Source organism: Aurantiacibacter rhizosphaerae (genome assembly GCF_009807005.1).
Classification (GTDB): domain Bacteria; phylum Pseudomonadota; class Alphaproteobacteria; order Sphingomonadales; family Sphingomonadaceae; genus Alteraurantiacibacter; species Alteraurantiacibacter rhizosphaerae.
On sequence record NZ_WUBR01000001.1, the window covers coordinates 56,101 to 110,812 of the forward strand.

Below are 54,712 nucleotides of genomic sequence, written 5' to 3' on the forward strand. Positions count from 1 at the left end.
GGACCCCGCTTCGCTGAACAGGATGCCAGCGATGAAATTGGTGAGCCATCCGCCGCTTACTTCGCCTTCGGGCGCGCGCGTGAGAGTGACGAGCACATCGCCATTGGGCATGGAGTAAATCACACGGGGATGATCAAGACCTTCGGCAAACCGATTCACCACCAGCCCCTCCGCCGCTTGCGGAGCCGCGCCTTCGGGCCAGCCGATCGGCTTGGCGATCTCTACCGTGGGCACAGTCTGCGGGTCCGGCGCGGCCAGCACCGGCTCTGTACCGGTCGTCTCTTCCAGTGTGAAAGTGGCCGGTTCTCCCTGGAACATCCACCAGATAACAGCCGCTGCCAGCAGCAGCAGAACGACGATTGCGATGATGATCTTCTTCATAGTGCTCATATCGGCAGGATTACGCGAGGTCCGGCTTTGCGGCAATCTCTTTGCCAGCTAAGGGCGTGTCCATGTTCGATTTCACACCCGATCCCGATGCCAGCAAGGCAGAGCTATATCAGGAGCTGCTGAGCGCGGCTGATGCCTTGACGTCGGATGAGCCCGATGGCGTCGCCAATATGGCGAATGTCGCATCCCTGCTGGGCGAGTTTCTGCCCGACTGCAACTGGACAGGTTTCTATCGCATGGTGGATGGGGAGCTGGTTCTAGGGCCATTCACCGGCAGGCCGGCTTGCATCCGTATTCCCCTTGGTGTGGGCGTGTGCGGCGTTGCCGCGCAAACCGGTGAAACGCAGTTGGTGGAGGATGTGCAAGCCTTCCCCGGCCATATCGCCTGCGACGCGCGCAGCCGATCCGAACTTGTCGTTCCCATCGTGAAGGATGGGGCGGTAAAGGGCGTAATTGATCTCGACAGTCCGGATCTCTCCCGCTTCGACGAGGATGACCGTGCCGGTATCGAAAGCCTTGCAAGGATGCTTTCCGACCGCGTGTGACCAGCGCATCCTGCCCCTGAACGGGACAGCTTTCCAGAAACTCTGGGATTCCCGCGTGTTTCGTAGGTAAATATGGGGTTAACCGGGCCTTGGCCCGATTCCTCATGAGGAACCCTGCACGATGTCGACCCGCTTTACCTTGCTGCTTTCCAGCGCAGCCCTGATGGCAGTTGCCACACCGGCCGCCGCGCAGGACGAGCCCGTGATCCAGGCAGATTATGTCGAAAATAACGGCATATCAGGAGCTTACGATGGCGAATGGCAGGGGGACTGGTCAGCCGACGATAGCTGGCGAGGCACGTGGACTGGCCGCTACACCACGCCCAGCGGGGAAGTCTTGGAAGGCGAGTATGTCGGCAGGTTTGTGGGCGAAGGCCGCTTCATCACCGATGACGGCCGCACTTTCACATTTGGTGACAGCGGATGGCGTGGTGACGACGGCGGTTACGAAATTCAAGGCGCCGCAAGCCAGCTGGGCCTCGCCGCATCGCCGGATGGTCGGTTGGCGTACACATTGGCCGAAAGAGAAGCCTGGCTCTCGGACTGCCGCCTGCTGATGGCAGACCAAGGTGGCTACGCCCGCTATCACGACAGGGACGATGATATCGGCGGCGGATTGATCGGCGGATTGCTGGGCGCAGTGGTAGGCGGATTTGCAGGAAATCGCATCGATGACGACGGCAGCCGACTTGCTGGCACCCTGATCGGCGCTGGGCTTGGCGGTGTCGCCGGCGCGGTGATCGGATCGGCCATAGATTCCGCAGACGAAGATGATGGTTACGCATATCGCGAAATGGACGCCAACGAGCTTTGGGCTGCCCGCTATTGCGATGCCTATCTGCGGCGTTACGAAATGAGCAGTGCGGTTGGCCCGTCCCATGGCCATCACCACAACCGTCACGGCCCGGAATGCACCACCACAGTTCGCGAAGAATGGGTCGAGGTTGAGCAGCCGGCACCCGCTCCGCGCCCGGCAAGCAGGATCATCCCTCGCCCACAACCAAGCGGCAAAACTGCACGCGTCAAATAACGCGTCGCCTCCGCGGGCGGTGGCTTAAATTCCCCCGCCGGTAAGGCGCTGGCAGATCAGATCCAGCTGATCCAACGTGCGGAACCGCACGGTAACGGAGCCTGATCTTGGATCGTCATCTGCGGTGATCTTCACAGGCAGGCCGAGAAATTCTTCAAGGTGATTCTCCACCGCCGCAATGTCAGCGTCCTGCGCCGGATCGCGCGAAGGCCGCGCCTGCCGACGGACCGGAGCCTCCCCACCATTGCGGGCCTTGCGCGCAAGCTTCTCCACATCGCGAACGGAGAGATTCTCCTTCACCGCCTTGTCGGCAATTTCCGTTGCCTCATCCAGACCGATCAGTGCACGGCCATGACCCATGTCGAGGCGGCCAGCCTGCAGATGATCCAGCACACCCTCCGGCAGTGAGAGTAAACGCTGGAGATTGGCCACGTGGCTGCGTGATTTCTCCACTAGGCCGGCAATTTCGGCCTGCGTCATATCTTCCAGATCGGAGAGGCGCTGATACGCCCTCGCCTCTTCGACAGGGTTCAGGTCTTCGCGCTGAACATTCTCGATCAGCGCCAGCGCCATGACGTCACGATCGTCCAGTTCGCGGATTATCGCTGGAATCTCATGCATTTGCGCCTTTTGAGACGCACGCCAGCGACGTTCGCCGGCAACAAGCTGATATTTGCCCGTATCGGTCGGCCGAACGATGACAGGCTGGATCACGCCCCGCGATGCAATTGATGCGGCAAGCTCGGCCAGCGTTTCATCATCGAAATGGGTGCGTGGCTGATCGGGATGCGGTTCGATATCGGCAATTGCCAACATCGCCAGCCCATCAGCACGCGGCGCGCTATCGCTTGAACCGCCAGATGATGATGAACCCGCTGAGCCCGGTGAGACCAAGGGCTCCTCACGCTTCATATCACCCATCAGCGCGCCCAACCCCTTGCCCAGCTTGCGCCGTGGTGCGGGCGGGCGAGATGTCACGGTATTCTCGGTATCGCTATCGTCTGCGGCGTTCTTCGCTTTGCTCATGCCGCTTTCCTCTCTTCGGGCAGGCGTCCAATCAGCTCTCGCGCCAGCGCCATATATGCACGGCTGCCGGGGCATGAATGGTCGTAAATCAATGCGGGAAGCCCATGGCTCGGAGCCTCCGACAAACGGACATTGCGCGGGATCACGGACTGGAAGACCAGATCTCCCAGGCACTCCCGCACATCGTCGGAAACCTGATCGGTCAACCGGTTACGGCGATCGAACATTGTCAGCGCAACACCGATAATGCCGAGATCAGGGTTGAACCGCTGCTGCACCTGTTCAACCGTCTGCAACAGCTGGCTAAGGCCTTCCAAGGCGAAAAATTCGCATTGTAGTGGTACCAACAGTGTATCGGCGGCGCATAATGCGTTCAGCGTCAGGAGGCCCAGCGAAGGCGGGCAATCAATGAAACAGATGTCGTGGCCCGTGTGATTAGCGAATGCTCGGCGGAGGCGATGGGTGCGCTCTTCAACATTCACCAGCTCGATCTCGGCGCCACTGAGGTCCACCGTGGCTGGCAGCAGATCAAGGCCGGGAATGGTCGATGCCACTATGCATTCTTCAACCGGCACTTGGTCCACAAGCACGTCGTAGCTCGACATATCTCGCTCTGCTGAGCCCAACCCCACGCCCGTGGACGCATTGCCCTGCGGATCGAGATCGACCAGCAAGGTACGCCATCCGCTCGCGGCCATCGCCGTTGCGACGTTGATGGCAGAGGTGGTTTTTCCCACCCCGCCCTTCTGATTGGCAATGGCTATGACGATCATCGAAGCGTAGGCCTCCCCTTGCCGATTAAGATCCCTGCGTCGGGATCGGTGGCCGATTGTTCCACGTGGAACATTTCTTGGATCCCTGCAGGTTGCTCTGACAGTTCCATCGCTCCCCTGCGGCCTTTCGGCAATAACCACACGGTAGAGCGTGTGGAAAAGCGTGCGGATAACTCAAGCAGTTTACCAAGGGGAGCAAAGGCTCTCGCTGTTATAACACCCACATCGCGGCTTTCCACACTTTCGAGACGTGCGCCCAAAACAGTGCAGTTTGTCAGCGCAAATTGATCGCAAATCCGCTTTAGCCATTCAACCCGACGCTTGCGCGATTCGACAAGGATCATGGGCATATCGGGCCGCACTATCGCTATTGCCAAACCGGGGAAGCCTGCGCCGGTGCCTAGGTCCAGCCATGGCTCTATTCCACGTGGAACATGGTCCAGCAATTGCAAACTGTCCGCAATGTGGCGGGTCCAGACTTCTGACAAACTCTGCTTGGACACGAGGTTCTGCCGCTCATTCTCTTCAGCTAAAAGCGGTGTGAAGCGTTCAAGGCGGTCAATCGCGCCAGCGTCGCACCTTTCGGCACAGAAAGCGCGCGCCTGTTCCTCTGTCGTGATCATGCCGCCTGGTTCCGGCGCTTCGCATGAACCAACAACGCCGCAAGCGCCGCAGGGGTGATCCCGCGCACGCGCCCTGCCGCTGCGAGATTATGCGGCTGAGCGGTACTCAACCGCTCCACCATCTCATTCGACAGTCCGGGAACCTCGGCGAATGGAAAATCCTCTCCAAGGAGCAAGCCTTCGCTGCTGCGCAGATCACGCAGTTCTGCATCTTGGCGTGCCAGATAGGGTGCGTAAGCTGCATCCTCGACCAGCTCGTCCGCCAGCGGCGTACTTGTATCACACTCAGCAGGGAGCCACGGTGTAAGACTTGCAAGCGTAATGTCAGGCATGGAGAGCCACTCCGACAGGGTCTTGCGCCCCGCGTCTCTCTTCAAGTGAAGTCCCGCGCTGTGCAATTCGGTCGCAGAAATCTCGCGCGCCAGCGCGGTGTTCCACGTGGAACGTTCGTCTTCACGGCGAGCGAACCACTCCGCGCGTTCAGTACCGACGCAGCCACTTTCCAGCGCAATAGGAGTAAGCCGCGAAGTCGTATTGTTGGCGCGCAACCGCAGCCGGTACTCTGCCCTCGCCGTGAGCATACGATAGGGCTCACTCACGCCGTGCAGGGTGAGATCGTCAATCATCACGGCCATGTAGCTGTTTGAACGATCTATAGCAGGCGGAGCTTGCTCACGGATGGCAGCAGATGCATTCAAGCCTGCAATCAGCCCCTGTGCGGCTGCTTCTTCATAGCCTGTCGTGCCATTGATCTGACCAGCGCAATAAAGTCCGCCAATGGCCTTCAGTTGCAAGTCCGGGCCCAGAGCGCGTGGATCGATATGATCATACTCCACGGCGTAGCCCGGCACCTCCATGACGACCTGTTCCAGACCCTCCATCTCTCGAAGCATTCCGAGTTGGACATCAACCGGAAGCGACGTGCTGATGCCATTTGGATAGACCAGATGCGTATCCAGTCCTTCAGGCTCGAGAAAAACCTGGTGCCCGTCCCTATCGGCAAAACGATGGATCTTGTCCTCGATCGATGGGCAATAGCGTGGTCCGGCCGCATCGATGGCGCCGCTGAATAGTGGTGAACGGTCAAGGTTTTGTGCGATGATATCATGCGCGCGGGGATTGGTCCGCGTGATTGCACAGAACACCTGGGGGTTGACGCGCCGCGTGGTGAGATCGGACATCGTCCAATGCTCCGCGTCAGACGGCTGCTCTTGCAAGCGCGCCCAATCAATAGTTCGCCCGTCGAGTCTTGGGGGCGTGCCTGTCTTAAGCCGAGCCATCGGAAGTTCCGCGCCGCGAAGCTGTTCCGCCAACTTCTGCGCGGAGTTCTCTCCTATCCTGCCACCCTCCAAACGCTCCTCACCGCGAAAGAGTGTGCCGCCAAGGAATGTGCCGGTACACAGGATCACGGCGTTGGACCGAAGCTCTGATCCGTCGGAAAGTCGAACTCCCCCTACGCGATCACCGGAAAGGATCAGCTCACTCGCCTCTCCTTCCACCACGTGCAGGTTTTCCAATTGCGCCAGCATCGCCTGCACGGCGCGTTTGAACAGCTTGCGATCCGCTTGAACGCGCGGACCCTGAACCGCGCTTCCCTTGGAACGGTTGAGCATGCGGTAGTGTATCGCGCCTGCGTCTGCTGCGCGACCGATCAGGCCGTCAAAAGCATCAACCTCCCGCACCAGGTGGCCCTTGCCCAGCCCGCCGATGGCCGGGTTGCAGCTCATCGCACCAAGCGTCGCGGCGTCAAATGTGACAAGCGCGGTGCGCAGCCCGGTGCGCGCGGACGCCGCTGCAGCCTCGCACCCGGCATGTCCGCCGCCAATGACTATGACATCGAAATGGTTCATTGCATGAAAGCGTTTAGCCGATCTGTTCCACGTGGAACAGGCTATTTCCCGATACAGAAGCGACCAAAAAGCGTGTCGAGCACGTCTTCCGTCGAAGTTCTGCCGACGAGCGCGTCAAAGGCCTGGCGCGCACGGCGAAGGTTCTCCGCGATAAGCAACGGATCGCGCTCGTCACGCGCGGTGGCCAAGGCTTCTGCGGCATCACTCAATCGCTCCCGCTGACGGGCATTCAGAACGGCGACGCCTGCCTTCGGCATCGCCGATCGAGCGACTTCAATCAATCTGGCGCGCAAGACCCCCATCCCCTCACCCGTATGGGCGGAGATTGAGATGTCAGGATTTGACTTTCGAATCAGGTCAGCCCGGTCAATCTGCGCATCGATATTCCAGCTTCCAGCAGGAGCTGCGCACTCCTCACCCAGCCAGAGCACCAGGTCTGCCCTGGCGATCTCATCATGCGCGCGTGCGATACCGATCGTCTCGATGGCGTCGTCGCCCTCTGCCCGCAGGCCGGCCATATCGGCGAAGGTAAAGGGTATGCCCGCAAGCGAGACGGATTGCGTCAGAACATCACGAGTCGTGCCGGCTATATCCGCCGTAATCGCCGCCTCGCTCTCCACCAGCGCGTTGAACAAGGTCGATTTACCGGCATTGGGCGGCCCGGCCAGCGCCACACGAAAACCTTCTTTCAACGTCTCAGCATGCGGTGCGGCCATAGTCTCATGAAGGGAACCGTGGAGCGCAGCCAGCGAGTTTGCGAAGCTATCCGGCAAAGTCGACACATCGTCCTCGTCATCAAAATCGAGGACGGCCTCGCACAGAGCCGATAGCCGGAGCAACTCGACGCGCCATTCCTCGACTTGCCGCGATAGTGCGCCGCCTGCCATCGCCATGGCACTGCGCCGCTGAAACTCTGTTTCGGCTGATAGAAGGTCCGCCAGCCCTTCGGCCTCAGCCAGATCGATGCGGCCATTTGCGAAAGCGCGGCGAGTGAACTCGCCAGGCTCTGCCCGCCGGCATCCGTCGATTTGACCAATCGCATGTTCCACAGCAGCGATAACTGCCCTGCCGCCGTGACAATGGAATTCGGCCAGATCGTCACCCGTCACGGAGTTTGGACCAGGGAAGTACAGCGCCAGCCCATCATCCAATGTTTCACGTGAAACACTGCGGAATGTCGTTCGCTTTGCCCGGCGCGGTGCAGGTATGCCGCCCGCGATTGTCTCCAAGACCGTGGTCACGGCCGGGCCGGTAATGCGGATAACGCCTATGCCGGCAGGTGGCTGCCCGCTGGAGAGCGCGAAAATCGTGTCCATGGAATGTTTATTCGGATGAACCCCTGGGCTTGTCGGTCGGAACGGCGCCCGCGCCCTTGGCCGCGTTCTCCATGAAGTTCTGGAACATCTTCATGCCCATCTGTCCCATCGGCGCGATCTGCTTTGCATATTGCTCAAGCTGATCGATGTTGGACACGCCCTTCATCGCCTTGGAAATGGATTCGATATAGATCTCATTCGCCTGCTCCACATCGGGCAGGCCCATGAAACGCCGCGCCTCTTCTGGCGAGCAGTCGATCTCGATATTGACCTTCATTGCGGACACCTTTCTCGATACGCGCGTAGTCTAAACACAAGACCATTTCTGACGCCCAGGAGAACCATATATGAGCGAGACAATGCGGATTACCACCCTGGATGGTGCCGAACCCTTCGATTGCTATGTCGCCCGCCCTGCGCAGGAGCCACAATCGGCGATCATCGTGATACAGGAAATTTTCGGTGTAAACGCCGGTATTCGCCGCAAGTGCGACAAGCTGGCCGAGGAAGGCTATCTCGCCCTCGCCCCGGACCTGTTCTGGCGACTGCAGCCGAACGTCGAACTGGACCCCGATATCGAACCCGAATTTCAAACCGCGCTGGATCTGATGGGCAAGTTCAACCAGGATCAGGGTATCCGCGATATCGAAGCCGCGATCAAACACGCGCGCATTGTTGTGGCGAATGGCAAGGTCGGTGCGGTGGGTTACTGCCTTGGCGGCCGACTGGCCTATATGACCGCGGCGCGCACCGATATTGATGCCAGTGTGGGATATTACGGCGTGGGCATTGATGGTCTGCTGCGCGAGAAGAATTCCATCGCCAATCCGCTAATGCTGCATATTCCGACAGAGGATGGCTTCGTCGACAAGGACACGCAAAAGGCGATGCACGAAGGACTGGACGATCACCCCAAGGTGACGCTGTATGATTATGAAGGGCTGGACCACGGTTTCGCCACCGAATTCGGTAAGCGCCGCGACGAGGAAGCCGCGACGCTGGCCGACAAGCGCACCGCGGAATTCTTTGCCAAGCATCTTGGCTGACGCTCGCTAAGAAAAAAGGGGGCCTCGCAGCCCCCTTTTTCTTTTGTAATCAGACGCTTCGGCCAGAATTGGTCTACTGGTTCATCGTCTCGAAGAAGTCTTCGTTGGTCTTGGAATCCTTCATCTTGTCGAGCAGGAATTCCATCGAATCGATCGTACCCATCTGCATGAGGATACGGCGCAGCACCCACATCTTCGACAGCTGATCCTTGTCCACCAGCAGTTCTTCCTTGCGGGTGCCGGATTTGCCGACGTCCAGAGCCGGGAAGATGCGCTTGTCGGCCACCTTGCGGTCCAGCACGATTTCGCTGTTGCCGGTGCCCTTGAACTCTTCGAAGATCACCTCGTCCATACGGCTGCCGGTATCGATCAGCGCGGTTGCGATGATGGAGAGCGAGCCGCCCTCCTCGATGTTACGCGCCGCACCGAAGAAACGCTTCGGACGTTGCAGCGCATTGGCGTCCACACCGCCAGTCAGCACCTTGCCGGAACTGGGCACCACGGTGTTGTAGGCACGGCCCAGGCGCGTGATGGAATCGAGCAGGATCACAACGTCCTTCTTGTGCTCCACCAGGCGCTTGGCCTTTTCGATCACCATTTCGGCAACCTGCACGTGGCGTGATGCAGGCTCGTCGAACGTGGAGGAAATCACCTCACCATTCACGCTGCGCTGCATGTCGGTAACTTCTTCGGGGCGTTCGTCCACCAGCAGCACCAGCAGGAAAACCTCTGGGTGGTTATCCGTAATCGCCTTGGCGATGTTTTGCAGCAGCACGGTTTTACCGGTGCGCGGCGGTGCCACGATCAGGGCGCGCTGACCCTTGCCCTGTGGACTGATCAAATCGATCACGCGGGCGGACTTGTCCTTTACCGTGGGATCCTTGGTATCGAGATTCAGGCGGCTGTCGGGATAAAGCGGCGTGAGGTTATCGAAATTGGTGCGATGGCGCACCGCGTCCGGGTCCTCGTAATTCACTTCCTTCAGCTTGGTCAGCGCGAAGTAGCGTTCGCCGTCCTTGGGCGCGCGGATTTCGCCTTCCACGGTATCACCCGTGCGCAGGCCCCATTTGCGGACCTGGTTGGGCGAGACATAGATATCGTCAGGGCCGGCAAGGTAGTTCGCTTCGGGGCTGCGCAGGAAGCCGAAGCCGTCCTGCAGCACTTCAATCGTGCCGATGCCGAGGATTTCCTCACCCTCTTCCGCCACTTCCTTGAGAATGGCGAACATCAGTTCCTGGCGGCGCAGAGTCGAAGCACCTTCGACGCCCAGCTCTTCTGCCATGGACACCAGCTCTGCCGGCGCCTTTTGCTTGAGTTCTTTAAGATGCATTTTCTTTATATTCCAGATAGTTGGGATGCCGGCAGGTCATAAGGGCTTGGAGAAAGCAGACCCGGTTGCGCAGTTGTTTCGCACACCTTTTCGCCGTTTGAGACTTAAGCAGATATGGGTTTCGCCGATGCCGGTCAATTCGCAAATCGCGGGCAAGCGGAAACTCGCCGGAGAATCAGAACGGCTTGACGATCACCAGCACCACGATCAGCGCCACGGCTATGCCGGGCACCTCGTTCAGCAGGCGCAGCTTCTTGCCGGAAAAGGGTCGCTCTCCGCGCGCCAGTTTCTTTGCATAGCCAGCCATATAGCCATGATAGCCGGAGAGAATGAGGACAAGCAGCAGCTTGGCATGCAGCCAACCTTGCGACCAGGCATCCAGCGTAATCGCAAGCGCAATGCCCAGCACCCATACCAGGATGATTGATGGCAGCAGGATGATCTTCAGCAGCTTGCGCTCTCGGTCGACAAACTTCGCAGCTTCGTCAGACCCCTCTGGCGCTTCCTGGTGATAGACGAACAGGCGGGGCAGCATGAACAGCCCGGCCATCCAGAAAATCACGAAGATGATATGGCCGGCCTTGAGCCAGAGATAGGTCATTGCGAGCACATTCTGCATGGTGTGTATCTAGGGGCGGAAATTGTCTTCGTCATCCCCTCTTCCGCGCGCTTCAACCGCGGACGAGCTTCAGAAGATGTTCTACATGGGCGATAGGCGTTTCCTTGTCGATCCCATGGCCCAGATTGAAGATATGCGGACGCTCCGCAAAAGCGGAAAGGATGGTGCGAACGGACTCGTCCATCGCCTCCCCCCCGGACAGCAGCAGCATCGGATCGAGATTGCCCTGCACCGGCATATCGGCGGGCAGTTGTGCATTGATCCACGCAGGGTCGGTGGTTTCATCGATGCCCAGCGCATCAACTCCCGTTTCGCGGGCATAGGCCGGTAATTTCGCGCCAGCGCCCTTCGGAAATCCGATGACGGGGATGCCGGGCCGCTGTTCATGAATCGCGGCGGCGATACGGGCATTGGGTGCGATCACCCATTGTTCAAATTGCGACGGGCTGAGCGATCCGGCCCAGCTGTCGAACAGTTGCACAGCTTCTGCCCCTGCATCGATCTGGCCGATCAGATATTCGATACTGGCCGCCTCTATCGCGCCGATCAGCGATGCGAAGGCCACAGGATCGCGATAGGCCAGCTTGCGCGCCGCGCCCTGGTCTTTCGAGCCCTGCCCCGCCACCATGTAGGTTGCCACCGTCCACGGCGATCCTGCAAAGCCCAGCAAGGTGGTCTCTGGCCCCAGGCGAGCCTTCACTGCCGCCACGGTACGGTAGATCGCATCAAAGTGATGGAAGGCCCGCTCAAGCCCATCCCAGGCCCCATCCACCAATGGAGGCGCAAGCCGCGGGCCCTCGCCAGCCTCGAACCAGAGGTTCTGACCAAGGGCGTGCGGAACGATCAGGATATCGGAAAACAAGATCGCGCCATCGAAGCCGAACCGGTCAATCGGTTGAATCGTAACCTCGGCCGCGGCTTCGCAATCATAGACCAGTTCCAGAAAACCGCCCTTCTGCGCGCGCAATTCGCGATATTCGGGCAGGTATCGACCAGCCTGGCGCATCAGCCAAACCGGCCGCCTTGCGGTCCGCTGGCCGGCAAGCGTTTCGAGGAGACAACCGGGCATCGAAGAGTCCAATCAAACAATAAATATATATTAATAGGATTTAGGACGTTGTTGGTCCTGTGGATATCGGGGATTGCGAGCCTGTGCCCGAATTCTCCCGCGTTGAGAACCCATTTCCAGCGTGGCGACTCATGCTTGGCGTTGAGTCAAACGAGTCTTCTCCCCGCTATCCCCAGACTGTTCACAAACGGCTGCGAAGGCGCATGACTCGGCTCATGATTCCGGTTTGGATCGGGGGCTAACTTAACCGACAGCTTGTCCGCAGATCGATCCCGTGGTTTATGCCTGTGCTTATCCACATGGCCAGACTTCACCTTCATCTTCTCTCTGACTCGACCGGCGAAACGCTGGAAATGCTTGCGAAAGCAGCGCTGGCGCAGTTCGGCGACGCTGATGTGCAGCGGCATTTCTGGCCGATGGTCCGGTCGGTTCAGCATCTTGAACGCATCATCGATGACTTCAAGACCAATCCCGGCCTTGTCCTCTATACGCTGAGTAACGAGGCCACGCGCGAACGGCTGGAGGAATGCTGCCGCCAGCTGGCCCTGCCCCATGTCGCCGCGCTGGACCCTGTGGTGGAAGCGCTGGAGGAACGGCTGGGCCAAGAAGCGCACGGCCGGCCCGGCGGCAAGAACAAGATGGACGCCGAGTATTTCGAGCGGGTGGATGCCATCCAGTTCACCATCGCCCATGACGACGGCATCAGCTGGGACGATTGGGAAGAGGCGGACATCGTCCTTGCAGGCGTATCTCGCACATCGAAAACGCCGACCAGCATCTACCTGGCCAATCGCGGCTACAAGGTGGCGAATATTCCGCTGGTGGTGGAAAGCCCGCCGCCAAAGCTGCTGTTCGAATTGCGCAATCCCATGGTCGTGGGCCTGACTACCGCACCGGCCCGCCTGATCCAGATCCGGCGCAATCGCCTGCTGTCGCTGAACGAGAAGACCGAGACCGCCTATGTCAATGAAGACAGGGTCAGTCAGGAAGTGGCGTTTGCCCGGCGCATGTTCGCCGATAATGGCTGGCCCGTTATCGACGTGACCCGCCGATCGATCGAGGAAGCGGCCGCTGCCATCATCAAGCTTTATCAGGAGCGTGAGGGCCGCCGCGAAGAGAACCGCCCGCCGCAGACCGGTCCCAAGCCGATATGATTGCTGCGCTATGATCGTTCTGGCGTCGAAATCAGCTTCGCGCCGCGCCATGCTGGAGGCCGCAGGCGTAAATTTTGAAGCGCGGCCAGCCGATGTGGACGAGCGCGCCCTGGAATCCGCCATGGAAGGCGCGCCGCCTGAAGAGGTGGCGCTGAAGCTGGCGGAGGCGAAGGCTCTCGCCGTGCGCGAGAATACGTGGCCCGTACTGGGCAGCGATTCCCTCGTCGTGGTGGATGGCCAGCGTTTTGACAAGCCTGCCAGTCGTGAAGAGGCCGCCGCTCATCTGCGCGCCTTTTCCGGCCGCACCATGCAGCTTCATTCTGCCGCCGCATTCGCGAAAGGCGGCAAGATCGTGTGGCGTCATGCCGCAAGGGCCGATTTGACAGTCCGCGATCTGTCGGAAGCTTTTATCGAAAGCTATCTTGGCCACGAATGGCCCGAAGTCGGCTATTGCGTTGGCGTGTTTCGTATAGAGGCGCGCGGCCCGCAGCTCTTCACCAGCATCGAGGGCGATCAGTTCACTGTTCTTGGCATGCCCCTGCTGCCGGTGCTGGAAGCGCTGCGAGAACTGGGGGAGCTGCCGCGATGACGCTTCATGCCGGCGATTATGCCGAGGTGATCGGCGATCCGATATCACAGTCCAAATCCCCCTCCATCCACCGCTACTGGCTGCAACAGCTTGGACGAGTTGCGGACTACAAGGCCTGCCCGGTCTCGGCAGACGATCTGGCGGACTATATCGCTGAGCGACGGCAGGATGCGGATTGGGCGGGTTGCAACGTCACCATGCCGCATAAACAGGCCGTAATGCCCCTGGTGGACACGCTTGATGGGCAAGCCGAATCGATCGGCGCGGTGAACACTATCGTTCCTGATGGCGATGGAAACCTTACCGGTTTCAACACGGATGGTGCAGGCTTTCTTGAACCGCTACGCGCAGATATTGCCCAGCGCCACCTGTTCCGCATGGCGCGCGTGATGGGCACAGGCGGCGCGGCACGGGCCATCGTTCGGGCGCTGGCCGATGAAGGGTTCACCATCGTGCTGTCGGGGAGAGATCCGGAAAAAGCGCGCGCATTGCTGGATGAACTTGATCCGGGCCGGGAACATCATGTCGCCCCGCTCTCGCATTTTGCCCAGCCCACCGATTTCGAGTTTGATGATCGGGAGGGCTGCCTTGATCTGGTGGTGAATGCCAGCCCGCTGGGCATGCAGGGACAGCCGCCACTGGATTTCGATTTTAGCCACGTTCCGCCCGGCAGCATCATCTATGATATCGTCACCACGCCGATGGAAACGCCGTTCCTGCAGGCGGCGCGGGCTAAAGGCTTTCGCAATATTGATGGGCTATCCATGCTGATCGGGCAGGCCGCCGTCGCGTTTGAAAAATTTTTCGGCATCGCCCCGCCGCGAGAGGAAAACGATGTGGAACTGCGCAGGATGTTGACCCGGTGAGCACTACGAAACCCCTCATCATCGGACTGACCGGCTCCATCGCCATGGGCAAGAGCACCGTAGCGCAGATGTTCGAAGGCGCCGGCGTTCCCGTGTTCGATGCCGATGCCGAGGTGCGCCGGATGCAGGGGCCAGGCGGCGCGCTGCTGCCCGCTATCGAGGCGGCTTTTCCCGGCAGCACCGGACCCGAAGGCGTTCGGCGCGAGGAGCTGGGCAGCATCGTGTTCGGTGATGCGGATGCCCTCGCCCGGCTGGAAACGATCGTGCATCCCGCCGTGGGGGTGCGCAGAGAGCAATTCCTCGAAACCAATGCCGATGCACCGATGGTGGTTTTCGACATTCCGCTGCTGTTTGAAAAGGGCGCGGCGCAACTGGTGGATGTGGTGGTGGTGGTTTCCGCGCCTGCCGAGGTTCAGCGTGACAGGGTGATGGCGCGCAAGGGCATGACGGAGGAGAAATTCGAGCAGATTCTCGCCATCCAGATGCCCGATGCGGAAAAGCGCAGCCGCGCCGATCACGTGATCGATACCGGCACTCCGCTGGAAGAAACCCGCGCGCAGGTGGAGGCTCTGGTGGACAAGCTGAAAGCCGACTTGCACAAGTAAACCGGATCGCGCGATAGGGTGACCATGCGCGAGATCATATTCGATACAGAGACGACAGGCCTGGACCCCCGGACGGGTGACAGGATGGTGGAAATCGGCTGCATTGAGATGGTCAATCGCGTGGCGACAGGCCGCAGCTATCACGAATATTTCAACCCGGACCGGGATATGCCGGCAGAGGCGGAGAAGGTGCACGGTCTTTCCGCCACCTTCCTCTCCGACAAGCCGCGTTTTCGCGACAAGGTGGAATCGCTGCTGGAATTTATCGGCGATTCTCCGCTGGTGGCGCACAATGCGCAGTTCGATTTCGGCTTTCTGAATTTCGAACTGGAGCAGTGCGGCCTGGGCGAAATCGGCACTGACCGGATGATCGATACGCTGGTGCTGGCCCGCCGCCGCCATCCCGGCGCAAAGCATTCACTGGATGCGCTGTGCTCCAGATATGGCGTCGATCGCAGCCACCGTACCCTGCACGGGGCGCTGCTGGATGCCGAATTGCTGGCGCAGGTCTATGTCGAGCTGACCGGCGGCCGCCAGATCGGCCTGCAGCTTGCCGTGGACAACACATCCTCTGAAAGCTCTGCTCCGACGTTGTTCGTCCCGAAGACGGGGGAATATCGCGCGCCCAGGCCGCATACTGCAAGCGCCGCAGAAATCGCCCGGCACAAAGCATTTCTGGAATCATTGCAAACTCCCCTCTGGAACTCGTGATACAAACGTCCCACATGGGGTAGAGAAGCGAACGATAAGAAAAGGAGCATCGCCTCATGGATATTCGCGTGTCGGGACACCAGGTCGATACAGGAACTGCACTGCAGGAGCATGCATCGGACAGGCTTGAAACAATTGTCGAAAAGCATTTCAAGCGCGCGATTTCTTCATCTGTTACCTTCGGGAAGGCGCCCGCCAGCGGCTTTGCCGCCGATATCGTTCTGCATGTGAATCACGGACTTATCCTGAAAAGCCACGGACAGGCGCAGGATGCGCACCTGGCGTTCGATCAGGCTGCCGAGAAAATTGAAAAGCAGCTGCGCCGCTACAAGCGCCGCCTGAAGGACCGGCATGAGCAATCCGCCCATGCCGCGAAGGAGGAGGAGGCAGCTTACACCATCTTCGCCTCAGAAGAGCCTGCGACCGAGGAAGAGGCCGGCGAAGAATCGCCCCCCATCATCGCGGAAACCCGCATCGATGTGCCCGAAGTCAGCGTTTCGGACGCCGTTATGCTGCTGGATCTGCGGCATACGAATGCGCTGTTCTTCAAAAATGCTGGAACTTCGCGCCATAATATGGTGTATCGCCGCGAAGACGGTTCGATTGGATGGGTCGAACCGTCCTAATCGCCACCAGCGCATCAAGCAGACTGAGGCGGTATTTCCAGGAGGGGTGTTCGCACTGGCGTTGCGCCGCATGGCGTTGCGTATCTCCGACAGGATAATACGAGTTTTCTGAAGCTATGGAATCAATCTTCTTGATGAAACCCGAGTCGGTCTGCGTAACGCAGGCCGACGGTAAGGAAGATATCCTGCGCAGCCTCGGCGATCTGTTTGCCAATGCGTTCGAACTTGATGGCGGCCTGGTCCTCGAACAGCTTGAGGAGCGGGAGAAGCTGGGCAGCACCGGATTTGGCCGCGGCGTGGCCATGCCGCACGCGCGTATGCCTGGTATCAAGCGCCCGATTGCCGCGCTGATGAAACTGCATCGCCCCGTTGACTTCGCATCCGCAGATGGATTGCCGGTAGACCTTGTCTTCGGACTGCTTTCCCCCGCCAACAGCGGCGCCACACACCTGCATGCCCTCGCCGCAATTTCACGACTGGTGCGTGATGAGGGCGTACATGATGCCTTGTGCGATGCCCCCGATGCAGAGGCGCTTTACGGCGTGTTGACCAATGCGACGGACCGTGACGCTGCCTGATCCCGCCCGTTCGGCAGATGGCAGCGCGCAGGACGGCCATTTCCGTGCCCTGGAAAACCTATATTCCTGCGCCCCTGTAAACAAGCTGTTCGAATCGCAGCTGGAAATCATGGAAGCGGGCCGCGCGCGGATCACGTTTCAGACGCAGGAACGGTATTTCCATGCCGCCGGTGCCACCCACGGCACGCTGTATTTCAAGATGCTGGACGATGCCGCGTTCTATGCGGCCAATTCGCTGGTGTCGGATCGCTTCCTGCTCACCACCGGGTTCAACCTGCATTTCACCAAGCCCCTGCGCACGGGCCGCGTAATTGCCGAAGGCCGATGGATCAGCGGCAAGCGGCGCGTTTTCATCGCAGAGGCGCATTTGATGGACGAGGAAGGCGACGAGATCGGCCGCGGCACCGGCACCTTCATGCGATCCCACATCGCGCTGTCCGGCCTAGACGGGTATCGCCAGCCCGGCCCTTCCGATGACGGATGACCGTCTTCCCGCGCACCTGGAAGTAAGCGGTTTGATCCGCGCGGTAGAGGCCGCGGGCGGTTTCGGCATGGTGCTTTCCAAGGGAGAGCGGACGGCTGGAACACTGATGGTAGTGTGTTGTAATCGCGCAACTTTATCCCGCGCTTACGAGCGTATGCCGCAGCTGGATGGCACTCGAAAATGGACGCTTACCAAGCAGCAAGATACTGAAAACCCGATGGAATTTTCCGACTACTGCCGGCGACGCGGGCAGCAGGATCCGGATCTGTGGGTGGTTGAGCTGGACATCGAAAATGCAGAACGCTTCATCGATGTTGCAGTGCACAATAGTTGACTCTGATCCTTAATCGACTATCTGGCAGCCAACTTTCCGACAGCGTAGGTTGTTAGTCATCGCATTCCGGCGATGGTTTTCAGCGCGCAGACGGGGGGATGACCGGCAGGTCCGTTTGATGACGGACGCGGGCGACAGACGGTAAGATTACACCGCGTTCGCAAGCCTGCTCAGGTCTCTCACCGCCTTAAGTAACGGGATCAATGAAGTTCATTAGCAAGCGAGTTGGGGCAAGCGCCCTGGCTGCAATCTTTGTTGTCTCCAGCTTTGGCGCCTCTGGTAGTAACGCCGTCGCACAGGACAAGGCCCCGGCCCAGGCAGAGCAGACAGTGCTCGAATCGGACCAGACCCAAACAGCACCCGCCTTCGCAGTGCCCGCCGCCCAATCCGAAGTACGCTTCGTGATGAACGAGGTAGTGCAGGAACTGCCCGAAAAGGCTGAGGTTCCCGAATCCACCATCGAAACTCAGAGCGACGCAGTATCGCTGCGCGAACTCGTGGGCGATGTTGATACCAGCGGCGAATTGTCCCGCGAGATGATGTGCTTGGCCAAGGCCGTGTATTTCGAATCGCGCGGCGAATCGCTGGATGGTCAGCTGGCCGTTGCCCGCGTGATCGTGAATCGCGCTGAAAGTCAGCGCTTCCCCGATGATTACTGCTCGGTCGTGACCCAGCGCTCGCAATTCTCCTTCGTGCGCGGTGGCCGCATTCCGGATCCCAAGCGCGGTACACGCGCGTGGACGAAGGCCAAGGCCATCGCCCGCATCGCACATCGCGACATGTGGGACAGCCCTGCCCATGATGCCCTGTTCTTCCATGCAACGCATGTCCGCCCTCGCTGGGCCGGTCGGCTGACGGCACGCGCCACCATCGAGAACCACGTTTTCTACAAGTAAGGGCGCGCGCCGCTGCGGCCACGGCGCTGTGTCAGGCTGACGCTACTCGCGCAGATCTACCCAGACGGGCGTATGGTCGCTGGATTTCTCGCGCCCGCGATATTCCTTGTCGACACCGGCTGTGATCATGCGATCCGCAGCTTCGGGTGACAGCAGCAGGTGATCGATCCGAAAGCCGTGGTCTCGCTGCCACGCGCCGGCCTGGTAATCCCAGAAGGTCCACACGCCGCCGCGCGGATTCAGCGTGTCTATGGCGTCGGTCCAGCCATCGCCCAGCATGCGGGCGTAGGCATCGCGCGATTCGGGCTGCATCAGCGCATCATTCGCCATGGCCCGCACGGACCAGACGTCCTTGTCCTCGGGAATAACGTTGAAATCGCCCAGCACGACGGTCGGCTGCTCCAGCGCGGACAGTTCTGCCATGCGTGCGCGCAGCAGCTTCATCCACGCCAGCTTGTAATCGAACTTGGGGCCCGGCTGCGGATTGCCGTTGGGCAGATAGAGATTGCAGATGCGCACGCCGTTCACCTCTGCCTCCAGATAGCGAGACTGCTCTCCCTCGTCTTCCTTCGGTCCATCAATGCCCAGTCCGCGCTGTGTTTCTACAGGCGTCTGTCCATCGGCAAGGATGGCCACGCCGTTGAAGCTTTTCTGGCCGTGCCAGATGGCATGGTAACCGATGTCCTCGAACTCGGAAGCCGGGAAATTCTCGTCCTGGCTCTTGGTTTCCTGCAGGCAGGCGACGGCTGGCCGGGTTTCTTCCAGCCATTCTTTCAGGCGTGGCAGGCGGGCCTTGATGCCATTGATGTTGAAGCTGGCAATCCGCACGGGCGCGCGCTCAGATGCCGAAGGAGCTGCCGCAACCGCAACCGGCCGCAGCATTGGGGTTTTCCACTCGGAAGGCCGCACCGCCCAGCGATTCGACGTAATCCACGGTGCACCCGGCCACCAAATCCAGGCTGACGGGGTCTACCACCAGCTTCACACCGTCTGTTTCGCTCACGGCATCATCTGCCTCTGCCGCGTCATCCAGATCGAACTTGTACTGGAAGCCGGAACAGCCGCCCCCTTCCACCGAAAGACGCAGGATCGCGGGCTTGCCCTGTTTCTGGGCAATCATGCCAACGCGCGTGGCGGCGGCTTCGGTTAGGGTCAGAGAGCTGGTCATGCCACAGATGTAGTGCCCCTGCGCCCACTCCTCAAGGAAACTCCTGCGCCGCGGCCTTTATGCGGTGGTGATATATTCGCGCATTTGCTGCGCCTCCGCCTCGATCAGTTCCATCCGGTGCTTCACCAGATCGCCGATGGAAACGAAGCCGACCATCTTCGCGCCATCCACCACCGGCAAATGGCGAATGCGGCGGCGTGTCATCAGGGACAGGGCCTTCAGCACATCGGTGCTGGATTCAATCGTGATGGCAGGTGAAGTCATGACGTCGCCAACCGAGCGGGACAGAACATCGGCCCCGTCACGCGCAATGCAATAAAGCAGGTCACGTTCGGAGAAGATGCCTGCGATACCCTCCCCATCCATCACCGGCAGTGCGCCGATCTTCTTGTCTGCCAGCAATGTTGCCGCCAACTGGACACTGTCCTGCGGTGTGCAGGAAACGATCGTATGATCACGGTTGGCGATGATACTGGCGATGCTCATTCATGCTCTCCTTACGCGCTACTTTTATCCGAAGCCCGGCGTGATTGTGCCACGACAGGCCGAGTCTGGGCAAATCATGGCCCAATGGACCGTTGCAACCAAGCCTGTGCACGGGCATGGCACGGGATATGGCCAGTCCTTCACCCCTCGATGATCCTGAAAACGCCGCATTCGCATGGGCGCGATACCGGCGTCTGATGCGATTGATGATGGGCATAACGCTGGCCACCGTGGTGATTGCCATGGCCATCCTGTACAAGCAGGTGGAGGAGGTTTCGGCCCATTTCTTCATCGCCACGGCGCTGGGCATAGGGTTTTCGATGCTGCTGATGAGCGCGCTGATGGGGCTGGTGTTCCTGTCCAGCGGTACCGGGCATGACAACTCGGTAGAACACAATCTGGATGATCTGGACCCGGATGCGAAGCCGAAAGATCGCCGCAAGCTGGGCTGGAAAGAAGGCGCAGAGCGTTAAGCGTTCGGCGCGCGCAGCCGGAATTCTTCAACCGGTGCGCCGCCAATCAGGTGTTCCTGGATAATCCGTTCCAGCACATCTTCCGTGCAGGAATGATACCAGACCCCGTCTGGCCAGACGACGGCCACCGGCCCGGCCTCGCACACCTGCAGGCAATCGGCCTTGGTGCGCTGCACACCGCCCTTCCCGGCGATGCCTAGCTGCTTCATCCGCTTTTTCAGATATTTCCACGCACGTTCGCCAACCTCCCGGTTGCAGCACTTCGCCTTCTCGGCCATCGCGCAGATAAATATGTGACGTTCAATCGTCTCTCCGCCAATCTTGGCAAGAGCGCGCTCGGCCTTGGCAATATCCCGCTGAGTGCTCAGGGGAGTGCTCAGGGCTTTTTCCCGGCGATGCGGGCGATTTCCGCCTTTACCAGCCGTTCCACGATGTCCGGCAAATTGGCATCCAGCCACTGGGCCAGCATCGGGCGCATCATTTCGCGCACCATGCCTTCCAGCGATGTTTCGCCGGACCGCACGATCTGCGGCTTTGCTGGCGGATCGGCCAGCATGGCAAGCGCGGCAAGCGATTGGCGCATGGCATCGGCGGCGCGATCAGTGGTGAGTTGCTCTCCGAGCTCGTCGCTCTCGTCGAACATTTCGCTTTCGTATTCGCTTTCTTCTTCTGACTCGGCCACGTCACCAGTCTCAGGCTCGGTTTCGGCCTCGATCTCAAGTTCGCTCTCGTCCTCAGCTACTTCATCGCTGGCCCGTTCGGACTCGTCCTCGTTGAGGGCGGAGCCGACCTCGCCAAGATCGAGAATATCCTCGTCCTCGGTTTTTTGCGGCTCCTGTTTGGAGACAAGCCCCTCTCGCCGGCGCGCCTTGCTGGACCGCGCAGCTTCGCTGGCATCGCGAGCGATCACTCTCTTGATCGAATCGAGTATCTCTTCGACCGACGGTTCGCCTTCCTGCCGCATTCAGTCCCCCTGGAGATCCAGTTCTGGTGGTGCCGTATCCGCGTAATCGATGATTTCGGTATCGAATTGCTCGATCGGCGCGTTGCCTTCAATTTCCCCGTCGGGAGCCATGATGTCAACGGTGCGCGAACTGGTGGCCACGGGATCGGGATCGCGCTGCCAATCCCAGATAATGCCGCGAACACGGTCATAATTGTCGATGGGATCGTACAGCACGCCCTCATCGCCCAGCCCAAGATCGCGGGCCTCGGCCTTGCCCATCGCGGCCAGCAGGGAGAAGCCAGCGACATAGGCGTTGCGCCGCGCGGTGACGAGCTGCACCTGCGCGCGCAGCAATTCCTGCTGGGCATCCAGAATATCGAGAACGGCGCGGTTACCCACGGTGTTTTCCGCACGCACACCCTCCAGGCTAAGTGCTGCGGCATCGACGGCCGCCTGGCTGGATGCGATGATGGCGCCAGCGGCCCGCCAGCTGGAATAGGCGGCGCGGACCTGCGCGATAACATCGCGTTCTACAGCAATCACCTGCTCAAGCTGGGCCTGCGCCTGCGCGGTGGCCTGTCGCTGCTGTGCAGCAACGCGGCCACCCTGGAACAGCGGCAAGGTCATGCGGATGCCGGCGGTGGCGCTGGTGGCCGTCTGGTCTGCCGAAGCGCCGGGAACCGCGCCCAGCGTGCCGAGGAAATTCTGGTAGCCGCCATTGGTAAATGCGCTGAAAGTCGGCAGGCGGCCTGCGCCTGCAACCTCTATATCATAGCCCGCCGCCACGGCGCGTTCCTTTGCCGCAATCAGATCGGGATTGTTTTCAAGCGCCACATCCACCGCCATGTTGGGGCTGTTCGGTAGGCCGGGAAGCGGCGGTGGTGGCTGCAGATCGGTGGGCGCTTCGCCGACCAGAGCGATATAATTCTCCCGCGCGGAAAGAAGGTTGGCCTGCGCCGTGCGCAAGTCACCGCGCGCCAGCGCCAGCCGGCTTTCGGATTGCGCCACGTCGGTGCGGGTAAGATAGCCGATTTCGAAACGGTCGCTGGTGGCTTCCAGATTGGTGGCCAGCACGCTGACATTGTTGGCCGAAAGGCTGACCAGCGCCTCGTTCAAGATCACGTTCATATAGGCAGCAACGACCTGCGTGAAAATCGCGCTCTCGGTGCCGCGAAGGTCTGCCCGCCCTGCGTCCACGCGGTTTTCCGCCGCGAGGATGCCGTTCTTCACCGCGCCGCCCTGATACAGCGGGACGGAAAGATCCACGCCCACATTCAGCTGCCGATCCGGCGCGATGAAGCTGGTGGAGTTTTCTACCAGGAATTCAGAATAGGTCGTGGTGGTGTTGACCGAGGGCAATCCGCGCGACTTCTGGATCACCACGTTCTCATCCGTCGCGCGCTGCTGCGCCCGCGCGGTTTCCAGCGTGGGATTATCGAAATAGGCCTGCGTCAGCGCTTCCTTCAGCGTATCAGCCGAGGCAGGCGATGCAAGCAGGCCGACGCCCGCAAAAGCAGTAGCCAGCCGAAGGGCTGCACGCATGATCAGAAGCTCCAGCCTTTGGGCTTGTCGAATTCATGCAGCTGCGGGATGCCGATATCGAATACGGGCATCAGCGAAACGCCACCGCTGTCCTTGCGGCCCACGGCGATGCGGGTAACGCCGTTGCTGACCATGCCGGTAACGATGCGCGCACCATCGGCCAGACGCTTGGCCAAGGCAGCCGGAATTTCCTCAACCGCACCATCGATCAGCAGCAGGTTTGCGCCCTTGCCCTTCGTGCCTTTGCCAACGGCCTCTCCCGGAGAAATCACAGTAAGCGATGCCACCATCGGGCGCAGCAATTCGGCCAGATAGCCGGAGCCTGCATCAACCACGATGGCCGTTTCCTTGCCGGTGGGCGCCGCCTCTTCCAGCATCTTGCCCTGCACCAGCGGTGCTGGCAGCCAGGCACCGTTTTCCAGCCGGATTGCGCGGTCCACATAGGCCACGCCCTTGCTGGCGGCGGGCACGTGATCCTCTCGCGAAACCTGCGACATGCGGCGGATAACGGCAGGCGCGTTTACGCCACTGGTGCGCAATTGGCTGTCAATCATCGCGCGGCGTGCGGGATTGCTGGCAATATTGGCTGCTTCTGCAGAATCGAGCGGGTCGGAAATCACAGCGTCAAACTCTCGTGCTTGATGGACGAAAATGGCCTTAGGGGTTGGCGGGGCCACGGGCAATGCCCGCGTTGTCGCAATTCGTCACACCGATTTGAATATGCGCGACATTGGACATGAAACGCTTTTGACGACAAAGGGCGGCAAAGCCTATGGGCAACTCGACCAAAAGGAGTGCAGGAACGATGAGCGACATGATCACCATTCGGGAAGAGGACCTGATCGAAACGATCGCCGACGCGCTGCAATATATCTCCTACTACCACCCCATGGATTACATCCAGGCGCTGGGCGAAGCGTACAAGGCCGAGCAAGGCCCCGCGGCAAAGGATGCCATCGCCCAGATCCTCACCAACAGCCGCATGTGCGCAGAGGGGCACCGCCCGATCTGCCAAGACACCGGCATCGTGAACGTGTTCCTGAAATGGGGCCAGAACTGCCGCCTTGAATCGAGCAAGAGCATGCAGGACGTGGTCGATGAGGGTGTGCGCCGCGCTTATAACAACACCGATAACAAGTTGCGCGCATCCATCCTGGCCGATCCGGCGTTCACCCGCCGCAACACGCGCGACAACACGCCTTGCGTGCTATCGGTGGAAATGGTGCCCGGCGACACGGTGGAAATCGACGTCGCGGCCAAGGGCGGCGGCAGCGAGAACAAGTCCAAGTTCAAGATGATGAACCCCAGCGACAATATCGTTGACTGGGTGCTGGAACAGATCCCCTCCATGGGTGCTGGCTGGTGCCCGCCGGGCATGCTGGGCATCGGTATCGGCGGCACGGCGGAACATTGCGTAAAGCTGGCCAAGCAATCGCTGATGGACCCGATTGACATGGCGCAGCTGAAACAGCGCGGCGCACAGACCGATATCGAGCAGCTGCGAATCGACATTTTCGACGCGGTGAATGCGCAGGGCGTGGGTGCGCAGGGGCTTGGCGGCCTCTCCACCGTGCTTGACGTGAAAATCTACGACTGGCCTTGCCATGCAGCGGGCAAGCCTGTTGCCATGATCCCCAACTGCGCCGCCACCCGCCATGCGCACATCACGCTGGACGGCAGCGGCCCCACCTATCTTCCTAAGCCCGATCTGGACGCCTGGCCCGATGTGCATTGGGAACCCGATGCAGAGGCAAAGCGCGTCGATCTGGACAATCTCACGCCGGAGGAAGTGGCCAGCTGGAAGCATGGCGATCGCCTGCTGCTGAACGGTGCCATGCTGACAGGCCGCGATGCTGCGCACAAGAAGATCAAGGACATGCTGGACGCTGGCGAGGAGCTGCCCGTCAGCTTCAAGGGCCGCGCCATCTATTACGTTGGCCCGGTGGACCCGGTGATGGGCGAAGTCGTCGGCCCCGCAGGCCCCACCACGGCCACCCGCATGGACAAGTTTACCGAGATGATGCTGGATCAGGGCCTGCTGGCCATGATCGGCAAGGCGGAGCGCGGCGCGGACGCAGTAGAGGTCATCAGCCGCTTCAAGGTCGCCTATCTGATGGCGACGGGCGGTGCTGCCTATCTGGTGGCGCGCGCCATCAAGGAATCGAAAGTCGTCGCTTTCGAGGAGCTGGGCATGGAAGCCATTTACGAGTTCACGGTGAAGGATATGCCGGTAACCGTGGCCGTCGATGCGGAAGGCAACAACGTGCACACGCTGGCCCCGATGCACTGGCGCGAGAAGATTCGCAAAGAAAGCCTCCTGCCCACGGGATGAGGCTTCAACAGCATTCCTGATCGACCAAGAGCACATCGGTTTCGATGGAAACCGCTATGCGGTCTGGTTGCGTTTACCCGGCTGGAGTAACCTTGCCGGATGGATTCGACTGCAAAACCTGAAAACCATACGTCGCGATTGCCATTCAAGACGGTGCTCGCCTCGGTTGTCGGCCTGTGGGCGACATACTTCATCCTGGTGTCCACGCGTTCCGAATTGCTGGAAATGCCCAAGGCGGACGAGCTTTTGTGGCTGCGTCTCGTCTCTGTGGCTGTTGGTATCCTCATCACGCTGGGCCTGTGGGTGATCCTGCGCGCGTTTGACGGCAAGCCATTGTGGATGAAGATCGTCGCCGCGCTGGTCTTCGCCCTGCCGGCGGCCTTGCTCAGCGCGCAGGCGAACCGCGTGATCTTTGCCGATGCGCAGGCTGCGCTGGACGAGAAGGTGCTGCAGGAATTCGTGCAAACGCGCGGCATCAGGCCTGACGAGGACGACGGCTCCGAGTTCTTCGAAGGCCTGTCCGAACTCGTCACCGTCAGCGCCCGCACGCAGCTGATCGAGATTACCTACAGCCGTTATTTCATGCTGCTGGCCTGGTGCGCCCTGTATCTGGCGCTGCTGACCGGCGAAAAGGCCCGCAATGCGGAGCGGCGAGAACAGCAGTTCCGCAATGCGGCCAAAGCGGCGGAGCTGCAATCGCTACGCTATCAGGTGAACCCACACTTCCTGTTCAACACGCTCAATTCCCTGTCTGCCCTTGTGCTGACCGGCAAGACGGACATGGCTGAACGCATGATCCAGATGATCAGCACATTCTATCGCCGCAGCCTGGCCGACGATACGACGTCCGACGTGCCCCTGCGCGACGAGGTTCACCTCCAGAAACTCTATCTGGAGATAGAGGCCGTGCGCTTCCCACTGCGCCTGCATGCGAATTATGATGTGCCCCACGATCTGGAAAATGCGCTGATTCCGGGCATGATCCTGCAGCCGCTGATCGAAAATTCGGTGAAGCATGCCGTTGCGCCCTCTTCGGGTCAGGTCACCATCACACTGTCGGCGCGGGAAGAGTATGATCGGCTGGTCGTCACCATCTCGGACGACGGGCAAAGCACGGCGGACCGCGATGACACGCGCCCCGGTTTCGGGATCGGCCTCACCAATGTTCGTGAACGGCTGGAAGCGCGCTTCGGCAATGAGGCGACCGTCGTATCCGGCCAGGTGCCCGGCGGCTATGCCACGCACCTGCGCATGCCGCTGCGCCGTATCAAGGAAAGGGCGGCCGCATGATCATTCGGCAATTGCAGGGAAACAAGGAGCGTGAAACGCCATGAACGATAACGATAATGGCACGCTGCGAACCCTGATCGTGGATGATGAGCCGCTGGCCATCGAACGAATGCAGGTGCTGTGCTCCGAAATCCCCCGCCTCACCGTGATCGGCACCGCCAGCGATGGCGAATCCGCTCTGCGATTGTCTGAAAAGCTCAATCCCGATCTGCTGCTGCTGGATATGACCATGCCTGGCAAGGATGGGCTGCAAGTCGCCAGCGAAGCGGGCAAGATGGCATCGCCGCCCGCCGTGATCTTCGTCACTGCGCATGAAAACTTTGCGGTCGAGGCTTTCGACCTCGAAGCCATCGATTACGTGCTGAAACCTGTCGGTACGGAGCGGCTGGAGCGCGCGATTGATCGCGCCTTCGCTCGCAAGAACCGCAGCCCTGATGGCGGCGGGGATGAATGGCTGGGTGAATTCTGGGTGCCGCACCGGTCAGAATTGCTGCGCATCGATGCCAGCGAAGTTTTCCGCATCGATGCAGAGCGTGATTATGTTCGGCTGCATGTGGGGGAGACGAGCTATCTGCTGCTGCAGACGATTGCCGGCCTGGAGGAGAAGCTGGACCCGGAAAAGTTCATCCGCATCCACCGCTCCACCATACTGCGCCGCGATTTCATCACCGGGCTGAAACATGAAGGCCTGGGCGTGTGGTGCGCGGAACTTGCCGATGGCGAGGAAATGCGGATCGGGCGGACGTATTTGAAAAAGGTGAAGGCGATGGCGGGCCGCTGATACGCGGCCCTGCTCATCCTGAGTAAAAGCGCGCCTAGCCGCCGCGTTGCGCCTCGTTCACAAGCTGGGCGAACTGGCGATCAAGCTGGCGCTTGGCGTCGCGATAGCACTGGCGCCCTTCGCGGGTGCGCGCCCGTGTGCCGACCTCGACCTCGTTAAAACCGCACACGTCCTTTGCGGCGCGATCGATGCGGCGTTCCAGCTCTTCCACGCCCTCTTGCGTCGACAGGTCCAGATCGGCGTGGGTGATGCTGGTCTGGCGGTCTACCGTTTCCTTGGCCGAGACAGCCGGGGCAAATGCAAGGCTGGCCGATGCCAGCACCAATGCGCCAGCGTTCAACAGATGCGTGAATGATGTGGATCTCATGACGGTTCTCCTCCTGAAGTCCCGTATATCTAGATCATTTTTTGAAGGTCGCACCGCAGCCGGTGGGACTGGAACAGCTGCGGTGCGATTACTGATGTAGTCCAGACAATTGCCCCGCGCCGCAACTGGTCGACTTGCGCCTCTCGCGTGTCGACAGAATGCGCTGCGCGTCGACGAAGGGGGCACCACGATCCACCAACGACCGTTTGCGCAGGCCGCGCCAATCGTGCAGGGGCACGGGCATGGCGCTGATCTTCACCTTTTTGTTGGGCATGGGCAATTTCGCCTGCCATCAGGCCGTGATCGTCAGTGGCCACCGCATGCTGACGCAGGTTCCCCCACGCACCTTGCGAATTGCCCGCGCGTCCAGCCTTACGCTGGAATTCGCGCTGCTGTGCGGCGCGCTTTACGCGGCGCGGGCAGACGCCCTGCACTGGATCTGGCTGTATGGCGGATATTTCCTCATCAATCTGGCGGCGGCATGGTCCATCGTAACGCGGCGGATATGATGGGAACTGCCTGCCTGTCCCGTTGATTTCAACATCATGGCGCAAGCAAGAGCCCTATGGCTGGTACACAATGACGCAAGCGGATCGAACGATCGTGAGGCGTTGGAGCGGATGAGCGAAAGCTGCGCCGATTGCGGCCTGCGCGTTGCGTTCAGTACCAGTTTCCCCACCGATGACCTGCCCACGCCCGATATGCTGGACGCAGCGGGCCTCGATCTGGTCGCAATCTTTGCCGGGGATGGCACGGTGAATGCCGCCCTTGGCGCATTGAGCGGCTGGAATGGCGAAGTGCTGGTATTGCCCGGCGGCACGATGAACCTTCTCTACCATCGCCTGTTTGGCGACATGGAATTGGAGGAGGTGCTGGCTCAGGCTGGCGGCGGCACGCTTTCCGCGCGCCGCCCCGCAGTGATCAGCAGCCCGCTTGGCATCGCCTATGCCGGATTGCTGGCTGGCCCCGGCACAAGCTGGAACGACGTGCGAGAGGCCATGCGCAACACCGATGTGCTGGCCATGGCAACGGAAACGCGGGAGGCATTTGCCCGCACCTTGCAGGATGAACCGCTACGCTGTGCGGACCCGGACCTTGGCCGCGCGGAAGGCTATCCCCTGCTGCTGCTGGAACCGCGGGAAGGCGCGATCGACATCTACGCATACCATGCGGAGACCACGGCCGAGTTCATCGACCAGCTGATGGCACTGGCAAAGCATGATTTCCGCGAAGGACCGCATGAGAAACTTGGCGACGAGCAGGCGGTGACGCTGTCCGGCGTGAAAGACGGCGATTTTGGCGTCTTGCTGGATGGGGAACCATCCAAAGCCAAGGGAGCGATGCGGTTCGAACTTTCGACATGCGAAGTGGACCTGCTGGCCATGCCCGCTGCAAATTCATCCCATACCCAGAGAACCGATGCCTGACACGAAACTGCTTTTCCACCTTTCCGACATTCACTTCGGCCTGGAGGACAACCGCGCGCTGGACTGGGTGAAGCAGGAAATTGCAGAGCGCAGGCCGGATGCAGTCGCAGTCACCGGCGATCTGACCATGCGCGCCCGCCACCGGGAATTCGACGCGGCGACCGCCTGGATCAAATCGCTGGAAGCGCCGGTAACGGTGGAAGTGGGCAATCACGATCTGCCCTATTTCAACCCGATTGAGCGGTTCTTCGATCCCTACAAACGCATCCGCGCCATTTCCGACAAGGTGGAGCGCGAAATCGATTTGCCCGGCATCGCCATCGTACCGTTGAAAACGGTGCGGCGCTGGCAGCCGCGTCTGAATTGGTCAAAGGGCTGGGTCACCGACGCCGCGCTTGAGCGGTGCCTTACAACGCTGGATGCCATGCCCAAGGGCCAGCAGGCGCTGGTGACGGTGCATCACCCCTTGCGCGAAGTGGGCACGCAGGGAACTGCGTTAACGAAGCATGGGCTGAAGGCGCTTGGCGAACTGGCGCAGCGTCCTGTGCTGGCCGTACTGTCCGGCCATGTGCACGATGCGTTCGATATCATGGAAGAAACGGTGCACGGCAAGGTGCGGATGATCGGCGCGGGCACATTGTCGCAGCGCGTTCGATCCACCCCGCCCAGCTTCAATGAATTGCACTGGGACGGCACCGATTTGCACGTAAAGGTCCGTAATCTCGAGGATATTACCACATCGGACATGATGATAAGGGATGTTCCTGAAGACGCCTTGCCTCCGCGTGACCCGAAAGAGCCCGTTGCGCCCGTGGGCAGAGTGCCACGAACAGACCCGCCGGTGCATTGATTATGCCCGTGCTTTTGCGTGAAATTCGGTGTTTTCATGAGTGTAAGCACGTATAATTTCGCGATTATTACGTTAAAATTACCATTCTATCGCCTAATCAAGCCATTTGGTCGCATCACCAGGATCGAAAGATCCATTTTCAGGGTAGATGGGCGGAATGGTTACCAAAATCCTCATCGTGGAGGACGACCTGTTGAACCGCATGTTCTACGAGGCCGTCTTCAACCAGCGCGGTTACGAGCTTTTGCTTGTGGACGATGGTGCGCGCGTGCTGGATGCGGTGGAAAGCTTCAGGCCTGACCTGATCACCATGGATATCCACTTGCCCAACATTTCGGGCCGCAAGCTGATCCGTTCGATCAAGCGCAACCCCGAAACCGCACATATCCCGATCCTGGCCATCACGGCATATGCCGGCAAGCGTGACGAGGAAGGCATTCGCCGCGCGGGCGCCAGCGGATATCTGGCAAAGCCCTTGTCGATTGATCAGCTGCTTGGCGAAGTGGACGCTTTGCTGAGCGAGCCTGTCCATTAGGGCCGCAAGCACGCATTAGGGCGCAGGCTCCGCCGGGGACCTTACCGACTCGAAACCTATCCCGCTGCCATCACCAATCAAAACCGCATGCAAAAAGGGCGACCCCTCGTGGGAGCCGCCCTTCGCATTTTCCTCCGTCGAGGAAACTCTTGAGAAGCGCCGTAGCGCCTTGATAATTAGCGCTTGCTGAACTGGAAGCTGCGACGTGCCTTGGCGCGGCCGTACTTCTTACGCTCAACAACGCGGCTGTCGCGGGTGAGGAAGCCAGCGGCCTTCACCGTTGCGCGCAGCGCGGGTTCGTAACGGGTCAAAGCCTGGCTGATGCCGTGCTTTACCGCACCGGCCTGGCCGGAAAGACCGCCGCCGGAAACCGTGGCAACCACGTCATACTGGCCTTCACGGTCAGAGATCGTGAACGGCTGGTTGATCACCAGGCGCAGCGTCGGACGGGCGAAGTAAACTTCCTGGTCCTTGCCGTTGACGGTAACCTTGCCGGTGCCGGGCTTCAGCCAAACGCGAGCGGTGGCATCCTTGCGGCGACCGGTGGCGTAGGCACGGCCCTGCGCGTCGATTTCCTGTTCGCGCAGCGGCATGGTGGGTGCAGCAGGAGCCGCAGTTTCACCATCGGCAGCATCTGCTGCGGGCGCATCGCCAACCACGTCCTTCAGGTCGGCAAGATCGGTTGCGGTGTTGTTTTCTTCGGTAGCCATTATGCGGACACCTTGTTCTTGCGGTTCATCGAGGCAACGTCGAGCACTTCAGGCTTCTGGCCATCATGCGGGTGCTCGGTGCCATTATAAAGGTGCAGCGCCTTCATCTGCGCGCGGCCAAGCGGACCCGTGGGGATCATGCGCTCAACAGCCTTTTCCAGCACGCGCTCGGGGAAGCGACCGTCGAGAATCTTCTCGGCAGTGGTTTCCTTCAGGCCACCGGGATAGCCGGTGTGCTTGTAGTAAATCTTCTTGGCAGCCTTGTTGCTGGTGAACTTCACCTTGTCGGCATTGATCACGATGACATGATCACCGCAATCGACGTGCGGGGTGAAGCTCGGCTTGTGCTTGCCGCGCAGGATGTTGGCGATGATCGAAGCAAGGCGACCGACGACGAGCCCTTCGGCGTCGACGATGTGCCACTTCTTTTCGACCTCGGCCGGCTTGATCGACCGGGTGGTCTTGCTCAGAGCCTTCATGGCTTAATTCCTCAAAAATCAGTGCGAATGGATCGCCACTGTCCGAATCGCAGGTTTGCTACCCGCTCTCGAACCAGCGAAGGCGCGGCATTTGTCGCTTTAGGCTCCGCAAGTCAAGCAAATCCGGGCCTTTCGGGAGAGGTAAAATAATACCGTGGGTCGTTTCGCAAGCACCAATGGCCGGATGTGGGAAGATGCCGCAGCATCACCCCTCGCCCTTGCTGCGCACAAACTTGAGCCAAGGATTGAGATCGGCCTCTGCAATCTTCGTCATCCGGTTGCTGTCGTGATGATCGAACGGCTCACTCTGGCCCTGCACCGTCAGCGTCGTATTCTGGGTGTAGGTCCAAGTGCCGTCTTCGTGAAACTCTATCTCCAGGCGGTAGCTGTCTGTGCGGAAGGCCTGTTCCAGAAAGGCCGTGGAGCAGATGCCGTTCTGCGTTTCGCCGCGCTTTGCCTCCACCACGATCCGGCGCGCATCCGCACCGGCATGGCCTGTGGCCAGCGCCACCTGCCCGCGCGGGATGGCCAGCGTCTGCATCACAAGCCCGGTTGCCGGTTCCCATAGCCAGTAGCCGATCTGATCATGGAAGGTGATCTGTTCTTCCGGCGTGTTCACATGGATGTGATAGCGCAGGCCATAGAGCAATTGCGGCCCGTTGGACTGCGGGTCGATTGGCTGGAACTCGGCCCGCTCGATCAGTGGCTTGCTTTCCGGGCCGGCAGCTTTTGGTGCGGTGTCGCTGCCGGTTGTGCCCTCCCAGATACCGGCCAGCCGCCGCAGCGGGCCCATATTGGCAAGCGCATCGGGATCGATCGGATCCTGTTCGGTGAAGATATCGTTGCGCTTGTCCATGCCCTTGTGGCCCCTTCTGTTTGTGCAAATTGCCCTGACAATCCGCGTGCACACGGCAGATATAATCTTCGCTGCGATTGCCAATAGGGTGACGAAATTTTCCGCTCTACGCCCATTCCCATCTCCCCGTGCGCCGGACTTTTTTGCCCATTGAATAACCAGGTGTTGCCAATCTGGATGGTCGCGGTCAGGCTTTGCAATTGCCGGGCAACACAGTCGATTCCCGTTCGCCGGGATCACTTGCGAGAACGATCCGTTTCTCCTCCTGTAGTGCCTTGGCGGGCACGAAGCACGAGACTGGAATTCACGATGGCAAACGATACCCCCAAAAACGCAAATGACCTTCCCCATTCGCCCGGCCCTGCCGGTGGCTGGGGATCAATGAAGGGTATCGCCAGCATCTATGGCGAGACATGGGCCTCGCCCGGCGCGCTGGACAGCTTGCGCCGCCTGAACAAGCCCAAGGGCGTGATGTGCGTATCGTGTGCCTGGCCAAAGCCGGCGAATTACTCTGCCTTCGAATTTTGTGAAAACGGCGCCAAGGCCACGCTGTGGGAGTTGACGAAGGACCGCTGCACGCCCGATTTCTTCGCAGAGGACGGCCACACGGTCACCCAGCTTCGCGAATGGTCCGATCATGAGCTGGAGATGACCGGACGCCTGACTCACCCGATGCGATATGACGCGGCGTCGGACCGTTACGTGCCTGTTGAATGGGACGAGGCCTTTGCCGGGATCGGTGCGACCTTACGCGAGCTGCCGCGAGAGGACGTGGTGTTCTATGCATCCGGCCATGCCGGGCTGGAAGCGTCGTACCTCTACGCCCTGCTGGCGCGCGCATATGGCAACAACAATCTGCCGCAAAGCTCCAACATGTGCCACGAAACGACTTCGGTGGGCCTTACCAAGGTGATCGGATCGCCGGTGGGCACGGTTACGTTTGACGATCTGGCAGAGACGGACTGCTATTTCTATTTCGGCCAGAACCCCGGCACCAACAGCCCGCGTTTCCTGCACAATTTAAAGGCCTTGAAAGATCGCGGCGGCAAGATCGTCACCTTCAATCCGGTGATCGAGCAGGGCCTTGTCTCCTTCGTCGATCCGCAGAACCCGCTGGAAATGCTGACCGGGGAGGAAACGATCATTTCCGATCAATACCACCAGGTGCAATCGGGCGGCGATGTCGCGGCGATCCTCGGCCTGTGCAAGGTGGTGGTGGAAGCCGATGACAGGGCGCAGCAAGACGGCGCGCAAGAGGTGATCGACCACGCCTTCATCAAGCAGCACACCACGGGTTTCGACGATTTCATCGCCTGCTGCCGCGATGCGGACTGGGCCGATATCGAAAAGGCCAGCGGATTGACGGAAAGCGCGCTGCGCGAAGCGGCGCAGGTCTATATCGATGCTGAAAAGGTGATCGGCGTTTATGGCATGGGCTTTACGCAGCACACGCATGGCGCCCTGAACATCGCCATGCTGGTGAACCTGCTACTGCTGAAGGGCAATATCGGGCGGCCCGGAACCGGCTGTTGCCCTGTGCGCGGCCATTCCAACGTGCAGGGACAGCGCACGGTCGGCATTGCGGAAAAGGCGCATTTGGTGCCGATGGACAAGCTGAAGAAGCTGTTCGATTTCGACCCGCCAACCAAGGACGGCATGCACGTGGTGGACGCGGTGCAGGGCCTGATCTCAGGCAAGGTGCGCGGCTTTATTTCGCTGGGCGGCAATTTGGTGCGCGCGGTGCCCGATCAGAAGCGCATGGAGGAAGGCTGGGCCAATCAGGACCTTGTCGTGATGGTGTCTACCAAGCTTAACCGCAGCCATCTTTATCCCGGCAAGTCTGCCTATATCCTTCCCTGCCTCAGCCGCAGCGAGAAGGACGAGCAGGCGAGCGGCAACCAGGCCGTGACGAGCGAGGACAGCTTCTCCATGATCAACGGCTCCATCGGGCATCGTGATCCATCGTCCGAACATCTGAAAAGCGAACTCGCCATCGTGACAGGTATCGCCAAGGCAACGCTGGATCCGCATCCCAAGCTGAAGTGGGACGAGTGGACGGGCGATTATTCGCTGGTACGCGATCTGATCGAAGCGACCTATCCTGACGACTTCCACGATTTCAACAAGCGCATGTTCCAGCCGGGCGGCTTCTGGCGCGGCAATCCGGCGGCAGAGCGTATCTGGAAGACGGACAGCGGCAAGGCCGTGATCACCACCCCGCCCCAGCTCACCTCGCTTGGTTTTGCAGACAAGCCGGGCCGCTATCGCCTGCTGACGATGCGATCAAACGATCAGTTCAACACCACGATCTACGGCTATTCAGACCGTTTCCGCGGTATCGAGGGGACGCGCGACGTGGTGCTGATGAACCCGGATGACATTGCCGAGGCCGGAATGAGCGATGGGGACACGGTCCGCCTGGTCACCGATTACGACGGCGATGATGTGGAGCGCCATCTGGGCGGGCTGAAGCTGGTGGCCTACAAACTGCCGCGCGGCACCATCGCCAGCTATTATCCTGAATGCAACGTACTGGTGCCGATCACGCATCATGACGAGATTTCCAAGACCCCAGCCTCGAAATCTGTGCCGGTGCGCGTGGAAGCGGACTGAACCGCGCCAGCATGATCGCGCCCTGGGTAGAGACGGTGGCCATCGCGCTATTGAGCCTTGGCGTGGTCTGCGCGCTTATCATGGCGTGGGAAATGCAGCGTCATCCGCCCAAAATGGCGGTGATGCGTTTCGTCTGGCCGCTGTGCGCGCTGTTTTCCGGGCCGCTGCTGATCTGGTTCTATCGCCGATATGCCGGACCGGATGCAGAAGACGCTCCATTCGCGGCAAAAGTGGCGAAGGGCACTCTGCATTGCGGGGCGGGCTGTTCACTGGCCGATTTGATTTGCGAGAACGCCGCCCATTTCGCGCCCGGCGTGCTTACGTTTTTTGGCTTGGGCACACTGTTCCAGACCGAGATCTTCGCCCAGTGGACGATGGATTACGTTTTCGCGCTCCTGATCGGGATCGTGTTCCAGTATTTCGCCATCACCCCGATGAGAGACCTGACGCTGGGCGAAGGAATCGTGGCCGCCACCAAGGCCGATGTCCTCTCGCTCACCAGCTGGCAGGTAGGCATGTACGGGTTTATGGGGCTGGCCCATTTCGTGCTGTTTCCGGCTTTCTTCGAAACAACAATCGACGCGGGCAGCCCGGTGTTCTGGGCGGCGATGCAGGCCGCGATGCTGGCAGGTTTTGCCACCGCTTATTTCCCCAACTGGTGGCTGATCCGGTCGGGGCTCAAGGAAGAGATGTAGGGCCTGAAGCGGCCCTGGAGCGCTATCCCCTCAAGGCAGCTTGCCCGTCACATATTGCGCCTCGCCATCGGCAAAGCTCCAGTCTTCGTCACGGTTGGTGAAGACGGAGATAAACAGATCCTTGGGATCGAGGCCGCATTTAGCGCCAAGCCTGTCGGCCAGCAATTTGAACACCGTCATTTTCTCGACATGGGTGCGCGGGCTGGTGAAAAACTGGATCGCCACCACGCCATCGCTGCGTTCGAAACCCAATCCGGTGTCGAGGAATACCATCCGGCCCTTCTTGTGTTCATGCACGATCTGGTAGCGATCCTGCTTCGGCACGCCGAACGCTTCGACGACGCAGTCCTGAATGGTATCAAGCAGTAGCGTGATATCCTCGTCGGAACGGCCTTCCAACATGTCGATACGAACCAGCGGCATAAACATCTCCAAAATGGTGGATCAGGCGCGAGGATGCGCGTCTGAAGTTTTGAACGACTACCTTTAGTGGCAGTTCCGGCACGCTGTTTATGGCATGCTTGCGACGGAGGGGCTTATCCGTGCATGCTCAACATCGGGGGGTGGCCGTCCCGGGGATCGCGGGATGCCTCAAGCCAGCCGATCCCGTTGGCCGCTGCCAGAAGGATCACGGCCAGGGCAGGCACGGCCAATCCGACGAACAGGCCGACTTTCAGCGTCATGAGCCCGCCCACCCCTGCGCCAAACAGGATCGATCCCCAGATGCTGAGCGGTAGCAGCGCCTGCTTCCACGGCCCGCGGCCGGAAATCGCATCGGCAATGTCTGATCCGATCGTCACCACGGCGCCGCTGATGAAGGTGTGCACCGTGTATCCGTCCTTCCCCTGCAACGCGCGGTTGATGGAACCCATGGCAAAGGCCAGCAACAGCAGCAGCGCATTCTTGCTCCACCCCATCGCGGCCCCTGCCGCAGTTACACCCAGGCATACCGCCACGCATATCAGCGCCGCGGTTTCTCTGCGGCGCGACCCATCGTTCAACAGGCGTGCGAAAATGGTGCCGATAATGAACGCAAGCACCACCCCTCCAATGGCAGCAGCCGTCTGGAATTTTCCCGAAACGATATCGGTGACGAATTTGGTGGAATTGCCGCTCATGAAAGACGGGAAGGCCTGCACCGTTCCGACAAGGGCAAGGAAGCCCACCCCGTCGACCCAGCCGGCCACGAAATTCAGGAGGAAGACGGCCCGCCTTCTGGAGATCAAGGTCTGCGCACCATCAGCGATCGGGCATCGCGTGGGCGGCGTGACCCGCCTCCCCGCCATCATGCATGCGCCCTCCAAGATCGGACATGATGTACCATGTGCCGCCCGCCATGATAGCCAGCAGGGAGACGGAGAACAGCACCAGCAACAGGTCTTCGCGCGATTGCCCGCCCGAAAAGCTGAGATGCAGGAAATTGCGCAGATGCGTGATGATCTGCAGCAGCGCGGCGATGCAGATGCAGATGATCGCCCATGTTGATGGCAGGTCCGCCAGCACGGCGGCAAAGGCGCCCACGGTCAGCAGCAGGCTGACGATGAAGCCGATGGCATAGCTTCTCACTTCGCTGGCCGCGTTATCCTGCGGATCGAGTTCACCAGTGTTGGGCTTGGTCATGCGAGAGGCACCAGGAATACGAAGCTGAAGATACCGACCCAGACAAGATCGAGGAAATGCCAGAAAACGCCCAGCATCGACAGGCGAACCTTCAGCACCTCGTCCAGCCCGCGGATGGCGATCTGCGCCACCATGGCAAGAATCCAGAGGATACCTGAGAATACGTGGACGCCGTGCAGGCCCACCAATGTCCAGTAGGAACTGAGCCAGCCGCTGACCTGCGGCGTGCCGCCCTTGCCGGCCTGGGTGATGAAATCCTTCACCTCGAAAAACAGGAAGCCCGCGCCCAGCGCGGCGCACACCAGCAGCCAGCCGATCACCCTGGCGCGGCCATGCTCGTACTTCATCGCCAGAGACACGCCGCCATAGGCAACGCCGCCCAAAAGCAGGAAACCCGTCTGGATCGCCACGCTCTTGATATCGAACAGGTCTTGCGGTCCTGGCCCGCCCGCCATGCCGACAGGATCGAGGTAGGATGCATAGGACGCGAACAGGATGCCGAAGATGATGAGATCGCTCATCAGGAAGACCCAGAAGCCGAAAACGGTGCTTTCGGCCTGTTCGTGCGCCTCGCCATGTCCATCGCCCAGGTTCAGGCCGGGGTAGAGGTTTGAATTGTTGCTCATCCGGCGAACTCCGAAATGTCGGGCACGCCGCGATTGCGCTCCGTCTCCTCATCCGCGCGGGTTGCGGGGGCAAGGCTCGCCACCTGCTGGCGGAAACGCTGATCGGCCTCTTCCACCTCTGCTGCCGTGATGATCTTGGGTTCGATCACGCGCAGTCCGCGAAGGGCAATAAGGCCGGGGATGGCCAGGAAGCTGAGGATGGCCAACCACCAGATATGCCACACCATCGCAAAGCCCAGCCCGGTTGCTGCGGCGGCGATCAGCAGGCCGTGGGCAGTGTTGGCGGGCATTTCGATATCGCAATATCGCTCCGGCGCTTTCCACGGATCGCCAGCGCGCTTCGCCTCTCCCCAATCATCCCGCGCCGTTACCTGCGGAATGCGCGGAAAGCTCCACTCGGGCACCGGTGCGGGGGAGGACCATTCCAGCGTGGAACCGTTCCACGGATCGCCGCCGGGCACCGCCAGGCTCAGGCGATTGCGGTAGCTGGTCCAGAACGTCCAGAACAGGCTGGCGAGCGCGCACAGCATCAGCACCGCGCCGACTGCGGCAATATACATCCACGGCATGTAATCAGGGTTCTGGAAGGTGGGCGAACGGCGCGGCATGCCCATCAGGCCCAGCACATACAGCGGCATGAAGGTGAAGATGAACCCGCCCACGAACAGCAGCGCGGTGCGCCGCCCCCATGTCTCGCAAAGCCGGAAGCCGAAGGCCTTGGGAAACCAGTAATGGATGCCCGCCAGCATGCCGTACAGCACGCCGGGAATGATCACGTTATGGAAATGCGCCACCAGGAAGGTGGAATTGTGCACCTGGTAATCGATGGACGGGTTGGCGAGGATGATGCCGGAAAGCCCGCCGATCACGAACAGCAGGAAGAAGCCCGTCAGGTAAACAATCGGCGCGGTTATGCGCACGCGGCCGCGCCACATGGTGGCCATCCAGTCGTAGATCTTCACGCCCGTGGGGATGCCGATAATCATGGTGGCGATGCCGAAGGCGATGTTCACGCCCGCGCTTTGCCCCATGGTGAAGAAGTGGTGCAGCCACACGGTGAAGCTGATCACCGCGATGCTCATGCTGGCGATCACCAGCGAGGTGTAACCGTACAGCCGCTTGCCAGAGAAGGTGGAGCTGATTTCGGAGAATACGCCAAAGGCCGGCAGGATCAGGATGTAGACTTCCGGATGGCCGAACATCCAGAAGATGTTGGCGTAATTCATCATGTTGCCGCCGCTGGCATTGGTGAAGAAGTGGAAATCGGCATAGCGATCCAGCACCAGCATCAGGCTGGACACTGTCAGCGCGGGCATGGCGTAGATCAGCATGATCGCCACGCACAGGCTGGTCCAGCAGAACAGCGGCATGCGCATCATGTGCATGCCCGGCGCGCGTTCCTTGAAGATGGTGACGGCGAAGTTCATGCCTGTCAGCGTGGAGCCCATGCCCGATATCAGGATCGCCCACAGCCAGTAATCCACGCCCTCCCCCGGACTGAAGATCTTGCCGGTATAGGGCGGATACATGGTCCATCCGCCGGTGCCGAACTTGCCGATCAGCAGGGAAACCATCACCAGCGCAGCGCCTGCGGCGGTAAGGCCAAGGCTGACCTGATTGAGCACCGGAAACGCCATGTCGCGCGCGCCAAGCTGTTGGGGCAGCACGAAATTGATCAGTCCGATCAGCAGCGGCATGGCCACGAAGAAAATCATGATCGTGCCATGCGTGCTGAACAATTGCGCAAAGTGATCGGGCGCCACAAGGCCGCTTTCCTGCGCGGTCAGCGTGCCCAGCGCCGTGGCCTGGTGCGCGCGGATCACGAAGCCTTCGATAATACCGCGCGCCAGCATCACCAGCGCCAGCACGATATACATGACGCCGATTTTCTTCGCGTCCGGCGATGTCAGCCAGTTGCGATAAAGCGGCCCCCACCAGCGCATGTAGGTGAGGAAAGCCACACCAGCGATGGCACCCAGCACCAGCACGCTGGCTGCCCCTGCGCCCACGATGGTGCTGCTGTTCACATCGCGCAGCAGATCCGTGTACGGGGTGACGTTCCAGTTCAGATTGCCAAATATGGGGCTGGTCTGGCCGCTCATTTGCTGCCCCCCTTCGCCCTTTGGTCGTCGTTCTCCGGCATTCCGGTTCCGCCCCAGCCCTTTGCGCGCGCGGGCTCGGCAGCATCGTCCTGATATTTTGCCACGATCTGTTCGAACATGTCCGCTTGGCCCAGCGTCATCACGATGGGCTCGGCGCCCTTGTCCAGCCCCAGGTCCACGCGCGCATCGGCCAGCACCGTCTGCCGGCGCAGCGTGGCATAGGTATCTTCGTTCAGCACGATCCCGCTGTTTCCGCGCGTCTGCCACGAAGCGTAATCCGCCGGGCTGAGCGCGCGGACGGTGAATTTCTGGCGGCCAAAGCCATCGCCGTTGAATTGCGTGTTCTCGCCCTCTGCCTCCCCGGTGCGATCGGCGGCGAAGTTCAGCTTCGTTGTCATGCCGGGCATGGCGTAAATCTGCCCGGTGAGGGAGGATATCAGCAGGCTTTGCATCACGGTGTCCGTGGTCAGCGTCAGCTCCACCGGACGCCCGACCGGCACGGCCAGTTCATTAACCGTGGCGATCCCTTCTTCGGGATAGATAAACACCCATTTCCAGTCGAGCCCGATGGCCTGCACTTGCAACGGATCGGGGCCAAGTGGCTTGTACGGATCAAGCTTCTGGGTGGAGTACCACAGCCAGCTGGCCAGCACGATCACCACCACAATGGGCACACCCCACAGGGCATATTCCAGCTTTTTCGAAAATTCCCATTCCGGCGTGTATTCGCCGCGCGGCCTGGAATAGCGATAGCGCCAGAGGATGAAGGGCACGCCGATCAGCACCGGCAATATCACCACCATGGTGATGCCGATCACGCGCAGAAGGTGAGAGGATTGCTCCTGCGCCACCGGCCCCATCGGCTGCAGGAAGCTCTGCTCCAGCGAGGAGGACGCTATCGCGGGATCGATGGCGACAAGCGCCAGCACGGATCCCGCAATCAGTTTAGCCCACACCATACAAAGCCGTCCCAATAGGCCAGAGCATCAGCGGCGGGGCGCCATCACCGTGAAGAAATCTCCGGGATGAAGGCGCCCCGCCAGAGAGTTATTCTGCCGCAGCAGCAGTATCCGCAGTCGCGGTGGAATCCGCCCCGGTAATCCGGTTCTCGATCTGCGCGGCGGCTTCTGCAACGCCCTGCATGTAATCGGATTCAAGAGCGGACTGGGCCGATTCAATATCCTGCGTCAGGTTCACGCGCGTTTCGGCTGGGAAATCGCCGATGTGATCGTTGATCAGGGTGGAAAGGTCGTTCAGCACGATTTCCGCTTCCGAAACGCTCAGGTCGCCGGCTGCCAGGTGACCGGCCAGCTCCAGCGCTTCCGTACGGGCCTCTTCGGGCGTGGCGGGAGTGCCATCGAAGCCCGGCTGTTCAAGCGTGGCGGCTTCGGTCTGCGCTTCCTGGTTTTCCTCTGTGTGATCGGCGCCGCACGCAGAAATTGCGAGGGCCAGAGGCAGGGCGAGCAGTGTGTAATTCATAAGGCGCATTGTCATTCACTTCCTGTTTTCAAAGGCGTTGCCGCCCTCATATTCTCGATTGAACGATCTGCAAAATGTCATCGCAGAAAATTGTTTCTCAGCAGGTCCACCACTTCCCGCGTTCTTCCGTCCAGCACGGCCCTGACTCCGAACAGGGCGGTGCTGGCAACCTGCGATGCCTCGATCTTGGGTGGCATAACCAGTTCCATCTGGTTCACCTTCACATCCAGCAGCGCAGGGCCATCATGTCGCAGCCAGGCATCCATGGCAGGTTCCAGCTGGTCGGCATTCTCCACGTGCCAGCCTTCGATCCCGCAAGCCTCGGCCAGCTTGGCGAAATCCGGGTTGTGAAGCGTGGTGAAGTGATCCACCAGCCCTTCGACGCGCTGCTCCATCTCCACAAAACCCAGGGTGTTGTTGTGGAACACCACCACCTTCAGCGCGATCTTCTCCTGAACCAGCGTTAGCAGATCGCCCATCAGCATGGTCAGGCCGCCATCGCCGCACATCGCGATCACCTGTTTGTCGGGATAGGCCAGCTTGGCACCCATTGCAGAGGAGAAGCCGTTTGCCATGGTGCCGTGCAGCAAGCTATTGAGAAAGCGGCGTTTTCCATTGGCCTTCAGGTGGCGCAGCATCCACACCATCGATGTACCCACATCGGACACGAAGATGGCATCGTCATCCGCTTTGCCATCCATCATGTTGGCCACGTATTGCGGGTGGATCAAATCCTTGTCGTGCTCCTCACCCTGCTTTTGGTAGCCTTGCAGATCCTTCTGCCACTGTTTCTGTTGCGCCTGAAGATGATCCCCGCTGGATTTCGCAGCCACCAGCGGCAGCAGGGCTGCCATCGTGGTTTTAGCATCGCCGACAAGGCCAAGGTGGATGGCAGAGCGCCGCCCCAGATGCGTTGGATCGATATCGATCTGCACGATCTTCTTCGCGTCTGGATAGAACTGCGTATAGGCAAAGTCGCAGCCCAGCGAGATCACCAGGTCCGCATCTTCCAGCGCTTCCACACCGGCCTTGTTACCCAGGATGCCGTTGACGCCCACGTTGTAGGGATTGCTCGGCTCCAGAAATTCCTTCGCGCGGGTGGTGTGCACCATGGGTGCCTTCACCTTTTCGCAAAAGGCCATGATCTCTTCGCGCGCATCGCGGGCGCCGATCCCGGCATAGACCGATACCTTGCCCGCGGCGTCCACCAGCGCGGCCAATTCCGCCATTTCGGCATCGTTGGGGCGGCAGATCGGCTGCGGGCGGTAAATTTCCCAGTCCATCGCATCATCATCGGTCTCTGTGAACATGTCGCCATTGACGATGACGACGGCCACGCCCTTTTTGGTCAGCGCGGTTTGTGCTGCCTTGGTAACGATGCGGCGTGCCTGCGACGGATGGGAGATATATTCGCAGAAATGGGAGTGCTGCTCGTAAATCTTCTTCTGATCCACTTCCTGCGGGAAGTTGAAACCGCTTTCCGTGCGCGCCACGTCCGATGCGATGAGCAGCACCGGCGCGCCATTGCGATGGCATTCGTAAATGCCATTGACGAAATGCAGCGATCCCGGCCCGCAAGTGCCTGCGCATACCGACAATTCGCCCGTCATGTAGGATTCCCCGCCCGCCGCGAATGCGCCGGCTTCTTCGTGGCGGACGCCGACCCAGCGCAAATTGCTGTCGGCAACGGCGGTGGTGAAATGATTGATGGTATCGCCCGGAATGCCGTAGACCCGCTTGGCTCCGGCCTTCTCAATGGCATCGACTACGATTTGCGCCACTGTCTTTGACATAATCTTTCACTTCCTTTGCCGTGCTGCAGGTCTGTTTAATCGACCGACTTCAGATAATCAGCTTGCCACTTCGGACAGGATTTCCCCGTCCTTCAACACCATGGCCGTACCCCGCGGCAGCGGTTTCCAGCCCTCCGGGTCCAGCGGCACCGATGCGAACAGGTGCAGCGGGCCGTCAATTCTCTCGATAGTTGCGCCGCGCGACTTCCAGCGATCCCCGCTGTCCTTCGTATCAAATGTGCGGATGTTCAGCCCCGGCTCGCGCGGTTCCGTCAGCCCGTCCTCCGTTTCGAAGCGGCGCCTGTCAGCGTGCACCAACAGGTGTTCGCCATCGAAGAACAGGAAGTTGGAACTACCCAACTCGCGCATTTCGGCAGCGAAACGCGCAAAAACCTGAAGCCGTGCCTCCGTCTCTGTGGCCTTGGCCGTGTGCAGCCGATCCAGCAGCATCAGGAAGGCCAGTTCGGAATCGGTGTCGCCAATCCGGTGAGGGATAAAGGCACGCGCATCCTCGCGATTCTCTATGCCGGGCAGATCGCCATTATGGGCAAATGCAAAGCGCCTGCCGTCCACCACCCGATCGAACGGATGGGTGTTTGCCAGCGCAGGCTTGCCTGACGACGCGCGGCGAACATGGGCTATCAGATGTTTCGAAACCGGCGCATCGCGAACGACCATTTTGGCCAGTTCACTGGTGGATGCAGGGTCCGGCTCCCGAAACAGGTAGGCATCGCGATCCTGCGCGAACAGGATGCCCCAGCCATCCCGATTGCGGTGGCGTTCGCCACCCTCGGCAGCAAACAGATCAAGCTCATACCGCACGGTGTGCGGCACCGACGCGCTCATCGCAAAAAGTTCACACATCCGCGCCATTCTCCCGCTGAAAAGACCGCTTCAAAACCTGCATCATTCGCCCTTCTCACCATCGTCAAGCGCGCCGCTCAGCACCACGTTCTGATAGGCATAGGGGATTTCGATCCCCTCCTTATCGAACCGCTTCTTGATCTGTTCCAGCAGGTCGAATTCCACCTGCTTCGCCGTGGCCGAATCCGCGCACCATGCGCGCAGGGAAAGGTCCACGCTGGAGCCGCCAAGGTTCACCACCGGGCAGCCCACCACCTCGGAAACATTGTCATGCGCCCGCGCCAGTTCCAGCACGATGGCGCGCGCCTTGTCGATATCGGAATCATAGCCGATGGAGATCGTGGGCGAGATCATCACCCGCAGATCGACAGAGGAGAGGTTGATCATGATCTGGTTGGCGATCGTTCCGTTGGACAGCACGATGCGCCGGTTATCGAACGTGCGCAGCACCGTGTAGCCTAGCGAAAGATCCTCCACGATGCCGGTTTCCAGGCCCGTGGGCGTGGTGAGTTGCAGCCGATCGCCGCGGCGAAACGGCTTATAGATCACCAGGCTGATGCCTGACACCAGATTGCCCAGCGTCGATTGCGCGGCAAAGCCGATCACCACCGATACGATGCTGACGCCCGCCAGCAGCGATGTCGTCAACTTGTTGAGTGATGGAACAACGTGAGAGAATATCAGCGCCAGCACGATCCACATGATAAAGGTGCCAAGATGCTGGATGAAGCTGATGGTCATCCGGTCGATCCGTTCGTTCGGATCGTGATCGACCAGCGTCTTGATCGCGCGGCGGATCACCCAGCTCAGCAGAAAGCCGATGATCAGGAACACGACGGCGAGCCCCACCGATCCCCAGAAATGCGTGGGATCGAGATATTGCGTCAGTTCGCGCAGCCATTTCCAGGATGCTTCGCTGGTGGCGGCGGTGGGCGTGGCGGACGGTGTGGGAGAGGGGGAGGGAGAGGAAACGATCGCCTCCAGCGCCATCATGCGACCGGGTTGAACGTATCGGCATCCGCCATGCGCCAGTATTCGGCGAAGGGCGTATCGTCCGGCTCGTGAAGCAGCTTGCCCGGCTCCACCTCGTTCACGATCTGTGACCACGGGATCATTTCCGCGTTGTTCTTCCACTGGCGCAGGTGCCGCGGCGTGAATTCGTCCGGAGAGTTCAGCCCGCAGGCCACCACGATGTCATGCAGACTGTCCAGCGTCTTTGACTGGAAATTGGCCACGCGCTCCGCCTTTTCAGGGATCACCAGGCCGCGCTGGCGGGCGGGAGAACTGGTGGCGACGCCCGTGGGGCAGGTGCCGGTGTGGCAGCGCAGCGATTGCACGCAGCCCAAAGAGAACATGAAGGCGCGCGCCGCGTTGCACCAGTTCGCGCCCAGCGCGGCATTCATCGCGATGGAAGAGCCGGAATAGACCTTCTCCGAAGCGGCCAGCTTCACCTTGTCTTTCAGGCCGGTGCCCACCAGCGCGTTGTTCACGTAATAAAGGCCGATGCGCAGCGGCAGGCCAACATGGTCTGATAGCTCCAGCGGGGCCGCGCCCGTGCCGCCGCCGCCGCCATCCACCACGATGAAATCCAGCGTGATGCCGCTGTCCAGCATGGCCTTGCAGATGGCGAAAACCTCGTGCGGCATACCCACGCACAGCTTGATGCCCACAGGCTTGCCGCCCGAAAGATCACGCATCTTCGCAGCAAATTCCAGCATTTCCCGCGGGGTGGAAAAGGCGGAGTGGCCGGGAGGCGAAAGACAATCCTCGTTCGCGGGCACTTGCCGCGTCCTGGCGATCTCGTCTGTTACCTTGGCGGCTGGGAGCAATCCGCCATGGCCCGGCTTCGCGCCCTGGCTCAGCTTGATCTCGGTCATCTTTACCGAATCGTGCTGCGACTTGTCGCGGAAGCTTTCCGGATCGAAATTGCCATCGTCATCACGCGCGCCGAAATAGCCGGAGCCTATTTCCCACACGACATCGCCGCCGTGCTTCAGATGATAGGGAGAAAGCCCGCCTTCGCCCGTATCGTGATAGAAATCCCCCATCTTGGCGCCCATGTTCAGCGCCTCGATCGCGTGATTGCCCAGCGCGCCGAAACTCATCGCGCTGATGTTCAGGCGTGCAGCGTCATAGGGCTTGCTGCACTGGTCCGTGCCCACCTTTACGCGCGTCCGCTTGGGCGCCTTGGGGTTGGGATTGATCGAGTGGCACAGTGCCTCGTATTCCTCGGAATAGACGTCCAGCTCCGTGCCGAAGGGGTGGGCGTCTTCCTGCTTCTTGGCGCGGGCATACACCAGCGATCGGGCCACCCTGTCATACGGGCGGCCTTCCAGCGGACCTTCCACGATATAGCTGCGCAGGAACGGGCGAAGATCTTCAAACAGCCAGCGGAAACGCGCGGTGAGCGGGTAATTGCGGCGCAGCGAATGGCTGGTTTGCACCATGTCCCACAGGGCGATCAGCAACAGCGGGCCGAGAATTACAAGGCCCCAGAAAAAGTGCGGGGAAACCAGCAGTCCCAGTGCGATGATGGCCAGCGTGAGCGCAAGTGGCACCCAAAAGCCCAGATTTCTTTCCAGACCCTTGTCTGCGAACAACCCGCGTACCAGCATGCAATGCGACCTTTGTAACGTTAACAATCGCTCGATAGGACGCGATATAACAGTGTGTAAAGGTTGATTTGGAAACCGGCCGTTTCTGCACATGTGGGCCGGGGCGTTAGTGACAAATAACCCCCGGAAACCACTAAGAAAATGCCTCAGAACAGCGCGGCAACCATGGTCAGCAGATTGTCGGCAAATCGGCGAACCAGCGGCCTGCTGGTGGCCCTGTCGTGATCGATTTCGATGGAGTCGGCCAGCCAGTCACGCTGGCGCTGCTGCACTTCGCCTGCCAGCGGCGCGGATTCGCACAGCATGTTGTTTTCAAAATTCAGATCCAGACTGCGCCGATCCATGTTGGACGATCCGATCAGGACCAGCCCATCATCAACCACGATGGTTTTGGCGTGCAGCAAGCCGCCGCAAAATTCGAAGATGCGCACGCCTGCCCGTGCAAGCTCCGGGTAGTAGGCGCGGCTGATCGCGCCCACCACACGGCTGTCATTGCGGCGGGGAAGGATAAGCTGCACCTCCACACCGCGCCGCGCCGCTGCGATAAGCGCGCTTAGCAATGGTGGATCGGGCGCGAGATAGGGTGTCGTGATCGTCACGCGGGCCTGCGCTGCGGCCAGTACGGATACGAACATATGCGTCATCGTACCGCGGGGTGAAAGCGGGCCGGTGCCGGTGGCGATGACCTTGAACCCATTGGGGGAGGGCGCTGGTGCCTCTTCTTCGAAAGCCGTGCGGCAATCCTCTCCTGTCTCGAAAGTCCATGCGGAGGCGAACATGATCTCCGCCTGCCGTGCCACCGGCCCTTCGAACCGGATGAGAATATCGACCCATGGCGCGAAACTCTCCTTCACCAAAAACGCCGGATCGGCGCAGTTCTGGCTGCCGCAATAGGTGATACGACCGTCGATCACGGCGATCTTGCGATGATTGCGCAGGTCCAGGCGGTGGCCCACCAGAAACCCCAGGCCCAGCGGCGCCTCCAACGAGCTGCACAGGCGCGCGCCGGCCTCCTCCATCGCGCTCCAGTGTTCGGACCGGATGAGCGAATGCGAACCTATCGCGTCGGCGGCGATGCGGCAGGTCACGCCGCGCCGGGCTGCGCGGCATACGGCCTCCACCACTTTCGTGCCGTTGTTATCGTCCAGCCAGATATAGAAGGATAGATGCACCCTCGTCGTCGCTGCATCGATATCGGCCACCAGCATGGTGATTGCGGTATCGGAATCGGGCGCCAACTGCGCGGTGTTGCCGGGTGCGGTGGGCCAGCAGGATGCGGCTTCGAATGTCTTGAAGGCATTGTTGGTGAGGCCATCCGTCTCGCCATCGGGTGCAGCAGCGGGCGCGAATGGCAGCAAATCCTGATAGGTGGTGCGACCGCGCTCCCGGAAATCCTTTGAAATCCACCGCTCTCCAAAGAGCAGGTACAGGACCACGCCCACCACGGGCAGGCCGATCAGCAACAGCAGCCATGCTGCCCGTGCCGAGGAATCGCGCCCTTCCAGCAAGGTGGCGCGAAAAATCACGGCAAGCTGGAGTGCCGCCATGATCAGCCAGGGAATTGTGCCAGTCTCTAGCAAGCCGGCTTCTGGCAACGCTGCTGTGCGGGCTTCAGCATCTCAATATTGGTCCCCTGCATGGTTCGATTGCACAATATCCAACACCGATTGGGCGGCAACGGCAAACAAATATTCGCATTGCCCTTTCTCCGTGTCGCAAAGGCCAGCCCACTATCTGACTGATAACTAAGACCCTGTGGCGCATCCCAGTAACCAAGCAAGCCACAGCGCGCCCGCAGGGAAAGAATATCTGCCACTGCTGTTGATAATGATAATCCTTCGCATTAGTGCGGTTGAGAATGATTCGCAAAAAGCTGCGGACAGCCGAATTAATGAGGGATTTTCATGAAACTTACCGTGTCGCTCCTGATCGCCAGCAGCGCTCTTGTCACCAATGTCGCCTATGCGGAGGAAACGCTGGCCGAGGATGGGATGGCCGAACGCGAACGCATCATCGTGACCGGAAAAAGGGTGCAAAGCGAAGGCGCAACCAAGACTGCCGTCCCCGCGATCGAGGTGCCGCAGCCCATCACGGTAATTCCAGACGAGCTGTACGAGGCGCAGGGCGCCATCTCCATTTCCGATACGCTGAACTATGTCGCAGGCGTTCATTCAGATCCCTATGGCGCGGATGGCCGTGTGGATGGCGGCTTCGTGCGCGGCGTGAATGCGCTGCAATTCCGCGATGGCATGCGCGATATCTTCAGTTTCTATGCCAGCATTCGCGCCGACCCCTATAATTTCAGCCAGGTGGAGGTCATTCGCGGACCGTCGTCCGTGCTGTTCGGTTCAGGCTCTCTGGGCGGTATCGTGAATCTTGTCTCCAAGACGCCAGAATTCTCTCCTGCCGGCGAAATTTCCGTCCGCTATGGTTCGCATGATCGGGTGGAGGCGCTGGCCGATTTTACCGGACCCGTATCAGACACTGTGGCAGCGCGCTTGGTGGCGCGGGTGCGCGACAGTGACACGCAGACCGATTACGTTTCCGATGATCGCGTTCTCGTCTCCCCCTCGCTCACCTGGGCGCCGGGCATGGATACCGAGCTTACGCTGATCGGCCTTTATCAGGAGGATGACGGTGGTTCGACCTCGCAATTCCTGCCGCTGGTGGGCACGCTGCTACCCAATCCCAATGGTCAGCTGCCGCAGGATCTCTTCATCGGCAAGCCGGGCTATGATCGCTATGACGGACGACTGGCGCAGGGCACGGCGCTGTTCCGGCAGAATTTCTCTGAAAGCGTGCGCCTCAATATGCGGGGCCGCTATATCGACAGCGATCTCACCTATTTCACGCATTATCCCAACAGCTACTCCATCCCGGCAAACCCCTATCTCGATGCCGATCAGCGCATCATCGGCAATTACGCTAGCGGCAGCTATGCCAGGATGGAAATCGCCTCCAGCGACAACAATCTGCAAATCAACTTCAACACCGGCGATAATGTGGAGCACATCCTTCTGGCGGGTGTCGATTACTCCTGGAACAGGGTGCGCAAGGAGGATGGCCTCGCACTGGAAACCATCGATATCTATGACATCGATTATGCCGCGTTGTCCGATTTCGGCTTTGACATCCCGCGCGCGGGCGATGCAGGCTTCCTGTTCGGCAGCACGCAGGACACGAGGACCAGGCAGCTTGGCGTCTACGTGCAGGATCAGATCCGCTTCTTTGATCGGGTATCCCTGGTGCTGGGCGCGCGGCGGGACAATGTGACGGTTCGCAGCTTCGACACCGAAACCATCGATTCCAGCGCCACGTCCTTTCGCGCAGGCGCGATTGCCGAGATCGTGCCCGGCGTATCCCCATTCGTCAGCTATACGGAGAGTTTCGAACCCATCGCCGGGGCCACCAGCGATGGCTCCTCCTTCGTGCCCAAGCGCGGCAGGCAATGGGAAGCAGGTGTGAAAATCCATCCGGCAGACGATGTGCTGGTGACGGTGACGGCCTATGACATTCGCGAAACGGGCCGCGCCATCAGCGACGACTCCACGCCCGACCCAGCCGACCAGGTGCAGGCCGGCGAATCCTTCTCACGCGGGATCGAATTCGCGGCGAGCGCGCGCTTGCCGGGCGATCTGACGGTGATCGCCAATTACAGCCACAACCAGGCAGAGATCGAGGGCACCGGACAGCAGCTGGACAATGTGCCGAAAACCAACGCCTCCCTCTGGCTGACGCGGCCATTCGATCTGGGCGGCGATATATCGCTAATGCTGGGCGGCGGCGTGCGCCATGCGGGCAAAAACCGGTCTTACGGCCCGGCCTTTCCCGATGGCATCGTGACGCCATCACACACGCTGGTGGATGCCGTTGCCGAAGTCTCATGGCTGGACTGGAGCCTAGCCGTGAATGCGACGAACCTGCTGGACAAGGAGTTCTATTCCGCATGCCTGGCCCGCGGCGATTGCTTCCACGGCGCCGATCGCAACATCTCCGCCACGCTGACGCGCCACTTCTGATGGTGGACGGCCTGCTTTTCACTGCGATGGCTGCGGCGGCAGCGGGGATTGGATTGCTGCGCTGGTCGTGGTCGCTTGACCGCCGCTCTGCCATCGCAAATCTGGCTGCATGGGCAATGCTGCTGACGGCATGCATCATCGGCGGCGCGGCGGCTGGCGCATGGGGCATTGCCGCGGTGTCGCTGGTGGCGATGGGGGTAGCGGGAGTGCTGCTGGGCTGGGCGGCGGCCACGTCCCCTGCGGGTCCGACAAAATCCAAGGACAGGGCCGAAAACAGGAGGGCGCACATATTGCCTGAAAGCGGCGGACCGCTGGGCATGGGGCGTCGGATCGTCACCTTTGTGCTGGTTGTCTTGGCGGGCTTTGCCGCATCCATCGCGCTTGCCATTGCCCTGCGCGCAATCGCCACGGCCATTGACTGGGCGGAGGCGGATGCAAATGCCGTCGCGCTTCTCGCCGTCCCCGTGGTGTGGGGCATCTTGGCCACGGTGCTGCTGATGCTTGGCACAAGGCGACAGCAGATCATCGCCCTTCTCGCCGCAAGCCTGCCGCTTGTTCCCGCACTCCTCATCTCAGGCTGACCTGATGACGCTTTCCATCGATCCCTCCACCGTCAAACGCGGACTTTCCGCACATGCCGCCCTCGGCCTGATCGGGGGGGCGCTGCTCTACCTCGTCTGCCTGACGGGCACGGTCTTGGTCCTGTACGAGGAATGGCAGCGTTTCGAACAACCCGATGCGCCGGAGATGAGCGAAATCAGCCCCGCCGCCGTGCAGCGTGCAGTCGAATCCGTGCTTGCTGCGGAGGATGAGCCGACCACGCATCTGTACGTCCACATGCCCACCGCCGAATTGCCAAGAACCACGATCACCACCGATACCCAGGCCGTGCATATCGATGCAGGCGGGTCTGCCGTGCTGCCGGAGGAGAACGCATGGTCGGAATTTCTCTACGCGCTGCACTATACGCTGAACCTGCCCATGATCGTGGGGATCACCATCGTCGGCCTGCTGGGGGCGATGATGCTGGCGCTGGCCATTACCGGGGTGATCGCGCTGCCCCGGATCTTTCGTGACGCTTTTCGCCTGCGCTCTCGCAAGACAGGCGGCATTGCCATGGCCGACTGGCACAACCGGCTGAGCGTGTGGACCTTGCCCTTCACGCTTGCCATCGGTCTGACGGGGGCGGCGATCGGGCTGGCCATCGCATCCGCCTATGGCGTGGCGATGGCGAGTTATGACGGCGATACCGATGCGCTGTTCGCCAGTCTTTTCGGCGACGAGCCTGAGATGGCTTCGGCCACATCAACGGCCGTGCCAGACGTGGCGGGTGTGCTGAATTACATGAGCGATACCTATCCAGAGGTGGAGGTAACCTATGCGATCCTGCACGATCCGGGCACGACGGGGCAGCATGTGCAGATCGTGGGGGAGCACAGCCGCAGGCTGATCTTTGGCGAATATTACAATTTCACCGCCGACGGTGCCATTGTTGGAACCGCTGGGTTATCCGATGGCTCGCCCGGCCAGCAGGCAGCAGCCTCCACCTATAATCTGCATTTCGGCAATTACGGCGGGTTGATTGTCAAGATTGCCTATATCGCCTTTGGTCTTGCGATGACGGTGGTCTGCGCGACGGGCACATTCATCTGGCTGGGCAAGAGGCGCCGCCGCGGCATTCAGGAGCCGCGCCTCAGGGCCGCCTGGCACGGCGTGGTGTGGGGCGCGCCCGCGGCCCTTGGTCTGACGCTGATCGTGCGGCTGGCGGGCGGAAATGATGCGCCATTTGCCGCGATATTCTGGATCGGGCTTTCGCTTAGCGTGGCAATCGCTGCCTGGCGGGCCAAGTCATTCGGGACTGGAACGCGTGATAGCGAGTTTTCAACTGCGCCAATCAAAACAGGTGCCTAGCGTGGGAAAATGACAGTGATCGCGTAAGGGAAGGGCACGGTCTTTTCCAAAGTCGCGCCAAATGTCAGATCGCCGTCAGGCTCCAGCTTTCGAAAGTTGCGCGGCGGGTGCTGTCCACATGCGTCAACACGTCCCGGCGCGCCTGTTGCATCAGCCCGGTGCCGCTGTCCCAATCGCATTCGAAAACGGTTTCCACTGTGCCCAGCAATCCATCCGGAAACGCGATGTCCTGCGCATCCCGGCGGGACCGTGTGACAGGGGCGAAAAGGTCTGTTGGCAGATAGGCGGTAACATTCTGCCCTGCCTGCTGCATCGCGCTGAAAAAGCGGGAGAACTCTGCCCGCTCGTCTGTCCCGATTGGCTGAGCGGAGAGCCTGTCGAGAGCCATTGCCACGGCCTGGCGCAGCGCATTTTCAGGCGAATTGGCAATCGCGGCGGACACGATCTGGCCGAAGGGATCGAGAGCGATGGGGAACATGCCGCTTTCATCGCGCCCCTCTTCCAGCGCGGCGAATTCTGCAAGCTTTGCAGGCGCGTCCACACTGGCGCCGGTTTGCTGGCCGTGCAGCATGAAACCGCCAGCGAAACCGGTGAAGTAAACCCTGAATTCCCGCGTGACCGAGAAAAACGCGCCATCCACAAGCTCCCGCGCCACGGAGCGGGTGTAACGCATGGGAACAGGTGGGGGGGCGATCAGTCGGCCGGGCAACTGACCAGCCAAATCACCGGGCGTGGCGCCCTGCGCGCCACTGGCAACAAGCGCCGGTGTGACCGCGGCGGCAATGGCCAGCTGCAAGACCCTGCGCCTGTCGACCGGCCCTGTCATGAGACTGTTCCCGTGCTCCTGCCCAGCACATGCGCGCCCCATGCAAAGGATGCCACCAGCAAGGCGCCCACCAATTGGTGCGCCACGGCAATCCACAGGGCAACCCCGGTGATCACGGTGGCGATGCCCAGCAGGATCTGGATGCCCAGCGCCAGGTAAATGGCGCTGGCGGCGCGGCTTTCCATCGGTTGCACGCGCAGGGCCATCACCACCAGTGCGCCCACGGCCACCCAGGCCCACCAGCGATGCAGGAAGTGGATGAAGAAAGGATCATGGGTGAAAGTCCACCACACGCCGCGTGACCAATCCGCCTCCGGCACGATCTGTCCCTGCATCAGCGGCCAGGTGTCCGAAGCAAGGCCGGCATTCAGGCCCGCCACCCACGCGCCCAGCAGCAGTTGCAGCACCAGCACGATGCCCACCGCCAGCGTAAACGTGGTGAGACGGGCAGATATACCCCGGCCCGCCGCATTCAGCTGGCGCAGGTCCAGCGCGGTCCAGATCAATCCGCCAAGGGTGAAAAACGCCGTCAGCAGGTGAATGGAAAGCCAGAAGTGGGAGACATCGGTCATCTCGCTGCCAAGGCCGGAGCGGACCATGAACCACCCGAAAGCCCCCTGCATGCCGCCCAACGCCAGCAGCGCAACGAGGCGCGGCTTGTAACCGGCAGGGATCTCCTTGCGCAGCCAGAACCACGCCAGCGGCACCGCGAACACCAGGCCGATCACGCGGCCCAGCAGGCGGTGAAACCATTCCCAGAAATAGATGAACTTGAATTCGGACAGGTCCATTCCGGCAGGGCCGGTGACGTTCTGATATTCACCCGTTTGCTGGTATAGATCGAACT

Annotated in this window: 61 protein-coding genes (2 of these 61 running past the window's edge); 26 read left to right on the forward strand and 35 right to left on the reverse strand. The window is 60.5% G+C overall.

Annotation, left to right across the window (positions count from 1 at the left end; all coding sequences use genetic code 11):
- Positions 1 to 390 carry the 5' portion of a PQQ-dependent sugar dehydrogenase gene (locus GRF63_RS00275; RefSeq protein ID WP_160484029.1) on the reverse strand. 1,074 nt of this gene lie to the left of the window's left edge, so the window shows 390 of its 1,464 coding nt (coding positions 1-390); it begins with the start codon at positions 388 to 390; its stop codon lies beyond the left edge, outside the window.
- A 62-nt stretch (positions 391 to 452) separates the two neighbouring features.
- On the opposite strand from GRF63_RS00275, the gene GRF63_RS00280 reads away from it, so the two are divergent.
- Positions 453 to 935, forward strand: a complete 483-nt coding sequence (locus tag GRF63_RS00280) for a GAF domain-containing protein (protein ID WP_160484030.1) — start codon at positions 453 to 455, stop codon at positions 933 to 935.
- A 121-nt stretch (positions 936 to 1,056) separates the two neighbouring features.
- Positions 1,057 to 1,965, forward strand: coding sequence for a glycine zipper 2TM domain-containing protein (locus GRF63_RS00285; RefSeq protein ID WP_160484031.1), 909 nt, complete (start codon positions 1,057 to 1,059; stop codon positions 1,963 to 1,965).
- A 24-nt stretch (positions 1,966 to 1,989) separates the two neighbouring features.
- Here GRF63_RS00285 and GRF63_RS00290 read toward each other — a convergent pair whose 3' ends face one another.
- Genes GRF63_RS00290 through GRF63_RS00315 form a run of 6 tightly spaced genes read right to left on the reverse strand, consistent with a single transcriptional unit; the run spans position 1,990 to position 7,830 of the window.
- Positions 1,990 to 2,991 carry a ParB/RepB/Spo0J family partition protein gene (locus GRF63_RS00290; protein WP_160484032.1) on the reverse strand — a complete coding sequence of 334 codons (1,002 nt, stop codon included), beginning with the start codon at positions 2,989 to 2,991 and terminating at the stop codon, positions 1,990 to 1,992.
- A complete protein-coding gene (locus GRF63_RS00295; protein WP_160484033.1) occupies positions 2,988 to 3,764 on the reverse strand; it encodes a ParA family protein in 777 nt (258 codons plus the stop codon). Before GRF63_RS00295 ends, GRF63_RS00290 begins: the two co-directional genes overlap by 4 nt.
- Positions 3,761 to 4,387, reverse strand: coding sequence for a 16S rRNA (guanine(527)-N(7))-methyltransferase RsmG (gene rsmG, locus GRF63_RS00300; protein ID WP_160484034.1), 627 nt, complete (start codon positions 4,385 to 4,387; stop codon positions 3,761 to 3,763). The genes GRF63_RS00295 and rsmG overlap by 4 nt, the downstream gene beginning before the upstream one ends.
- A complete protein-coding gene (gene mnmG / locus GRF63_RS00305; RefSeq protein WP_160484035.1) occupies positions 4,384 to 6,237 on the reverse strand; it encodes a tRNA uridine-5-carboxymethylaminomethyl(34) synthesis enzyme MnmG in 1,854 nt (617 codons plus the stop codon). The genes rsmG and mnmG overlap by 4 nt, the downstream gene beginning before the upstream one ends.
- Positions 6,238 to 6,278: 41 nt before the next feature.
- Positions 6,279 to 7,553 carry a tRNA uridine-5-carboxymethylaminomethyl(34) synthesis GTPase MnmE gene (mnmE, locus tag GRF63_RS00310; protein WP_160484036.1) on the reverse strand — a complete coding sequence of 425 codons (1,275 nt, stop codon included), beginning with the start codon at positions 7,551 to 7,553 and terminating at the stop codon, positions 6,279 to 6,281.
- A gap of 7 nt (positions 7,554 to 7,560) precedes the next feature.
- A complete protein-coding gene (locus tag GRF63_RS00315) occupies positions 7,561 to 7,830 on the reverse strand; it encodes a DUF6489 family protein (protein ID WP_160484037.1) in 270 nt (89 codons plus the stop codon).
- A 70-nt stretch (positions 7,831 to 7,900) separates the two neighbouring features.
- On the opposite strand from GRF63_RS00315, the gene GRF63_RS00320 reads away from it, so the two are divergent.
- Positions 7,901 to 8,599: a dienelactone hydrolase family protein gene (locus GRF63_RS00320; protein WP_160484038.1), complete on the forward strand. Its 699-nt coding sequence runs from the start codon at positions 7,901 to 7,903 to the stop codon at positions 8,597 to 8,599.
- A gap of 73 nt (positions 8,600 to 8,672) precedes the next feature.
- On the opposite strand, the gene rho is transcribed toward GRF63_RS00320, so the two are convergent.
- From rho to hemE, 3 genes are all read right to left on the reverse strand, one after another.
- Positions 8,673 to 9,929: a transcription termination factor Rho gene (gene rho, locus GRF63_RS00325; protein WP_160484039.1), complete on the reverse strand. Its 1,257-nt coding sequence runs from the start codon at positions 9,927 to 9,929 to the stop codon at positions 8,673 to 8,675.
- A gap of 175 nt (positions 9,930 to 10,104) precedes the next feature.
- Complete coding sequence (locus GRF63_RS00330) at positions 10,105 to 10,548, reverse strand: CopD family protein (RefSeq protein WP_160484040.1); 444 nt, start codon at positions 10,546 to 10,548, stop codon at positions 10,105 to 10,107.
- Between the two features lie 52 nt (positions 10,549 to 10,600).
- Entirely contained in the window at positions 10,601 to 11,617 is a 1,017-nt protein-coding gene (hemE, locus tag GRF63_RS00335; protein ID WP_160484041.1) for a uroporphyrinogen decarboxylase, read from the reverse strand.
- A 299-nt stretch (positions 11,618 to 11,916) separates the two neighbouring features.
- On the opposite strand from hemE, the gene GRF63_RS00340 reads away from it, so the two are divergent.
- The 10 genes from GRF63_RS00340 (at position 11,917) to GRF63_RS00385 (ending at position 18,460) form a co-directional block, all read left to right on the forward strand.
- Complete coding sequence (locus GRF63_RS00340) at positions 11,917 to 12,771, forward strand: pyruvate, water dikinase regulatory protein (RefSeq protein WP_160484042.1); 855 nt, start codon at positions 11,917 to 11,919, stop codon at positions 12,769 to 12,771.
- 10 nt (positions 12,772 to 12,781) lie between these two features.
- Positions 12,782 to 13,360 (forward strand): Maf family protein, encoded by a 579-nt coding sequence (locus GRF63_RS00345; RefSeq protein WP_160484043.1) that lies wholly within the window; start codon positions 12,782 to 12,784, stop codon positions 13,358 to 13,360.
- Positions 13,357 to 14,226 (forward strand): shikimate dehydrogenase, encoded by an 870-nt coding sequence (aroE, locus tag GRF63_RS00350; RefSeq protein WP_160484044.1) that lies wholly within the window; start codon positions 13,357 to 13,359, stop codon positions 14,224 to 14,226. Before GRF63_RS00345 ends, aroE begins: the two co-directional genes overlap by 4 nt.
- A gap of 44 nt (positions 14,227 to 14,270) precedes the next feature.
- Positions 14,271 to 14,831 (forward strand): dephospho-CoA kinase, encoded by a 561-nt coding sequence (gene coaE, locus GRF63_RS00355; protein WP_202131584.1) that lies wholly within the window; start codon positions 14,271 to 14,273, stop codon positions 14,829 to 14,831.
- A gap of 24 nt (positions 14,832 to 14,855) precedes the next feature.
- On the forward strand, positions 14,856 to 15,542 hold the full coding sequence (dnaQ, locus tag GRF63_RS00360; RefSeq protein WP_160484046.1) for a DNA polymerase III subunit epsilon: 687 nt from the start codon (positions 14,856 to 14,858) through the stop codon (positions 15,540 to 15,542).
- Between the two features lie 56 nt (positions 15,543 to 15,598).
- The gene (hpf, locus tag GRF63_RS00365) at positions 15,599 to 16,168 is read left to right on the forward strand and encodes a ribosome hibernation-promoting factor, HPF/YfiA family (protein ID WP_160484047.1); all 570 of its coding nucleotides are present in this window, start codon (positions 15,599 to 15,601) and stop codon (positions 16,166 to 16,168) included.
- Between the two features lie 116 nt (positions 16,169 to 16,284).
- Positions 16,285 to 16,746, forward strand: coding sequence for a PTS sugar transporter subunit IIA (locus GRF63_RS00370; RefSeq protein ID WP_160484048.1), 462 nt, complete (start codon positions 16,285 to 16,287; stop codon positions 16,744 to 16,746).
- A complete protein-coding gene (locus tag GRF63_RS00375) occupies positions 16,721 to 17,230 on the forward strand; it encodes a PaaI family thioesterase (RefSeq protein WP_160484049.1) in 510 nt (169 codons plus the stop codon). The genes GRF63_RS00370 and GRF63_RS00375 overlap by 26 nt, the downstream gene beginning before the upstream one ends.
- Positions 17,220 to 17,564: a DUF1491 family protein gene (locus GRF63_RS00380; RefSeq protein ID WP_160484050.1), complete on the forward strand. Its 345-nt coding sequence runs from the start codon at positions 17,220 to 17,222 to the stop codon at positions 17,562 to 17,564. Before GRF63_RS00375 ends, GRF63_RS00380 begins: the two co-directional genes overlap by 11 nt.
- Before the next feature lie 404 nt (positions 17,565 to 17,968).
- Positions 17,969 to 18,460: a cell wall hydrolase gene (locus tag GRF63_RS00385; RefSeq protein ID WP_237392318.1), complete on the forward strand. Its 492-nt coding sequence runs from the start codon at positions 17,969 to 17,971 to the stop codon at positions 18,458 to 18,460.
- 42 nt (positions 18,461 to 18,502) lie between these two features.
- Here GRF63_RS00385 and xth read toward each other — a convergent pair whose 3' ends face one another.
- The 3 genes from xth to GRF63_RS00400 are packed head-to-tail and all read right to left on the reverse strand — an operon-like array spanning position 18,503 to position 20,114.
- On the reverse strand, positions 18,503 to 19,288 hold the full coding sequence (xth, locus tag GRF63_RS00390; protein ID WP_160484052.1) for an exodeoxyribonuclease III: 786 nt from the start codon (positions 19,286 to 19,288) through the stop codon (positions 18,503 to 18,505).
- A gap of 10 nt (positions 19,289 to 19,298) precedes the next feature.
- Positions 19,299 to 19,628 (reverse strand): iron-sulfur cluster insertion protein ErpA, encoded by a 330-nt coding sequence (gene erpA, locus GRF63_RS00395; RefSeq protein ID WP_160484053.1) that lies wholly within the window; start codon positions 19,626 to 19,628, stop codon positions 19,299 to 19,301.
- Between the two features lie 57 nt (positions 19,629 to 19,685).
- On the reverse strand, positions 19,686 to 20,114 hold the full coding sequence (locus GRF63_RS00400; RefSeq protein WP_160484054.1) for a CBS domain-containing protein: 429 nt from the start codon (positions 20,112 to 20,114) through the stop codon (positions 19,686 to 19,688).
- Between the two features lie 128 nt (positions 20,115 to 20,242).
- On the opposite strand from GRF63_RS00400, the gene GRF63_RS00405 reads away from it, so the two are divergent.
- Positions 20,243 to 20,587, forward strand: coding sequence for a DUF2975 domain-containing protein (locus tag GRF63_RS00405; protein ID WP_160484055.1), 345 nt, complete (start codon positions 20,243 to 20,245; stop codon positions 20,585 to 20,587).
- Here the strand turns inward: GRF63_RS00405 and GRF63_RS00410 are convergent.
- The 4 genes from GRF63_RS00410 to GRF63_RS00425 are packed head-to-tail and all read right to left on the reverse strand — an operon-like array spanning position 20,584 to position 23,695.
- Positions 20,584 to 20,955 (reverse strand): (2Fe-2S) ferredoxin domain-containing protein, encoded by a 372-nt coding sequence (locus tag GRF63_RS00410; RefSeq protein WP_160485307.1) that lies wholly within the window; start codon positions 20,953 to 20,955, stop codon positions 20,584 to 20,586. The genes GRF63_RS00405 and GRF63_RS00410 overlap by 4 nt on opposite strands.
- Before the next feature lie 8 nt (positions 20,956 to 20,963).
- Positions 20,964 to 21,551: a DUF2497 domain-containing protein gene (locus GRF63_RS00415; RefSeq protein ID WP_160484056.1), complete on the reverse strand. Its 588-nt coding sequence runs from the start codon at positions 21,549 to 21,551 to the stop codon at positions 20,964 to 20,966.
- Complete coding sequence (locus tag GRF63_RS00420; RefSeq protein ID WP_160484057.1) at positions 21,552 to 23,075, reverse strand: TolC family outer membrane protein; 1,524 nt, start codon at positions 23,073 to 23,075, stop codon at positions 21,552 to 21,554. It lies immediately after the preceding gene.
- Positions 23,076 to 23,077: 2 nt separating this feature from the next.
- On the reverse strand, positions 23,078 to 23,695 hold the full coding sequence (locus GRF63_RS00425) for a protein-L-isoaspartate O-methyltransferase family protein (RefSeq protein WP_337189587.1): 618 nt from the start codon (positions 23,693 to 23,695) through the stop codon (positions 23,078 to 23,080).
- A gap of 185 nt (positions 23,696 to 23,880) precedes the next feature.
- Here GRF63_RS00425 and GRF63_RS00430 point away from each other — a divergent pair, with 185 nt between their 5' ends.
- The 3 genes from GRF63_RS00430 to GRF63_RS00440 all read left to right on the forward strand — a co-directional run bounded on the left by GRF63_RS00430 (position 23,881) and on the right by GRF63_RS00440 (position 27,478).
- Positions 23,881 to 25,407 (forward strand): fumarate hydratase, encoded by a 1,527-nt coding sequence (locus GRF63_RS00430; protein ID WP_160484058.1) that lies wholly within the window; start codon positions 23,881 to 23,883, stop codon positions 25,405 to 25,407.
- A gap of 138 nt (positions 25,408 to 25,545) precedes the next feature.
- Positions 25,546 to 26,697 (forward strand): sensor histidine kinase, encoded by a 1,152-nt coding sequence (locus GRF63_RS00435; RefSeq protein ID WP_237392237.1) that lies wholly within the window; start codon positions 25,546 to 25,548, stop codon positions 26,695 to 26,697.
- A gap of 40 nt (positions 26,698 to 26,737) precedes the next feature.
- The gene (locus tag GRF63_RS00440) at positions 26,738 to 27,478 is read left to right on the forward strand and encodes a LytR/AlgR family response regulator transcription factor (RefSeq protein ID WP_160484060.1); all 741 of its coding nucleotides are present in this window, start codon (positions 26,738 to 26,740) and stop codon (positions 27,476 to 27,478) included.
- Between the two features lie 34 nt (positions 27,479 to 27,512).
- Here the strand turns inward: GRF63_RS00440 and GRF63_RS00445 are convergent, their stop codons facing one another.
- Complete coding sequence (locus tag GRF63_RS00445) at positions 27,513 to 27,845, reverse strand: UrcA family protein (RefSeq protein ID WP_160484061.1); 333 nt, start codon at positions 27,843 to 27,845, stop codon at positions 27,513 to 27,515.
- Between the two features lie 242 nt (positions 27,846 to 28,087).
- On the opposite strand from GRF63_RS00445, the gene GRF63_RS00450 reads away from it, so the two are divergent.
- The 4 genes from GRF63_RS00450 to GRF63_RS00465 all read left to right on the forward strand — a co-directional run bounded on the left by GRF63_RS00450 (position 28,088) and on the right by GRF63_RS00465 (position 30,657).
- Entirely contained in the window at positions 28,088 to 28,354 is a 267-nt protein-coding gene (locus GRF63_RS00450; RefSeq protein WP_160484062.1) for a hypothetical protein, read from the forward strand.
- 36 nt (positions 28,355 to 28,390) lie between these two features.
- Entirely contained in the window at positions 28,391 to 29,272 is an 882-nt protein-coding gene (locus GRF63_RS00455) for a diacylglycerol kinase family protein (protein ID WP_160484063.1), read from the forward strand.
- Positions 29,265 to 30,122, forward strand: coding sequence for a metallophosphoesterase family protein (locus GRF63_RS00460; protein ID WP_160484064.1), 858 nt, complete (start codon positions 29,265 to 29,267; stop codon positions 30,120 to 30,122). The genes GRF63_RS00455 and GRF63_RS00460 overlap by 8 nt, the downstream gene beginning before the upstream one ends.
- Positions 30,123 to 30,279: 157 nt before the next feature.
- The gene (locus GRF63_RS00465; protein WP_160484065.1) at positions 30,280 to 30,657 is read left to right on the forward strand and encodes a response regulator; all 378 of its coding nucleotides are present in this window, start codon (positions 30,280 to 30,282) and stop codon (positions 30,655 to 30,657) included.
- Between the two features lie 176 nt (positions 30,658 to 30,833).
- Here the strand turns inward: GRF63_RS00465 and rpsI are convergent, their stop codons facing one another.
- The 3 genes from rpsI to GRF63_RS00480 form a co-directional block, all read right to left on the reverse strand.
- Positions 30,834 to 31,367, reverse strand: coding sequence for a 30S ribosomal protein S9 (gene rpsI, locus GRF63_RS00470; protein ID WP_160484066.1), 534 nt, complete (start codon positions 31,365 to 31,367; stop codon positions 30,834 to 30,836).
- A complete protein-coding gene (gene rplM, locus GRF63_RS00475) occupies positions 31,367 to 31,846 on the reverse strand; it encodes a 50S ribosomal protein L13 (protein ID WP_160484067.1) in 480 nt (159 codons plus the stop codon). Before rplM ends, rpsI begins: the two co-directional genes overlap by 1 nt.
- Before the next feature lie 205 nt (positions 31,847 to 32,051).
- Entirely contained in the window at positions 32,052 to 32,702 is a 651-nt protein-coding gene (locus GRF63_RS00480) for an FABP family protein (RefSeq protein ID WP_160484068.1), read from the reverse strand.
- A gap of 309 nt (positions 32,703 to 33,011) precedes the next feature.
- Here GRF63_RS00480 and GRF63_RS00485 point away from each other — a divergent pair, with 309 nt between their 5' ends.
- A complete protein-coding gene (locus GRF63_RS00485; RefSeq protein WP_160484069.1) occupies positions 33,012 to 35,315 on the forward strand; it encodes an FdhF/YdeP family oxidoreductase in 2,304 nt (767 codons plus the stop codon).
- A gap of 11 nt (positions 35,316 to 35,326) precedes the next feature.
- Positions 35,327 to 36,010, forward strand: coding sequence for a DUF4396 domain-containing protein (locus tag GRF63_RS00490; RefSeq protein WP_160484070.1), 684 nt, complete (start codon positions 35,327 to 35,329; stop codon positions 36,008 to 36,010).
- Between the two features lie 30 nt (positions 36,011 to 36,040).
- Here GRF63_RS00490 and GRF63_RS00495 read toward each other — a convergent pair whose 3' ends face one another.
- The 12 genes from GRF63_RS00495 to cls all read right to left on the reverse strand — a co-directional run bounded on the left by GRF63_RS00495 (position 36,041) and on the right by cls (position 48,656).
- On the reverse strand, positions 36,041 to 36,433 hold the full coding sequence (locus GRF63_RS00495) for a tautomerase family protein (protein ID WP_160484071.1): 393 nt from the start codon (positions 36,431 to 36,433) through the stop codon (positions 36,041 to 36,043).
- 113 nt (positions 36,434 to 36,546) lie between these two features.
- A complete protein-coding gene (locus GRF63_RS00500) occupies positions 36,547 to 37,299 on the reverse strand; it encodes a YoaK family protein (RefSeq protein ID WP_337189588.1) in 753 nt (250 codons plus the stop codon).
- Complete coding sequence (locus tag GRF63_RS00505; protein ID WP_160484073.1) at positions 37,250 to 37,630, reverse strand: cytochrome o ubiquinol oxidase subunit IV; 381 nt, start codon at positions 37,628 to 37,630, stop codon at positions 37,250 to 37,252. The genes GRF63_RS00500 and GRF63_RS00505 overlap by 50 nt, the downstream gene beginning before the upstream one ends.
- On the reverse strand, positions 37,627 to 38,256 hold the full coding sequence (locus GRF63_RS00510) for a cytochrome c oxidase subunit 3 (RefSeq protein ID WP_160484074.1): 630 nt from the start codon (positions 38,254 to 38,256) through the stop codon (positions 37,627 to 37,629). The genes GRF63_RS00505 and GRF63_RS00510 overlap by 4 nt, the downstream gene beginning before the upstream one ends.
- Positions 38,253 to 40,358, reverse strand: a complete 2,106-nt coding sequence (locus tag GRF63_RS00515; RefSeq protein ID WP_160484075.1) for a cbb3-type cytochrome c oxidase subunit I — start codon at positions 40,356 to 40,358, stop codon at positions 38,253 to 38,255. Before GRF63_RS00515 ends, GRF63_RS00510 begins: the two co-directional genes overlap by 4 nt.
- On the reverse strand, positions 40,355 to 41,317 hold the full coding sequence (locus GRF63_RS16340; protein ID WP_202131530.1) for a cytochrome c oxidase subunit II: 963 nt from the start codon (positions 41,315 to 41,317) through the stop codon (positions 40,355 to 40,357). Before GRF63_RS16340 ends, GRF63_RS00515 begins: the two co-directional genes overlap by 4 nt.
- A gap of 88 nt (positions 41,318 to 41,405) precedes the next feature.
- Positions 41,406 to 41,852: a hypothetical protein gene (locus tag GRF63_RS00525; protein ID WP_160484076.1), complete on the reverse strand. Its 447-nt coding sequence runs from the start codon at positions 41,850 to 41,852 to the stop codon at positions 41,406 to 41,408.
- 62 nt (positions 41,853 to 41,914) lie between these two features.
- Positions 41,915 to 43,630 carry a thiamine pyrophosphate-dependent enzyme gene (locus tag GRF63_RS00530; protein ID WP_160484077.1) on the reverse strand — a complete coding sequence of 572 codons (1,716 nt, stop codon included), beginning with the start codon at positions 43,628 to 43,630 and terminating at the stop codon, positions 41,915 to 41,917.
- Between the two features lie 57 nt (positions 43,631 to 43,687).
- On the reverse strand, positions 43,688 to 44,494 hold the full coding sequence (locus GRF63_RS00535) for a class II glutamine amidotransferase (RefSeq protein ID WP_160484078.1): 807 nt from the start codon (positions 44,492 to 44,494) through the stop codon (positions 43,688 to 43,690).
- A 42-nt stretch (positions 44,495 to 44,536) separates the two neighbouring features.
- On the reverse strand, positions 44,537 to 45,487 hold the full coding sequence (locus GRF63_RS00540; protein ID WP_237392238.1) for a mechanosensitive ion channel family protein: 951 nt from the start codon (positions 45,485 to 45,487) through the stop codon (positions 44,537 to 44,539).
- Positions 45,484 to 47,109 (reverse strand): FMN-binding glutamate synthase family protein, encoded by a 1,626-nt coding sequence (locus GRF63_RS00545; protein WP_160484079.1) that lies wholly within the window; start codon positions 47,107 to 47,109, stop codon positions 45,484 to 45,486. The genes GRF63_RS00540 and GRF63_RS00545 overlap by 4 nt, the downstream gene beginning before the upstream one ends.
- 146 nt (positions 47,110 to 47,255) lie before the next feature.
- Positions 47,256 to 48,656 (reverse strand): cardiolipin synthase, encoded by a 1,401-nt coding sequence (gene cls, locus GRF63_RS00550; RefSeq protein WP_237392239.1) that lies wholly within the window; start codon positions 48,654 to 48,656, stop codon positions 47,256 to 47,258.
- Positions 48,657 to 49,013: 357 nt separating this feature from the next.
- On the opposite strand from cls, the gene GRF63_RS00555 reads away from it, so the two are divergent.
- From GRF63_RS00555 to GRF63_RS00565, 3 genes are read left to right on the forward strand one after another with little or no spacing between them, the layout of a single operon-like run.
- Positions 49,014 to 51,128: a TonB-dependent siderophore receptor gene (locus GRF63_RS00555; RefSeq protein WP_160484081.1), complete on the forward strand. Its 2,115-nt coding sequence runs from the start codon at positions 49,014 to 49,016 to the stop codon at positions 51,126 to 51,128.
- Complete coding sequence (locus GRF63_RS00560) at positions 51,128 to 51,709, forward strand: hypothetical protein (RefSeq protein WP_160484082.1); 582 nt, start codon at positions 51,128 to 51,130, stop codon at positions 51,707 to 51,709. Before GRF63_RS00555 ends, GRF63_RS00560 begins: the two co-directional genes overlap by 1 nt.
- 4 nt (positions 51,710 to 51,713) lie before the next feature.
- Entirely contained in the window at positions 51,714 to 53,039 is a 1,326-nt protein-coding gene (locus tag GRF63_RS00565) for a PepSY-associated TM helix domain-containing protein (protein WP_160484083.1), read from the forward strand.
- 64 nt (positions 53,040 to 53,103) lie between these two features.
- Here GRF63_RS00565 and GRF63_RS00570 read toward each other — a convergent pair whose 3' ends face one another.
- A complete protein-coding gene (locus GRF63_RS00570) occupies positions 53,104 to 53,865 on the reverse strand; it encodes a hypothetical protein (RefSeq protein WP_160484084.1) in 762 nt (253 codons plus the stop codon).
- Positions 53,862 to 54,712, reverse strand: the 3' portion of a protein-coding gene (locus tag GRF63_RS00575; protein WP_160484085.1) for a COX15/CtaA family protein. Its footprint extends 217 nt past the window's final position; 851 of the gene's 1,068 nt are visible here — the last part of the coding sequence; its start codon lies off the right edge, out of view; the stop codon is at positions 53,862 to 53,864. Before GRF63_RS00575 ends, GRF63_RS00570 begins: the two co-directional genes overlap by 4 nt.

Coding starts and splice junctions, on each gene's coding strand:
- GRF63_RS00420 (WP_160484057.1), bottom strand. CDS start 23,075: ATGCGTGCAGCCCTTCGGCTGGCTACTGCTTTTGCGGGCGTCGGCCTG.
- GRF63_RS00485 (WP_160484069.1), top strand. CDS start 33,012: ATGGCAAACGATACCCCCAAAAACGCAAATGACCTTCCCCATTCGCCC.
- GRF63_RS00440 (WP_160484060.1), top strand. CDS start 26,738: ATGAACGATAACGATAATGGCACGCTGCGAACCCTGATCGTGGATGAT.
- GRF63_RS00490 (WP_160484070.1), top strand. CDS start 35,327: ATGATCGCGCCCTGGGTAGAGACGGTGGCCATCGCGCTATTGAGCCTT.
- GRF63_RS00570 (WP_160484084.1), bottom strand. CDS start 53,865: ATGACAGGGCCGGTCGACAGGCGCAGGGTCTTGCAGCTGGCCATTGCC.
- GRF63_RS00500 (WP_337189588.1), bottom strand. CDS start 37,299: ATGATGGCGGGGAGGCGGGTCACGCCGCCCACGCGATGCCCGATCGCT.
- GRF63_RS00295 (WP_160484033.1), bottom strand. CDS start 3,764: ATGATCGTCATAGCCATTGCCAATCAGAAGGGCGGGGTGGGAAAAACC.
- GRF63_RS00285 (WP_160484031.1), top strand. CDS start 1,057: ATGTCGACCCGCTTTACCTTGCTGCTTTCCAGCGCAGCCCTGATGGCA.
- GRF63_RS00320 (WP_160484038.1), top strand. CDS start 7,901: ATGAGCGAGACAATGCGGATTACCACCCTGGATGGTGCCGAACCCTTC.
- hemE (WP_160484041.1), bottom strand. CDS start 11,617: ATGCCCGGTTGTCTCCTCGAAACGCTTGCCGGCCAGCGGACCGCAAGG.
- GRF63_RS00315 (WP_160484037.1), bottom strand. CDS start 7,830: ATGAAGGTCAATATCGAGATCGACTGCTCGCCAGAAGAGGCGCGGCGT.
- GRF63_RS00345 (WP_160484043.1), top strand. CDS start 12,782: ATGATCGTTCTGGCGTCGAAATCAGCTTCGCGCCGCGCCATGCTGGAG.
- rplM (WP_160484067.1), bottom strand. CDS start 31,846: ATGAAGGCTCTGAGCAAGACCACCCGGTCGATCAAGCCGGCCGAGGTC.
- GRF63_RS00510 (WP_160484074.1), bottom strand. CDS start 38,256: ATGAGCAACAATTCAAACCTCTACCCCGGCCTGAACCTGGGCGATGGA.
- GRF63_RS00515 (WP_160484075.1), bottom strand. CDS start 40,358: ATGAGCGGCCAGACCAGCCCCATATTTGGCAATCTGAACTGGAACGTC.
- coaE (WP_202131584.1), top strand. CDS start 14,271: ATGGGCAAGAGCACCGTAGCGCAGATGTTCGAAGGCGCCGGCGTTCCC.
- GRF63_RS00280 (WP_160484030.1), top strand. CDS start 453: ATGTTCGATTTCACACCCGATCCCGATGCCAGCAAGGCAGAGCTATAT.
- GRF63_RS00540 (WP_237392238.1), bottom strand. CDS start 45,487: ATGATGGCGCTGGAGGCGATCGTTTCCTCTCCCTCCCCCTCTCCCACA.
- GRF63_RS00340 (WP_160484042.1), top strand. CDS start 11,917: ATGGCCAGACTTCACCTTCATCTTCTCTCTGACTCGACCGGCGAAACG.
- GRF63_RS00430 (WP_160484058.1), top strand. CDS start 23,881: ATGAGCGACATGATCACCATTCGGGAAGAGGACCTGATCGAAACGATC.
- erpA (WP_160484053.1), bottom strand. CDS start 19,628: ATGACCAGCTCTCTGACCCTAACCGAAGCCGCCGCCACGCGCGTTGGC.
- GRF63_RS00330 (WP_160484040.1), bottom strand. CDS start 10,548: ATGCAGAATGTGCTCGCAATGACCTATCTCTGGCTCAAGGCCGGCCAT.
- aroE (WP_160484044.1), top strand. CDS start 13,357: ATGACGCTTCATGCCGGCGATTATGCCGAGGTGATCGGCGATCCGATA.
- GRF63_RS00495 (WP_160484071.1), bottom strand. CDS start 36,433: ATGCCGCTGGTTCGTATCGACATGTTGGAAGGCCGTTCCGACGAGGAT.
- GRF63_RS00455 (WP_160484063.1), top strand. CDS start 28,391: ATGGCGCAAGCAAGAGCCCTATGGCTGGTACACAATGACGCAAGCGGA.
- rpsI (WP_160484066.1), bottom strand. CDS start 31,367: ATGGCTACCGAAGAAAACAACACCGCAACCGATCTTGCCGACCTGAAG.
- GRF63_RS00480 (WP_160484068.1), bottom strand. CDS start 32,702: ATGGACAAGCGCAACGATATCTTCACCGAACAGGATCCGATCGATCCC.
- GRF63_RS00535 (WP_160484078.1), bottom strand. CDS start 44,494: ATGTGTGAACTTTTTGCGATGAGCGCGTCGGTGCCGCACACCGTGCGG.
- GRF63_RS16340 (WP_202131530.1), bottom strand. CDS start 41,317: ATGGTGTGGGCTAAACTGATTGCGGGATCCGTGCTGGCGCTTGTCGCC.
- cls (WP_237392239.1), bottom strand. CDS start 48,656: ATGGCGGCACTCCAGCTTGCCGTGATTTTTCGCGCCACCTTGCTGGAA.
- GRF63_RS00385 (WP_237392318.1), top strand. CDS start 17,969: ATGAACGAGGTAGTGCAGGAACTGCCCGAAAAGGCTGAGGTTCCCGAA.
- GRF63_RS00415 (WP_160484056.1), bottom strand. CDS start 21,551: ATGCGGCAGGAAGGCGAACCGTCGGTCGAAGAGATACTCGATTCGATC.
- rsmG (WP_160484034.1), bottom strand. CDS start 4,387: ATGATCACGACAGAGGAACAGGCGCGCGCTTTCTGTGCCGAAAGGTGC.
- GRF63_RS00505 (WP_160484073.1), bottom strand. CDS start 37,630: ATGACCAAGCCCAACACTGGTGAACTCGATCCGCAGGATAACGCGGCC.
- GRF63_RS00560 (WP_160484082.1), top strand. CDS start 51,128: ATGGTGGACGGCCTGCTTTTCACTGCGATGGCTGCGGCGGCAGCGGGG.
- GRF63_RS00380 (WP_160484050.1), top strand. CDS start 17,220: ATGACGGATGACCGTCTTCCCGCGCACCTGGAAGTAAGCGGTTTGATC.
- GRF63_RS00555 (WP_160484081.1), top strand. CDS start 49,014: ATGAAACTTACCGTGTCGCTCCTGATCGCCAGCAGCGCTCTTGTCACC.
- hpf (WP_160484047.1), top strand. CDS start 15,599: ATGGATATTCGCGTGTCGGGACACCAGGTCGATACAGGAACTGCACTG.
- GRF63_RS00290 (WP_160484032.1), bottom strand. CDS start 2,991: ATGAGCAAAGCGAAGAACGCCGCAGACGATAGCGATACCGAGAATACC.
- GRF63_RS00450 (WP_160484062.1), top strand. CDS start 28,088: ATGGCGCTGATCTTCACCTTTTTGTTGGGCATGGGCAATTTCGCCTGC.
- GRF63_RS00370 (WP_160484048.1), top strand. CDS start 16,285: ATGGAATCAATCTTCTTGATGAAACCCGAGTCGGTCTGCGTAACGCAG.
- dnaQ (WP_160484046.1), top strand. CDS start 14,856: ATGCGCGAGATCATATTCGATACAGAGACGACAGGCCTGGACCCCCGG.
- GRF63_RS00445 (WP_160484061.1), bottom strand. CDS start 27,845: ATGAGATCCACATCATTCACGCATCTGTTGAACGCTGGCGCATTGGTG.
- mnmE (WP_160484036.1), bottom strand. CDS start 7,553: ATGGACACGATTTTCGCGCTCTCCAGCGGGCAGCCACCTGCCGGCATA.
- mnmG (WP_160484035.1), bottom strand. CDS start 6,237: ATGAACCATTTCGATGTCATAGTCATTGGCGGCGGACATGCCGGGTGC.
- rho (WP_160484039.1), bottom strand. CDS start 9,929: ATGCATCTTAAAGAACTCAAGCAAAAGGCGCCGGCAGAGCTGGTGTCC.
- GRF63_RS00565 (WP_160484083.1), top strand. CDS start 51,714: ATGACGCTTTCCATCGATCCCTCCACCGTCAAACGCGGACTTTCCGCA.
- GRF63_RS00460 (WP_160484064.1), top strand. CDS start 29,265: ATGCCTGACACGAAACTGCTTTTCCACCTTTCCGACATTCACTTCGGC.
- GRF63_RS00525 (WP_160484076.1), bottom strand. CDS start 41,852: ATGACAATGCGCCTTATGAATTACACACTGCTCGCCCTGCCTCTGGCC.
- GRF63_RS00530 (WP_160484077.1), bottom strand. CDS start 43,630: ATGTCAAAGACAGTGGCGCAAATCGTAGTCGATGCCATTGAGAAGGCC.
- GRF63_RS00465 (WP_160484065.1), top strand. CDS start 30,280: ATGGTTACCAAAATCCTCATCGTGGAGGACGACCTGTTGAACCGCATG.
- GRF63_RS00375 (WP_160484049.1), top strand. CDS start 16,721: ATGCGACGGACCGTGACGCTGCCTGATCCCGCCCGTTCGGCAGATGGC.
- GRF63_RS00405 (WP_160484055.1), top strand. CDS start 20,243: ATGGCCAGTCCTTCACCCCTCGATGATCCTGAAAACGCCGCATTCGCA.
- GRF63_RS00400 (WP_160484054.1), bottom strand. CDS start 20,114: ATGAGCATCGCCAGTATCATCGCCAACCGTGATCATACGATCGTTTCC.
- GRF63_RS00545 (WP_160484079.1), bottom strand. CDS start 47,109: ATGCTGGTACGCGGGTTGTTCGCAGACAAGGGTCTGGAAAGAAATCTG.